Source organism: Glutamicibacter sp. (assembly GCF_050701915.1).
Taxonomy (GTDB): Bacteria; Actinomycetota; Actinomycetes; order Actinomycetales; family Micrococcaceae; genus Glutamicibacter.
Genome location: NZ_JBOGEG010000006.1, coordinates 56940 through 113783, shown reverse-complemented (window position 1 = coordinate 113783; position 56844 = coordinate 56940). Strand labels below are relative to the sequence as shown.

At 59.6% G+C, this 56844-nt stretch carries 52 protein-coding genes, 1 tRNA gene and 1 other RNA gene (2 of these 54 running past the window's edge); 34 read left to right on the top strand and 20 right to left on the bottom strand.

Annotation, left to right across the window (positions count from 1 at the left end):
• The 4 genes from der to ACRDT3_RS06550 all read left to right on the top strand — a co-directional run.
• Window positions 1–890, top strand: partial view of a ribosome biogenesis GTPase Der gene (gene der, locus ACRDT3_RS06565; protein WP_431492210.1) — the 3' portion only. It extends 643 nt beyond the left edge of the window; the window shows 890 of its 1533 coding nt (coding positions 644–1533); its start codon lies beyond the left edge, outside the window; the stop codon is at window positions 888–890.
• Window positions 891–991: 101 nt separating this feature from the next.
• Window positions 992–1065, top strand: a tRNA-Pro gene (locus ACRDT3_RS06560).
• 101 nt (window positions 1066–1166) lie between these two features.
• Window positions 1167–2009, top strand: coding sequence for a PhzF family phenazine biosynthesis protein (locus tag ACRDT3_RS06555; RefSeq protein ID WP_431492209.1), 843 nt, complete (start codon window positions 1167–1169; stop codon window positions 2007–2009).
• A gap of 208 nt (window positions 2010–2217) precedes the next feature.
• A complete protein-coding gene (locus ACRDT3_RS06550) occupies window positions 2218–3924 on the top strand; it encodes an ABC-F family ATP-binding cassette domain-containing protein (RefSeq protein ID WP_431492208.1) in 1707 nt (568 codons plus the stop codon).
• Between the two features lie 11 nt (window positions 3925–3935).
• On the opposite strand, the gene ACRDT3_RS06545 is transcribed toward ACRDT3_RS06550, so the two are convergent.
• Both ACRDT3_RS06545 and ACRDT3_RS06540 read right to left on the bottom strand, forming a co-directional pair.
• Window positions 3936–5324 (bottom strand): FAD-binding oxidoreductase, encoded by a 1389-nt coding sequence (locus tag ACRDT3_RS06545; protein ID WP_431492207.1) that lies wholly within the window; start codon window positions 5322–5324, stop codon window positions 3936–3938.
• On the bottom strand, window positions 5321–6076 hold the full coding sequence (locus ACRDT3_RS06540) for an SDR family NAD(P)-dependent oxidoreductase (RefSeq protein ID WP_431492206.1): 756 nt from the start codon (window positions 6074–6076) through the stop codon (window positions 5321–5323). Before ACRDT3_RS06540 ends, ACRDT3_RS06545 begins: the two co-directional genes overlap by 4 nt.
• Window positions 6077–6158: 82 nt before the next feature.
• Between ACRDT3_RS06540 and ACRDT3_RS06535 the strand changes: the two genes are divergently transcribed.
• From ACRDT3_RS06535 to ACRDT3_RS06520, 4 genes are all read left to right on the top strand, one after another.
• The gene (locus tag ACRDT3_RS06535; protein ID WP_431492205.1) at window positions 6159–6626 is read left to right on the top strand and encodes a MarR family winged helix-turn-helix transcriptional regulator; all 468 of its coding nucleotides are present in this window, start codon (window positions 6159–6161) and stop codon (window positions 6624–6626) included.
• Between the two features lie 119 nt (window positions 6627–6745).
• A complete protein-coding gene (locus tag ACRDT3_RS06530) occupies window positions 6746–7687 on the top strand; it encodes an NADP-dependent oxidoreductase (protein ID WP_431492204.1) in 942 nt (313 codons plus the stop codon).
• A 24-nt stretch (window positions 7688–7711) separates the two neighbouring features.
• Window positions 7712–8395, top strand: coding sequence for an NADPH-dependent F420 reductase (locus ACRDT3_RS06525; protein WP_431492203.1), 684 nt, complete (start codon window positions 7712–7714; stop codon window positions 8393–8395).
• A 216-nt stretch (window positions 8396–8611) separates the two neighbouring features.
• A complete protein-coding gene (locus ACRDT3_RS06520) occupies window positions 8612–10501 on the top strand; it encodes an FAD-binding monooxygenase (RefSeq protein WP_431492202.1) in 1890 nt (629 codons plus the stop codon).
• Window positions 10502–10739: 238 nt separating this feature from the next.
• Here ACRDT3_RS06520 and ACRDT3_RS06515 read toward each other — a convergent pair whose 3' ends face one another.
• Window positions 10740–11102: a DUF488 domain-containing protein gene (locus ACRDT3_RS06515; protein ID WP_431492201.1), complete on the bottom strand. Its 363-nt coding sequence runs from the start codon at window positions 11100–11102 to the stop codon at window positions 10740–10742.
• A gap of 267 nt (window positions 11103–11369) precedes the next feature.
• On the opposite strand from ACRDT3_RS06515, the gene ACRDT3_RS06510 reads away from it, so the two are divergent.
• From ACRDT3_RS06510 to ACRDT3_RS06495, 4 genes are all read left to right on the top strand, one after another.
• Window positions 11370–11822, top strand: coding sequence for an FHA domain-containing protein (locus ACRDT3_RS06510; protein ID WP_431492200.1), 453 nt, complete (start codon window positions 11370–11372; stop codon window positions 11820–11822).
• A 74-nt stretch (window positions 11823–11896) separates the two neighbouring features.
• Window positions 11897–12652 (top strand): transcriptional regulator FtsR, encoded by a 756-nt coding sequence (ftsR, locus tag ACRDT3_RS06505; protein ID WP_431492199.1) that lies wholly within the window; start codon window positions 11897–11899, stop codon window positions 12650–12652.
• A gap of 40 nt (window positions 12653–12692) precedes the next feature.
• Window positions 12693–13175: a bifunctional nuclease family protein gene (locus tag ACRDT3_RS06500; protein WP_431492198.1), complete on the top strand. Its 483-nt coding sequence runs from the start codon at window positions 12693–12695 to the stop codon at window positions 13173–13175.
• A 242-nt stretch (window positions 13176–13417) separates the two neighbouring features.
• Window positions 13418–14011, top strand: coding sequence for a MerR family transcriptional regulator (locus ACRDT3_RS06495; RefSeq protein WP_431492197.1), 594 nt, complete (start codon window positions 13418–13420; stop codon window positions 14009–14011).
• Window positions 14012–14104: 93 nt separating this feature from the next.
• On the opposite strand, the gene ACRDT3_RS06490 is transcribed toward ACRDT3_RS06495, so the two are convergent.
• On the bottom strand, window positions 14105–14920 hold the full coding sequence (locus ACRDT3_RS06490) for a ParA family protein (RefSeq protein ID WP_431492196.1): 816 nt from the start codon (window positions 14918–14920) through the stop codon (window positions 14105–14107).
• Window positions 14921–15271: 351 nt separating this feature from the next.
• Between ACRDT3_RS06490 and ACRDT3_RS06485 the strand changes: the two genes are divergently transcribed.
• On the top strand, window positions 15272–18724 hold the full coding sequence (locus ACRDT3_RS06485) for a pyruvate carboxylase (RefSeq protein WP_431492195.1): 3453 nt from the start codon (window positions 15272–15274) through the stop codon (window positions 18722–18724).
• 100 nt (window positions 18725–18824) lie between these two features.
• On the top strand, window positions 18825–19367 hold the full coding sequence (locus ACRDT3_RS06480; RefSeq protein ID WP_431492194.1) for a hypothetical protein: 543 nt from the start codon (window positions 18825–18827) through the stop codon (window positions 19365–19367).
• On the opposite strand, the gene ACRDT3_RS06475 is transcribed toward ACRDT3_RS06480, so the two are convergent.
• The 3 genes from ACRDT3_RS06475 to ACRDT3_RS06465 all read right to left on the bottom strand — a co-directional run bounded on the left by ACRDT3_RS06475 (window position 19340) and on the right by ACRDT3_RS06465 (window position 22469).
• A complete protein-coding gene (locus ACRDT3_RS06475; protein WP_431492193.1) occupies window positions 19340–21151 on the bottom strand; it encodes an AMP-dependent synthetase/ligase in 1812 nt (603 codons plus the stop codon). The genes ACRDT3_RS06480 and ACRDT3_RS06475 overlap by 28 nt on opposite strands.
• Before the next feature lie 113 nt (window positions 21152–21264).
• Window positions 21265–21699 carry a hypothetical protein gene (locus tag ACRDT3_RS06470; RefSeq protein WP_431492192.1) on the bottom strand — a complete coding sequence of 145 codons (435 nt, stop codon included), beginning with the start codon at window positions 21697–21699 and terminating at the stop codon, window positions 21265–21267.
• Entirely contained in the window at window positions 21696–22469 is a 774-nt protein-coding gene (locus ACRDT3_RS06465) for an alpha/beta hydrolase (protein WP_431492191.1), read from the bottom strand. The genes ACRDT3_RS06470 and ACRDT3_RS06465 overlap by 4 nt, the downstream gene beginning before the upstream one ends.
• 135 nt (window positions 22470–22604) lie before the next feature.
• On the opposite strand from ACRDT3_RS06465, the gene ACRDT3_RS06460 reads away from it, so the two are divergent.
• Together ACRDT3_RS06460 and ACRDT3_RS06455 are read left to right on the top strand one after the other, a co-directional pair.
• Window positions 22605–23276: a lysophospholipid acyltransferase family protein gene (locus tag ACRDT3_RS06460; RefSeq protein WP_431492190.1), complete on the top strand. Its 672-nt coding sequence runs from the start codon at window positions 22605–22607 to the stop codon at window positions 23274–23276.
• Window positions 23277–23356: 80 nt separating this feature from the next.
• The gene (locus ACRDT3_RS06455) at window positions 23357–24751 is read left to right on the top strand and encodes a class II 3-deoxy-7-phosphoheptulonate synthase (RefSeq protein WP_431492189.1); all 1395 of its coding nucleotides are present in this window, start codon (window positions 23357–23359) and stop codon (window positions 24749–24751) included.
• Window positions 24752–24821: 70 nt separating this feature from the next.
• Here the strand turns inward: ACRDT3_RS06455 and ACRDT3_RS06450 are convergent, their stop codons facing one another.
• From ACRDT3_RS06450 to ACRDT3_RS06440, 3 genes are all read right to left on the bottom strand, one after another.
• On the bottom strand, window positions 24822–27038 hold the full coding sequence (locus ACRDT3_RS06450) for a protein kinase domain-containing protein (protein ID WP_431492188.1): 2217 nt from the start codon (window positions 27036–27038) through the stop codon (window positions 24822–24824).
• Window positions 27039–27240: 202 nt separating this feature from the next.
• Window positions 27241–27489 (bottom strand): WhiB family transcriptional regulator, encoded by a 249-nt coding sequence (locus tag ACRDT3_RS06445; protein WP_013348560.1) that lies wholly within the window; start codon window positions 27487–27489, stop codon window positions 27241–27243.
• 613 nt (window positions 27490–28102) lie between these two features.
• A complete protein-coding gene (locus ACRDT3_RS06440; protein ID WP_431492187.1) occupies window positions 28103–31936 on the bottom strand; it encodes an FtsK/SpoIIIE domain-containing protein in 3834 nt (1277 codons plus the stop codon).
• Between the two features lie 249 nt (window positions 31937–32185).
• Between ACRDT3_RS06440 and ACRDT3_RS06435 the strand changes: the two genes are divergently transcribed.
• From ACRDT3_RS06435 to ACRDT3_RS06370, 14 genes are all read left to right on the top strand, one after another.
• Window positions 32186–33406, top strand: a complete 1221-nt coding sequence (locus ACRDT3_RS06435; protein ID WP_431492186.1) for a CpaF family protein — start codon at window positions 32186–32188, stop codon at window positions 33404–33406.
• A gap of 2 nt (window positions 33407–33408) precedes the next feature.
• The gene (locus ACRDT3_RS06430; RefSeq protein ID WP_431492185.1) at window positions 33409–34260 is read left to right on the top strand and encodes a type II secretion system F family protein; all 852 of its coding nucleotides are present in this window, start codon (window positions 33409–33411) and stop codon (window positions 34258–34260) included.
• On the top strand, window positions 34257–35198 hold the full coding sequence (locus tag ACRDT3_RS06425; protein WP_431492184.1) for a type II secretion system F family protein: 942 nt from the start codon (window positions 34257–34259) through the stop codon (window positions 35196–35198). Before ACRDT3_RS06430 ends, ACRDT3_RS06425 begins: the two co-directional genes overlap by 4 nt.
• 63 nt (window positions 35199–35261) lie before the next feature.
• The gene (locus ACRDT3_RS06420) at window positions 35262–35495 is read left to right on the top strand and encodes a hypothetical protein (RefSeq protein ID WP_431492183.1); all 234 of its coding nucleotides are present in this window, start codon (window positions 35262–35264) and stop codon (window positions 35493–35495) included.
• Between the two features lie 6 nt (window positions 35496–35501).
• Window positions 35502–35921: a TadE family protein gene (locus ACRDT3_RS06415; RefSeq protein WP_431492182.1), complete on the top strand. Its 420-nt coding sequence runs from the start codon at window positions 35502–35504 to the stop codon at window positions 35919–35921.
• Entirely contained in the window at window positions 35914–36360 is a 447-nt protein-coding gene (locus ACRDT3_RS06410; protein WP_431492181.1) for a hypothetical protein, read from the top strand. The genes ACRDT3_RS06415 and ACRDT3_RS06410 overlap by 8 nt, the downstream gene beginning before the upstream one ends.
• A 46-nt stretch (window positions 36361–36406) precedes the next feature.
• Complete coding sequence (locus ACRDT3_RS06405; protein ID WP_431492180.1) at window positions 36407–36808, top strand: hypothetical protein; 402 nt, start codon at window positions 36407–36409, stop codon at window positions 36806–36808.
• 390 nt (window positions 36809–37198) lie between these two features.
• Window positions 37199–38314, top strand: coding sequence for a peptide chain release factor 2 (gene prfB, locus ACRDT3_RS06400; protein ID WP_105658366.1), 1116 nt, complete (start codon window positions 37199–37201; stop codon window positions 38312–38314).
• Between the two features lie 280 nt (window positions 38315–38594).
• Window positions 38595–39392 (top strand): cell division ATP-binding protein FtsE, encoded by a 798-nt coding sequence (gene ftsE, locus ACRDT3_RS06395; protein ID WP_105658367.1) that lies wholly within the window; start codon window positions 38595–38597, stop codon window positions 39390–39392.
• Window positions 39389–40303 carry a permease-like cell division protein FtsX gene (gene ftsX / locus ACRDT3_RS06390; protein ID WP_105658368.1) on the top strand — a complete coding sequence of 305 codons (915 nt, stop codon included), beginning with the start codon at window positions 39389–39391 and terminating at the stop codon, window positions 40301–40303. The genes ftsE and ftsX overlap by 4 nt, the downstream gene beginning before the upstream one ends.
• A gap of 53 nt (window positions 40304–40356) precedes the next feature.
• Window positions 40357–41820, top strand: coding sequence for a peptidoglycan DD-metalloendopeptidase family protein (locus ACRDT3_RS06385; RefSeq protein ID WP_431492179.1), 1464 nt, complete (start codon window positions 40357–40359; stop codon window positions 41818–41820).
• Between the two features lie 54 nt (window positions 41821–41874).
• Window positions 41875–42354: an SsrA-binding protein SmpB gene (gene smpB / locus ACRDT3_RS06380; RefSeq protein ID WP_431492178.1), complete on the top strand. Its 480-nt coding sequence runs from the start codon at window positions 41875–41877 to the stop codon at window positions 42352–42354.
• 113 nt (window positions 42355–42467) lie between these two features.
• Window positions 42468–42836: a transfer-messenger RNA gene (gene ssrA / locus ACRDT3_RS06375) on the top strand.
• A 176-nt stretch (window positions 42837–43012) separates the two neighbouring features.
• Window positions 43013–43486, top strand: a complete 474-nt coding sequence (locus tag ACRDT3_RS06370) for a DUF2568 domain-containing protein (protein ID WP_431492177.1) — start codon at window positions 43013–43015, stop codon at window positions 43484–43486.
• A gap of 47 nt (window positions 43487–43533) precedes the next feature.
• On the opposite strand, the gene crcB is transcribed toward ACRDT3_RS06370, so the two are convergent.
• From crcB to aroA, 7 genes are all read right to left on the bottom strand, one after another.
• Window positions 43534–43914: a fluoride efflux transporter CrcB gene (gene crcB, locus ACRDT3_RS06365; RefSeq protein ID WP_431492176.1), complete on the bottom strand. Its 381-nt coding sequence runs from the start codon at window positions 43912–43914 to the stop codon at window positions 43534–43536.
• A complete protein-coding gene (locus tag ACRDT3_RS06360; RefSeq protein WP_431492175.1) occupies window positions 43914–44375 on the bottom strand; it encodes a fluoride efflux transporter FluC in 462 nt (153 codons plus the stop codon). The genes crcB and ACRDT3_RS06360 overlap by 1 nt, the downstream gene beginning before the upstream one ends.
• Complete coding sequence (locus ACRDT3_RS06355; RefSeq protein WP_431492174.1) at window positions 44372–44866, bottom strand: universal stress protein; 495 nt, start codon at window positions 44864–44866, stop codon at window positions 44372–44374. The genes ACRDT3_RS06360 and ACRDT3_RS06355 overlap by 4 nt, the downstream gene beginning before the upstream one ends.
• Before the next feature lie 74 nt (window positions 44867–44940).
• Window positions 44941–45570 (bottom strand): metal-dependent transcriptional regulator, encoded by a 630-nt coding sequence (locus tag ACRDT3_RS06350; RefSeq protein WP_431492173.1) that lies wholly within the window; start codon window positions 45568–45570, stop codon window positions 44941–44943.
• A 14-nt stretch (window positions 45571–45584) separates the two neighbouring features.
• Window positions 45585–46391 carry an inositol monophosphatase family protein gene (locus ACRDT3_RS06345; protein ID WP_431492172.1) on the bottom strand — a complete coding sequence of 269 codons (807 nt, stop codon included), beginning with the start codon at window positions 46389–46391 and terminating at the stop codon, window positions 45585–45587.
• 14 nt (window positions 46392–46405) lie between these two features.
• Window positions 46406–47497: a ribosome small subunit-dependent GTPase A gene (rsgA, locus tag ACRDT3_RS06340; protein WP_431492171.1), complete on the bottom strand. Its 1092-nt coding sequence runs from the start codon at window positions 47495–47497 to the stop codon at window positions 46406–46408.
• Window positions 47497–48813, bottom strand: coding sequence for a 3-phosphoshikimate 1-carboxyvinyltransferase (gene aroA, locus ACRDT3_RS06335; protein WP_431492229.1), 1317 nt, complete (start codon window positions 48811–48813; stop codon window positions 47497–47499). The genes rsgA and aroA overlap by 1 nt, the downstream gene beginning before the upstream one ends.
• Window positions 48814–49105: 292 nt before the next feature.
• Between aroA and ACRDT3_RS06330 the strand changes: the two genes are divergently transcribed.
• Together ACRDT3_RS06330 and rsrA are read left to right on the top strand one after the other, a co-directional pair.
• Window positions 49106–49762, top strand: coding sequence for a sigma-70 family RNA polymerase sigma factor (locus ACRDT3_RS06330; RefSeq protein WP_431492228.1), 657 nt, complete (start codon window positions 49106–49108; stop codon window positions 49760–49762).
• A 1-nt stretch (window position 49763) separates the two neighbouring features.
• A complete protein-coding gene (gene rsrA / locus ACRDT3_RS06325) occupies window positions 49764–50024 on the top strand; it encodes a mycothiol system anti-sigma-R factor (RefSeq protein WP_105658379.1) in 261 nt (86 codons plus the stop codon).
• 73 nt (window positions 50025–50097) lie between these two features.
• Here the strand turns inward: rsrA and ACRDT3_RS06320 are convergent, their stop codons facing one another.
• The 3 genes from ACRDT3_RS06320 to ACRDT3_RS06310 all read right to left on the bottom strand — a co-directional run bounded on the left by ACRDT3_RS06320 (window position 50098) and on the right by ACRDT3_RS06310 (window position 54849).
• Window positions 50098–50172 (bottom strand): 50S ribosomal protein bL37, encoded by a 75-nt coding sequence (locus ACRDT3_RS06320; RefSeq protein WP_369299107.1) that lies wholly within the window; start codon window positions 50170–50172, stop codon window positions 50098–50100.
• Window positions 50173–50270: 98 nt separating this feature from the next.
• On the bottom strand, window positions 50271–50876 hold the full coding sequence (locus tag ACRDT3_RS06315; protein WP_431492170.1) for a GDSL-type esterase/lipase family protein: 606 nt from the start codon (window positions 50874–50876) through the stop codon (window positions 50271–50273).
• 214 nt (window positions 50877–51090) lie between these two features.
• Window positions 51091–54849, bottom strand: a complete 3759-nt coding sequence (locus ACRDT3_RS06310; protein ID WP_431492169.1) for a multifunctional oxoglutarate decarboxylase/oxoglutarate dehydrogenase thiamine pyrophosphate-binding subunit/dihydrolipoyllysine-residue succinyltransferase subunit — start codon at window positions 54847–54849, stop codon at window positions 51091–51093.
• A 429-nt stretch (window positions 54850–55278) separates the two neighbouring features.
• Between ACRDT3_RS06310 and ACRDT3_RS06305 the strand changes: the two genes are divergently transcribed.
• Together ACRDT3_RS06305 and ACRDT3_RS06300 are read left to right on the top strand one after the other, a co-directional pair.
• On the top strand, window positions 55279–56601 hold the full coding sequence (locus ACRDT3_RS06305) for a hemolysin family protein (protein WP_431492168.1): 1323 nt from the start codon (window positions 55279–55281) through the stop codon (window positions 56599–56601).
• A protein-coding gene (locus ACRDT3_RS06300; protein ID WP_431492167.1) for a hemolysin family protein crosses the window boundary here: on the top strand, window positions 56594–56844 show its start. It continues 823 nt past the right edge of the window; only the first 251 of its 1074 coding nucleotides appear in the window; the start codon lies at window positions 56594–56596; its stop codon lies off the right edge, out of view. Before ACRDT3_RS06305 ends, ACRDT3_RS06300 begins: the two co-directional genes overlap by 8 nt.

Below are 56844 nucleotides of genomic sequence, written 5' to 3'. Positions count from 1 at the left end.
CCCTGCACGGCCGCGGCACCGCCGACCTGCTGGACGCCGTGATGGAGAAACTGCCGGCCCATTCGGCTTTCGGCGGCATGATCCCATCGGGCGGTCCACGCCGCATTGCGCTGATCGGCCGCCCGAATGTGGGCAAGTCCTCGCTGCTGAACAAGGTGGCAGGCTCCGAGCGCGTGGTTGTCGACGATCTGGCCGGCACCACCCGCGACCCGGTGGACGAACTCGTTGAGCTGGGCGGTGAAATCTGGCGCTTCGTGGATACCGCGGGTATCCGCCGCCGCCAGCACATGGCCGTCGGCTCGGACTACTACGCGTCGCTGCGTACCCAGACCGCGCTGGAAAAGGCCGAAGTCGCCGTCATCCTCCTGGCTGCCAATGAAACCATCTCCGAGCAGGACGTGCGCATCATCCAGCTGGCCATCGAAGCCGGCCGCGCGATGGTCATCGTCTACAACAAGTGGGATGAGGTGGACGAGGACCGCCGCTACTACCTGGACCAGGAGATCGAGCGCGACCTTGCCCATATCGAGTGGGCACCGCGCGTGAACATCTCGGCGAAGACCGGCTGGCACAAGGACAAGCTCGTTCCAGCACTGGATACCGCGCTGGAATCCTGGGACAAGCGCATTCCAACCGGCAAGCTGAACGCCTTCCTGGGCGAACTTGTCGCAGCCCACCCGCACCCTGTGCGCGGCGGCAAGCAGCCACGCATCCTGTTCGGCACCCAGGCTTCGGCCCGTCCGCCGCGCTTCGTGCTGTTTACCACCGGCTTCCTGGATCCAGGCTACCGCCGCTTCATCACCCGCCGGCTGCGCGAAACTTTCGGTTTCGAAGGCAGCCCAATCGAGGTTTCGATGCGAATCCGCGAGCGCCGCGGACGCAATCGCTAAATTTCGAATCTAGCCCTTCACTTGGTGTAGGCTAATAAAGGAGCTTTTCGCAGACGGCACCCTTGGTTCTCACGACTCGGGGATAACGGCTGCGAGGGCATCGGGCTATGGCGCAGCTTGGTAGCGCGCCTCACTGGGGGTGAGGAGGCCGTGGGTTCAAATCCCGCTAGCCCGACTATCCAATCGGTAAACCCCGTCGAGATTTCCTCTCGGCGGGGTTTTGCCGTGCCTCCCCAGAATTCCACACCCCACGGCGCACTTTCGGAAGATGGTCCAATGCAACGCAGATTCCAGCAGGTCGATGTCTTCAGCACTACCCCGTACAAGGGCAACCCCTTAGGCGTGGTGCTCGATGGGGAAGGACTGGATGCCGAGTCGATGCGCGACTACTCGCTGTGGTCCAACCTCTCGGAGGTCACCTGCATCCTGCCGGCGCGCAACGAGCAGGCCGATTACCGTTTCCGGATCTTCGCCCGCGACCGCGAATACCCGTTTGCCGGTCATCCCGCGCTGGGCACTGCACGTGCCTGGCTGCAAGCTGGGGGAGTGCCGCGGGATCCGAGGCAGCTGGTCGCGGAATGCGAAGCAGGCCTGGTACCGATCAGAATTGACGGCGAAGTACTGTCCTTCGCCTCGCCTGCAGCCACGCGAACCGGTGTCATCCAGCAGCGTGAGCTCGATGAAATGATCCAGATCCTGGGCATTGGCCGGGACCAGGTGGTGGACTCGCAATGGGTGGATAACGGACCTGGCTGGGCCGCCATATTGCTGGAAAGCTCCCAGCAAGTTCTGGATATCGTGCCGCGGATTTCGCACCAGCCGGGCCGCTGGAAGATCGGGGTCATTGGCGCTTTGCCGCCCGGCTCGGCGCCTGGGAAATTCGAGGTTCGTGCCCTCAGCGTTGAAAACGGCGCCTTGCGCGAGGATCCGGTTACCGGAAGCCTGAATGGAGCGGCCGCGCAATGGCTGATCGCCGCCGGGCACGCTACCGCGCCGCTGGTAAACCGGCAGGGCGCGAAAGTCGGACGCGACGGGCAGGTGCATTTGAACATTGCCGACGGGCAACTGTGGGTTGGCGGTGCCACGAACGTACTGATCGCTGGCAGCATCGATCTATAGCCCGCCATCCCTTGCCAGCGATGAACCGATGGCATTAGCCTTGGAAGATGGGCACGATAATTCATGGGATCCATTTCCTCTAGGCGGTAACCAGTGTTGAGCCTTGCTCCGCTAACGCCATTTCCCCAGCACCTTCGTGGTGCCCGCCAACCACCAGCGCCGCCGCATGCCCCAACGGTATGGAATCGGTGCTAGGCAGGAAAGTCCCATGACCCAGTCCCAAGATATGCGCCAGCCCGATCGGCGCGAGCAGGAAACCGAACCGGATTACGTCTGCTCATTGCAAGGCATCGCCGTCAGCTTCGGCGAACGAGATGTCCTGACCGGCATCGATCTGGCAATTTCTGGTACCGACCGCATCGCCGTGCTTGGCGATAACGGTTCGGGAAAATCCACGCTGATGCGGGTGATTGCAGGCAATCTCGTGCCCGACCACGGGCAGCGGAAGATGAACGCGCCCGGTGCGATTGCCTATGCTGCGCAGAACCCGCGCTTCGCCCAAGGGATGAGCGTGCAACAGGTGATCGATTCCTACCATCAACGCTTCCGCGAACTGGAAACCTTGATGCGCGTCATTTCGAATAGGCTCAACGACGCCCCGGAGGCGGAAGCCGAACGCCTCATGCAGCAGCTGCAGAAAGTCACCGATCTTTATGAGGCCGCCGACGGCTATTCGCTGGCCCCGCGCCTGGATAGTGCTTTGCAACAGCTGGGCCTGGGGGAGCTGGACCGCCAGCGGCCGGTTGCGCAGCTATCTGGCGGGCAGTCTTCACGCCTCGCAATGGCCTGCGTGCTGTGCTCGGGTGCGCAATTGATCCTGCTCGATGAACCGACGAACGACCTGGACGAGGCGGCCATGAACTGGCTGGAGCGCACCCTGGAGAAGCATCGCGGTGCGCTGGTGTTGATCAGCCATGACCGGATGTTCCTCAAGTGCTTTGCCCGTTCCATCGTTGAGGTCAGTGACGGGCAGCTCTCGCACTACGGCAATGGCTATGACGGATACCTGCACGCCAAGGAGCAAGAACGAACCGCGATCCGCGTCGCCTACGATAACTGGGTCCAGGAGCTTGAGCGTTCACAGAACTTGGTCGACAGATATGCCTCCCGCGTCGCTGCCATTCCGCGCAAGCAAGAAAAATCCAGTTTCGGGCATGGCAATTTCCGGGCCCGCGATTCCAGCCATGGATCGACGTCGAAGATCCGCCAAGCCAAATCCCGGATCGATGAACTCGAAACCCACCGGGCACCCCAGCCGGCAGCCGAGCTGGCCTTCGCCATGCCCGGCAGCACCCCAGGCCAAGCCGGCGGCGGAACACTGCTGCAGGTGATGAACGCCCAGCGCAGCTCCGAGCCGAAACTGTCCACCGCAAGCTTCGACATCAAGCTCGGCGAGCGTTGGCTGGTCACCGGCCCCAATGGTGCTGGCAAATCCTCATTGCTCAAGATGCTTGCCGGCGAACTGGAATGCACCGAGGGGCGGATAGAGCGCGCTGCCAACTTGCACTGCGGTTGGCTACGCCAGGAAGTCGGTATTCTTCCTGGCGACAGCCTGATCGAAGCCTTCGCCTTGGCCACCGGACAGTATGTCCAGGACGCCGGTGCGTCCCTGGCCAAACTGGGCCTGTTTGCGCCGCAGGATTTCTTGCGGCATCCCATGGCGCTTTCGGTGGGCCAGCGCCGCCGCCTCGAACTGGCTATTGCGGTCAGCACCAAGGCGCAGATGCTGTTCCTGGACGAGCCGACGAACCATCTCTCGCCGGCCCTGGTGGAACAGCTGGAGGCCGCGTTGGTGGACTATCCGGGAACCGTGGTCACGGTGAGCCACGACCGGCGCTGGCAACAGAAAATGCGCGAGCATTCGGTGGTGCACCGGCTCGGGGTCAAAGCAGGACGCGTCGAGCTGATCAGGTAGCGCTCGGGGATCTAGCTTCGCAGATTCAGCCCGCCATCAAACAGATGCTGCGGGTCAGCGCTCTCGGACAGGGCCTTCAGCCGGGTTCCGGTCTGCCCAGGCCAGGCGAGCTCGGCAGCCGAACGGCGAACATCCGAAGAGTATGCGCCGTACGCTCCGGTGCCCAGAACCTGCAGGGCAGCGAACGACTGATCCTGTTCGGCGATGCCCAATGGGTGGATCCAGGTAGCTGCCAGCACTTCTTGATGGCGCGACCCCCAGGCGGTGGCGTGCGCTGGAACCCGTGCCACGGCACCGCCCAAGGCACGCAACTCGCCGACCAGGGTGGCCCGGTGGCCCAATGACTGCGCCATGGCATCGCCCAACTGATCATCCGCATGATCAACCAGGACATCACGCATTTTGATGCGCTGCTGACCGGCATGCGGTGAATTCGGGGCTGGCACGATCCGCGGATAGGGCACAAGCTCGGTGCGGGAGTCGTGAAGCTGGGCAAGGCCCAGGGCCTCGCGCAATACCGGCGCTGCCGAGTCCTGGCCATCGCCAGCCCAAACATTGCGCGCCTGGACTGCGTGCTGTCCATCGCCCAATGCCTGCACCATCAGGAAGCTTTCCAGCTCATCGGGTGACTGGCGCACCCACTGGCCCCAATCACCGGTAAATTGAGGCAGCGAATCGGTCAGGTAGGTCAGTTGCTGGTGGATGATGCTGGCGTCGCCTGCGGTAGTGCGCAGATCGGTGGCCGCAAACTCAAAGGCGGTGACCACTCCGGCATGGGTCGCGCCTCCGCGCACGGCCCAGAATAATTCAGGCTCATGATCCCTGTCGACCCAGCGGATCGTTCCGTCGGCGGTGACCAATCTGGCCCGCACCATGGAATCCAGCGTCAGTCCCTGGGAACGGGCGAAGTAGCCGATGCCGCCGGCCGTCGCCAGGCCGCCGACGCCGGTATCGCCAAAGTTCCCGCTGCTGATGACCAGGTCTTCGGCTGCTAGCTGTCCGGCAATTTGTCCCCAAGTGGCTCCGGCACCCACTCGGACCAGGCCAAGTTGCGGATCGAGCATTTCAAAGTGCCGCAGGGCGGAAAGATCCAAGATGATGCCACCGGTATTCGTCGAGGTGCCGGCGATGCCGTGGCCTCCGGATCGGATGCTGAATTCAACGCGGGTTCCCGATTGCTCCCGGAGCAGCGCCGCATAAAGTACTGCTTCCTGTACATCCGATTCGGTTCGGGCCTTGATAATCAGGGCCGGTGCGCCAACAGACATGTAGCTGGAACGTTCCATGGCATAGCCTGCAAGCTGCTCGGTGATCGCGCGCCCGGCCAGCGTGCCCGGAAGTCCGGGCCAGCCGGCGGGCAGCACCAGATCGTGCGATCGTGCCAGGTGGTTGGTATTCATGCTGCTAGTTCCTTCATCAGCTGCGCCGCGGCCTGCGAGGTGCGAAGCTTGTAGTGGGCCGAGGGGTGCTCGGGGCGGGCGGCCAGGGCCGCGGTGATCGAGCCGAGTTCTTCATTGGTGATCCACTGCGGATCTACCCATGGGCGTTCGCGGGTTGCCACTGGTCCGAGCTCGTGGGCGAAGACGCGGCGCTGGGTTCCGGCTTCGGCGCTGAGCACCTGATGCATCATCAAAAGTCCTGCTTGCTCCATGTTGATGATCGATGCGCCGGGAACCGGGGTCGTAGCGCTCCCGCCAAGGACGAGATGGTAGGTGCCTGCTGACACCAGCCGGGGGAGCCAAGCACGCACATTTGCGACGTGGGCGGTGGACAGATCGAGGTTGAAGCGCTGCCATTCCGATTCGGTGACTTCCCACAGCGGCTTTCCCTGCCACCAGCCGCCGATAGCAGCGATCACATCGGTAACTTCGCCGAATTCGTCGGTGATGCGCTGGGCCATGCCGGTCGCGGCGGTGAAAGTGGTGTATTCGCCCACGACCAGTTCCAGATTTGCGGTGTCGATGTCTTCGAGGTGGGCCAGCAGTTCCTTGCCGCGGCTTTCAGTGCGGGTAGGAATGATGACTTCGGCGCCGGATGCCAGCCAGGAACGGACGATTCCCTCGCCGACCCGACCGGTTCCTCCGAGGATCACCACGCGGTGCGCGTTCAATGCTGGCTGCTGGGTGCCCAGTTTGCTGGCGATGCTGGTCATTTTGCTTCCATGCCTTTCATCCGTGTACTAGAATCAATTACTGTAACTACAGATACTTTGATCCTATTCCCGGGAGGCATTCATGGGCACCGAATTGAATGATCGGCAGGAGATCTGGCGTGGCCTGCTCTATGGGCAGCGCTCGATGATGCTGCGCCTATCGGTTGAGCTCAAGCGGGACTTCGGGTTGAACAGTGCGCAATTTGAAGCACTGCTATACCTCTGGGAGGCGAAAGCGAACCGCTTGCCAGCCACCCAGCTGTCCAATCAGCTGCTCTACAGCTCCGGCTCGGGGTCGCACCTCATCAGCAGGCTTGAGCAACTGAATCTGGTGCGTCGCGACCGTGATTCCCAGGATGCGCGCATGGTCGTGGTCTCGCTGACCGATGCGGGTCTTGATCTCATAGGCAGAGCCCGAGCCGCGCATATCGAATCCCTGGCCGAGGAATTCGATCAGCTGATCGGGGATGCTGAAGTTCCGGTACTGCTGGACTTTGCGCGCCGACTCGCCCGGCATGAAGGCGTCAGCTCGCAGCCTTTCTCCGGCTAGCCGCGTTGCATCCCGCTGGCCCAACGGATTTGGGCCAGCGGGAATATCCTTGGAAATTTATCTGTTATTACAGATATATCAACGGGAAGCACTTGAGAAGTAACGAAGGAAGGAAAGCCATGAAGCAGAATTTTCGCGTCGCTGTGGCCAGGCAGTTCGGAGCCCCGGAAGTCATCAATATCGAAAACCATCCACTGCAGCCACTGGCTGCGGGCGCGGTTCGCGTGGCGGTGCGTGCCGCGGGCCAAAATCCGGTGGATGCCCGTCGCCGGGCTGGCAACTTCGGTGGCCAGGTGCCCATGCTCTTCGGTACCGAATTCGCCGGTGTTGTCCATGAATCAAATGACCCGAAATGGGCTCCTGGCGATGAGGTGGTGGGCTGGGGCGCCATGGGGGCCGATGCGGATCTGGTCGTCACCCCGGGGGACAAGCTGGCGGCTAAACCCAGGCAGCTGCCGTGGGCCGTGGCTGGCGGGCTAAGTGGTGCCGGGCAGACGTCGCTGACAGCTCTTGCCGCACTGGAACTGGAACCTGGAAATGTGATCCTGGTGCACGGAGCGGCGGGTGGCGTAGGAAGCATGCTGGTGCAGCTCGCAATGCATCAAGGCCTGGTCGTCATTGGTACCGCCGGAGCAGGCAATCAAGAATACCTGCGTCAGCTAGGGGTTCTTCCTGTCGTCTACGGACCGGGCCTCACCGAGCGCGTGGCCCAGGCCGCGGAAGGCCGGGCAATTGCCGCGTCCATCGATTTAGCCGGAAGCATGGAAGCCGGTGACCTGGCCCGTGAACTTGCAAGTGGTGGAGCGCAGTGCATCACGCTGGTTCCTGAGACCTGGCAATCGCATGGCCTGCCACTGGTGAGCGTGAAAGCCAGCGCGCAACGGTTCGCAGAGCTTGTGCGCTCCTATCGGGATGGCGGCCTGCGGCTGCAGGTGAACACCCTCGATTTCAAGGATGTCGTGCAGGCTCATCGCCAAATGGATGCCAAGCATTCGCGCGGAAAGCTCGTCTTGGAAATGAGCGACAACCCCTACCTCGCCAACAGCGGCGACGCGGCCTAGCTGCCGCTAACGAAAGGCATGAACATGGCTTCAATAGCACTGATCGGACCGGGCCGACACGGAACCGCCATCGCGGAACTCTTCGCCTCGCATGGGGTAGACGTCGTGATCTACCACCACCACGCGGCCAAGGCCGAAGCGGCCGCGCAAAAGATTCGAAAGGCCGCGGTGGACGCGCAGGTGCAGGTGGCCGCCGACCTCGCCTCGGCTGTGGAAGGCCAAGAAGTCGTTGTCTTGACCACGCTCTGGGATCAGCCGCAACGCGAGGTCCTGGCCGAGCTGGGCTCCAAGCTGGCAGGTAAGGTGCTGCTCGATGTTTCAAACCCCCTGGACGTGACACTCGCGGGAATCGTTCCGCGCTCGCCGGCTGAGGGGTCGGCAGGCCAATTCGTGGCTACGCTGCTGCCGCACGGTGCAGGGCATGCCAAGGCGTTTTCGAATTTGGCCACTGCGTTCATTCGTGAGGGAGCGGATCGGGAACCGCCGGCGATCCTGCCATTTGCTGCGGACTCCGCTGCCACGGCCAGCGTCATCCGCCCCTACCTGTCGGCCACCAAGTGGAAGCCGTGGCTGGTCGGGGATATCTCGGCATCGCGCGACTTGGAGATTGGCGGGAAGTTCAACGCGGTGCAGGGAGCTTACGGGCGTTCGCAACTTAATGAAGAGCAGATGCTGGAGTATGCCGGACCCGAGTGGGAGCATCGGTAGTAGCTGGCATCAGTGATGGGCCCCGGCGCGACATTGTTGCACCGGGGCTTTGCCCGCATCTGCGGTCCCTGGGGCCGTGGGGTGCAGCTTACGTGAACTTGTGTGTGAGCTCACAGATTGTATATGATTAGTGTGCGATAAAAGAGCGTGGCGTTCTAATATCGAACATACAATTTATTGACTGAGGTCATCACAGGGAATTGGGGGGATGAAACGGTGCAGTTTCACCACAACGGATACATTTCAGCAGATCCACGGGTGCAGCCAGCGGCTGGCGCAGGCATGAACCGTCCCATCGAGATGCCGGATGAAATGGATGTGCTGATCGTCGGTGCCGGTCCCGCCGGGATCATCACCGCTGCCCAGCTTTCCCAGTTCCCTGATGTGCACACCCGCATCATCGACCGGCGCCCCGGCCGCCTTGAAATCGGCCAGGCCGACGGGATCCAGTCACGCACGGTGGAGACCTTCCAAGCTTTCGGTTTTGCCGAGCGCATCACCGCCGAGGCCTACATCATCAAGGAAACCACCTTCTGGAATCCTGATCCGCAGAACCCAGAGCAGATCATCCGCAACGACCGCACCCCCGATGATCCAACCGGCGTCAGCGAATTCCCGCACCTCGTGGTCAACCAGGCGCGCGTCATTGACTACTTTGCTGAATTCGCGGCGAACTCCCCAGCTCGCACCGTGCCGGACTACGGGTGGGACTTCAAGGAACTGGTCGTTGAAAACGGCGAAGAATACCCGGTAAAGGTCACCCTGAGCGGCTGCGGCAAGAGCAATGGCGGCATTGAGCGTGTAGTGCGCGCCAAGTACGTGGTCGGTTCCGATGGTGCTAGAAGCAACGTCCGCCGCTCGATCGGCGCGAAGCTCTCCGGGGACAAGGCCAACCACGCTTGGGGCGTCATGGACACCCTGGGCCTGACCAACTTCCCGGATGTGCGCACCAAGTGCGCCATCCACTCGAAGGCCGGCTCGATCCTGCTGATCCCACGCGAAGGCGGGCAGCTCTTCCGCCTCTACGTCGACCTGGGCGAAGTCCCGGAAGGGGATAACGGCAAGGTCCGCGAGACCCCACTGGAAGAAATCATCGAGCGCGCCAAGGCGATCCTGAATCCCTACACCCTCGAGGTCAAGGACGTCGCGTGGCACAGCGTCTACGAAGTAGGCCACCGCCTGGCAGACCGCTTCGATGATGTGCCGGTGGAAGAAATAGGTACCCGCGAGCCACGCGTGTTCATTACCGGCGACGCCTGCCACACCCACTCGGCCAAGGCCGGCCAGGGCATGAACGTATCCATGCAGGACGGGTTCAACCTGGCCTGGAAGATCGGCTACGTGCTCTCGGGCCAAGCTCCGGAAAGCCTGCTGCGCACCTACTCGGACGAGCGCAAGGTGATTGCCAAGGACCTGATCGACTTCGACAAGAAGTGGTCTTCCATCATGGCAGCTACTGCAAAGGAGCTTGAAGGCCAAGAAGGCGTTGCCGAGTTCTACGTACGCACTGCCGAATTCCCTGCGGGCTTCATGACCGAGTACGCTGCATCTGCGCTGATCGCCGGCAAGGATCACCAGGAACTGGCTGCCGGATTCCCCGTGGGCAAGCGCTTCCGCTCTTCGGAGGTCATGCGCCTGGCCGATGCCAATCCAAAGCACCTGGGCCATCACCACCGTGCCGACGGCCGCTACCGCATCTACGTCTTCGCTGATCAGCATCCGGTGGGGCAGTCCCAGAAGGTTGCCGACTTGTCGAGCTGGCTGCTGGAGGATGCGCAGTCTCCACTGGTCCGCTTCACCCCGAAGGGTGCCGACGCCGATGCGCTGTTCGACATCAAGGTGATCTACCAGCAGGACTACACCACGATGAACGTAAATGACGCGCCGAAGGTGTTCCGTCCGGACACCGGTGAATTCGGCCTGATGGATTACGAGAAGGTCTACACCACTTTGGAAGGTTCGGACATCTTCGAGGAGCGCCAGATCTCCCGCGATGGCGCGATCGTGATCGTGCGTCCAGATATGTATGTCGCCAGCATCCTGCCATTGGATGCCGCCAACGAGCTGGCCAGGTTCTTCGAACCGATCCTGCTAGAGCAGCGCTAGGCGGCGCGCTCAGTCCACAAGACACCGATGGCACCGCGAGTATCTCGCGGTGCCATTCGATTTCCAGCGGCAAGGCGTCGCTTCGAGATGCGGAATATCTTCTGGCATGACGCGGTTGAACCCTCAAGGGAAAGAATTTCGATGAAAGGTGCCACGGTGAGCCAGAAATTCAGCTTTGACCTTCAGCAGATTGTTGAATCGGATATGGTGTGCGCCGACGGCGTGTGCTTCGTGCCGCCTACGGGCCCGAGAGCTGATCCAGCAGATAGTCACGCAACACCACAGCATGATTAACCTGCTCATTTTTTGCTCCGTAGACAAAGGTGACCACGCGATGACGATCCAGCAATTCCAGGAAGTCATCGACAGCAGGGTTCTGATTTAACTCGGCGCGATAGTGCTGCGCAAATTCATCAAAGCGGGCGGTATCGTGATCCCAGCTTTTGCGAAGCTCGGTGCTCGGTGCGATGCCCTTGGCCCAGTGGTCCAGCAGGAGCTCAGCCTTGCTCTGCCCGCGCGGCCAGAGCCTGTCAACCAGGATCCTGTAGCCGTCCTCGGCGCTGGGCGCAGTGTATACACGCTTGAGAAGTATCTTCGTCATGATTCACCTGAAAGTTTCTGATTTAGCCTTGCATCGCATTCTTCTGTGGGAAAGGATCGAAGTGTTGGCGATGCCAGTGCATCATCGTCTCTATTGGCATCTTGCCACACTGGCAATACCTTGCATCGGAAAATATGTACTTTTCTGTTATCAGTTGGGCAGTGAGTAGGCTAATCTGTAAATAGTTTGGTATTACTGACTGTGCCAACGTAGAACACAAGGTCGTCATGCACGAACTGTTAACAGAATTTTCTGGAGGACCCCATAATGTCGGAACATCGGCCGGTTGACCCGCACAACGAGTCTGCCTCTGAGACGACCAATATCGCTCTTCCTGCGGTGCACAAGGGTGCTGAACCTTCGGTCATCTACACCCTGAGTGAAGATGAGAAAAACGCAGTTAACGCCCTACCAACTGGTTCTGCGCTGCTGATTGCCCATTCCGGACCAAACAAGGGCGCACGCTTCTTGCTGGACACCGATGAGAGCATCGCAGGTCGCCATCCGAACGCAGATATCTTCCTGGATGACGTGACCGTTTCGCGTCGTCACGCCAAATTCTCCCGAGCGGGCGAGCGTTTCACGCTCAGCGACATCGGATCGCTGAATGGTACGTACATCAATGGAGACCGTATCGACGAAATCCCATTGAGCACTGGTGTGCAGGTTCAGATCGGCAAATTCCGCCTGAATTTCTACCAAAGCGTTCCGAACCTTTAAGCTAGTAGAGTTCTAGGTTTTGTCCGCCGGCGTCTGGCACGCCGACATATCCATACATCCGAGGTGTAGACCCTTTGCCGATCTTTGACGCAGCCCGCAGCCCACGTCTCGAGGCTCAACGCCACGAGACCGTCCGGCAGGCCGCGTTGAACATCGGCGAAGTGCTCTCGGAACTCAAGGATGAGTTCCCACGCGTCACTGCGTCCAAGATCCGCTTCCTGGAAGACAAGGGACTGATCATCCCGCAACGTACCTCCGCTGGATATCGAAAGTACTCCGCATCGGACGTGAGCCGCTTGCGTTTCATCCTTTCGGTTCAGCGCGACCAGTACCTGCCGTTGAAGGTCATCAAGGACCACCTTGACTCGGTGGATCGCGGTGAAGCGCCAGCAGCATTGCCTGGGGGAGCCCCGGTGGCACCGCAGGCGGTCAATGATGACATGACTGAGGCTGTGGAGCGGAAGACCCGTTCGGTGTCCTTGGCTGAACTGCAGGGGCTGACCGGTGCCAGCGAGGAGCTCATTGGCGAATTGATCAAATTCGGCTTGGTTGAACCGCTTGCTGGCCTGTTCGATGCCAACAGCATCAAGGTCACCAAATCGGCGGTTCAGCTGGCGGGCCATGGCGTTGAACCTCGCCACCTGCGACAGTTCCGTACCGCAGCCGATCGCGAGTTCTCGCTGATTGAATCGATTGTCGGCAACGAACTGAAGAAGCCTGAAGTGTCCGCCCGTGCCCGCGCCGCGGAAGAGGCCCAGGAAATCTCGCGCCAGTGCCTGGAAATTCACGAGGCCCTAGTGCAACGTGCTATTTCCCAACTAGATCGCTAGGCTGAATTCCAACAGGCAACCACAACTCTAAGGGGCTAGCATGCTGGAACTGGAGTTTGCCGGAATCCGTATTCAACTGCCGGCGAATCAGCCGCTGTTGCTGCTCAAATATCCAGAGAGAAATCTCTACCTTCCGCTCTGGATAGGTGCGCCCGAAGCCTCGGCCATTGCAATGTCTGAACAAGGGCTCACTCCACCTCGGCCGATGACCCATGATCTACTGATCAGCGTCATTGAAAGCATGGGCGTGAAGCTTGAACGGATCGAGATAATTTCGGTGCACAATGCGGTGTTCGTTGCCGAGCTAGTCCTTTCCAACGGCAAACGCGTAGATTCTCGTTCCTCGGATGCCGTCGCCCTCGCCGTGCGCGCGCAGTGCCCGATCATGTGTGCCGAGCACGTCCTGGAAGAAGCTGGCGTGGCAATCGAGAACGAGACTGCCGGCGAAGAAGCACCCGAAGAGCAGTTGCGGGAATTCCGTGAATTTTTGGACAACATTGATCCAGAAGATTTCTCTTCGTAGAAATCGCGCGTTTGGTTTCAGTGAAATATCGGCCTTGAATTGGGTAATTCCGCAAGCCCACGCGACACGCCTTAAAGTTAAGCTTGAAGGTCTTTGACCATTAGTGGTTATCGCCGTACCGTCTTTGCATAGGGACATTTAAAAAGAGCTGTATTTTGATGGTCATCACTCGCATCTGCGCGGTTCTAATTCGGTCCCTGGATACTCGTTTAGGAACGTGCTGACACGCAAGGAGCAATTGGATGGAGTCTCGCCAGACTGGGCCTCAATATGGGGTCGACGGTGGCAACAAGCAATCCAGCACCCAGGGATTGCTCTTCACCGATGACCTGCCTGAGCTGGATGAACATGCAGGCTACCGCGGTCCAATTGTGTGCAAGGCGGCAGGCATTACCTATCGCCAGCTCGACTACTGGGCACGTACCGGCCTGGTAGAACCTGCAGTGCGCGGAGCCAAGGGCTCTGGCAGCCACCGACTCTACTCTTTCCGGGATATCCTCGTGCTCAAGGTCGTCAAGCGGCTGCTGGACACCGGAGTGTCACTTCAGCAGATCCGTTCGGCAGTTTTGCACCTGCGTGAGCGCGGTGTCGAGGACCTTGCCCAGATCACCTTGATGAGCGATGGAGCTTCAGTCTACGAATGCACCAGCGCCGATGAGGTCATCGACCTCGTCCAGAAGGGCCAGGGCGTGTTTGGCATCGCCGTGGGCCGTGTCTGGCGCGAGGTGGAAGGTTCCCTTGCCCAGCTGCCTTCTGAGAGCTCGGTGCAGCAGACCCTGCCAGAAGACGAATTGGCTGCCCGCCGCGCTGCCAAGGCAGCGCGCAACGTCGGCTAGGGCTGGCGGAGAATTTAGTACTTAAATAATTGACCGGATCTTCCTTCAAGGAAGATCCGGTCAATTGCTTATGTCGCTATTCGTATCCGGGGCCTAGGTGTTGTTCGGGCCTGCTGCAGACATGACTTCCTTGAGCAACGCGTCGAACTGTGCCAGCATCGGTGCAGTAGCTTTCGAAGGCCACTGGTGTACCGAGTACGCGGCACCTTGGATCTGCTGCCATTCAGGGTGCTCGGGAATCTCGGGCTTGACCATGGACTCCCCGAACATCTGGCGCATTTCGCCCAAGCGGAAGGTGTGCTCTGCCGAGTCCTTGCGGACGCGGTTGGCGACAACGCGTACCGGTCCCAGAGACGGAGCGAATTCACGGCGGAAGAGTTCCAATGCGCGCTGGGTGCGCTCAGTGCCGGCGACAGAGAACAAGCTGGGTTCTGCGACCAGCACGAGCTGATCCGAAGCGCTCCATGCCATGCGGGTCAAGCCGTTCAGCGATGGCGGGCAATCGATGAGAACCAACTGGTAACCGCTGGTGCGGCTCAAAAGCTGTGAGAGGCGGCGCAGGTCGCGGGTCCGCAGATCTGGCCGATCGTAGATGCCGGTGAAAGCGTCGCCTACGGCAACATCGAGCACTGGAATGCGGGTACGGGATTTCTTCTCTGCTGCCTTTGACTGCCAAGCGCTGGCGACAACCTGATCTTGCAGGCGGGCGCGGCGAGCGTTCTTGAGCATCTGCCCAATTGGCTGCTTCCCATTAGCTCGGACTCCAAGGCCAGTGCTGGCATCCGCATGGGGATCCAGGTCAATGACGAGAGTCGGAATGCCGGCGGCAAGTGCTGCTGAAGCCAATCCGAGTGTCACGGAGGTTTTTCCTACGCCACCCTTGAGGCTGCTGATGCTCACTACGTGCACGGACCAGACCACGCCTTTCACTGTTCGTTAGTTTAAACGTCCCACCGAATTTTTAGTCTCTCATCATCATAGTGTGCCGACCCGCGTTTCTCCGACTTTGCAACGTCAGTTTTTGCCATTAGGCACAAGTTAGTGATTAAAACTTCAAAGATCCAATTATTTCATGTGGTCTGACCACAAGACGAAATGTTTGGACGTTCTGGAGAATCCCCGTGTAGGGTGTTTCACAGAAGTGGCAAATGCTTGCTGCTTTTCGAGACCCGACACGCTGGGGTGGCGGGCCTGCACCTGAGGGAAACAGTCCTGAATGTGCCGTTGAACCAGCGTGTAATGATTCGATGTAGGGACACTATGTTTGAAAAGATCTTGGTCGCCAACCGCGGTGAGATTGCAATTCGTGCCTTCCGTGCCGGCTACGAGCTGGGCGCAAAGACCGTTGCTGTCTACCCACATGAAGATCGCAATTCGATCCACCGCCAGAAGGCCGCAGAGGCCTACCAGATCGGCGAAGAGGGCCACCCGGTCCGCGCCTACCTGGATATCGACGAGATTATCCGCGTTGCCAAAGAAGCCGGCGCGGACGCAATCTACCCGGGCTACGGTTTCCTCTCCGAAAACCCTGACCTCGCACGCGCTGCCGAAGCAGCAGGCATCAAGTTCATCGGTCCAAAGGCGGACGTGCTTGAACTGGCCGGCAATAAGGTAGCGGCGCTGAAGGCCGCCCGCGAGGCAGGCATTCCGGTACTGGAATCCTCCGAGCCAAGCGATGACGTTGATTACCTGATCGCCGAGGCCGATCGCATTGGCTTCCCGATCTTCGTCAAGGCTGTCGCCGGCGGCGGCGGCCGCGGCATGCGGCGCGTCGACAAGCGCGAAGACCTGCCAGAGCTGATGGGCGCAGCAATGCGCGAAGCAGGCACCGCATTCGGAGACCCAACCGTCTTCCTGGAACAGGCAGTGCTGCGTCCGCGCCACATCGAGGTGCAGATCCTCGCCGACGAGCAGGGCAACATTGTCCACCTGCATGAGCGTGACTGCTCGCTGCAGCGCCGTCACCAGAAGGTTGTCGAAATCGCTCCAGCGCCAAACCTGGACGAGTCGATTCGCCAGGCGCTGTTCCGGGACGCCGTGAAGTTCGCGCAAACCCTGGGCTACCAGAACGCGGGTACCGTCGAATTCCTCGTGGATACCGTCGGCGACCGCGCTGGGCAGCACGTATTCATTGAAATGAACCCGCGCATCCAGGTTGAGCACACGGTGACCGAAGAGGTTACCGACATCGACCTGGTGCAGGCGCAGATGCGCATCGCCTCTGGCGAGTCGCTGAAGGACCTGGGCATCAGCCAGGACACCATCCAGGTGCGTGGCTGGGCCTTGCAGTCCCGCATCACCACCGAAGATCCAGCCAATGGCTTCCGCCCGGATGTTGGAACCATTACGGTGTACCGTTCGGCCGGCGGTTCGGGCGTCCGCCTGGATGGCGGCACGATCTACACCGGCGCCGAGGTGTCCCCGCACTTCGACTCGATGCTGGTCAAGCTCACCTGCCGTGGCCGCGACTACCAGACGGCGGTGGCTCGCGCCCGCCGTGCGCTGGCCGAGTTCCGCGTGCGTGGTGTGGCCACCAACATCCCGTTCATCCAGAATGTGCTCAGCGACCCGCAGTTCCTGGCCGGTGATGTCGCTACCGACTTCATCGACTCGCGCCCGGATCTGCTCACCGGCAATGAGTCCCAGGACCGCGGTACCAAGGCATTGAACTTCCTGGCCCATGTAACGGTGAACCAGCCAAATGGCAGCCGTGTCGAGGGAATCGACCCGCGCAAGAAGCTTCCTGCATTCCCGGGCGACAAGTCCGACGAGCCAGAGCGTTCGCCATTCGATGGCCCATCCAAGTCCGCAGTGCCGGCCGATGGCTGGCGCCAGAAGCTGCTGGATCTCGGTCCGGAAGGATTCGCGAAGGCACTGCGCGAGTCCAAGGCTGTGGGCATCACCGACACCACCTTCCGCGACGCGCACCAGTCGCTGCTGGCCACCCGCGTACGTACCCGAGACCTGCTCGCGGCAGCACCGGCCTACGCGCACAACGTCCCGCAGCTGTTCTCCATGGAAGTCTGGGGCGGCGCCACCTACGACGTTTCCCTGCGATTCCTGGGCGAAGATCCATGGAAGCGCCTGGAGCTGCTGCGCGCCGAGCTGCCGAACATCCCGTTGCAGATGCTGCTGCGCGGGCGCAACACCGTGGGCTACACCCCGTACCCAACCGAGGTCACCGATGCTTTCGTGAAGGAAGCTGCGGCCGCCGGCATCGACATCTTCCGCATCTTCGATGCGCTCAACGATGTTTCGCAGATGGCCCCGGCCATCAAGGCGGTACGCGAAACCGGCACCGCGGTAGCCGAAGTGGCCCTGTGCTACACCGGCAACCTGCTGGATGCCAACGAGAAGCTGTACACCCTGGACTACTACCTGGAGCTGGCACAGCAGATCGTCGACGCCGGCGCGCACATCATCGCGATCAAGGACATGGCCGGCCTGCTGCGCCCAGCTGCAGCAACCAAGCTCGTCACGGCCCTGCGCGAACGCTTCGATCTGCCGGTGCACCTGCACACCCACGACACCTCCGGCGGTCAGCTGGCCACGTTGATGGCTGCCATCGACGCCGGTGTGGACGCCGTAGACGTTGCCAGCGCGGCCATGGCGGGCACCACTTCGCAGCCTTCGGCCTCTGCACTGGTCGCGGCGCTGGAATTCACCGAACGTGATCCCGGTCTGTCACTGGATGCCGTGGCATCGCTGGAACCGTACTGGGAAGCAGTGCGCGCCATGTACAAGCCATTCGAATCCGGACTGCCAGCGCCAACCGGCCGTGTCTACCAGCACGAGATTCCAGGCGGCCAGCTTTCGAACCTGCGCCAGCAGGCCATTGCACTGGGCCTGGGCGAGCGTTTCGAAGCCATCGAGTCGATGTACGCCTCGGTCAACAACATGCTCGGCAATGTGGTCAAGGTGACTCCATCGTCCAAGGTCGTCGGCGACCTGGCGCTGCAGCTGGTGGGCTCCGGAGTTCCAGCTGCGGACTTCGAATCGAACCCGCAGAACTACGACATCCCCGACTCGGTCATCCAGTTCCTCTCGGGCGAGCTGGGCAACCCTCCAGGCGGCTGGCCAGAACCATTCCGCACCAAGGCGTTGCAGGGTCGCAATGTCAAGGCACGTGTCGAGGACCTCTCGGCAGAGGACTTGGCAGCGCTGCAGGCGGATTCGGACACGATCCGCGGCACCCTGAACCGCTTGCTCTTCGCTGGCCCAACCCGTGACTTCGAGAAGTCGGTGGAGAACTACGGAGATTTGTCCGTCCTGCACACCCGCGACTACCTCTACGGCCTGATTCCAGGCTTCGAGCACGTCATTTCGCTGGGCACCGGTGTTCGCCTGCTGGTCAGGCTGGTATCGGTATCGGAAGCCGACGAGAAGGGCCTGCGGACCGTAATGGTCAACCTCAACGGCCAGTCCCGTCAACTCAAGGTCCGCGACGAATCGGTAGAATCCACCGTGAAGTCCGCGCCGAAGGCCGATCCGAACAACAACGGCCACGTCGCTGCACCATTCGCGGGAGCGGTGACCGTGAACGTCAAGGTCGGCGACCTGGTCGAGGCCGGCCAGTCCGTGGCCACCATCGAAGCAATGAAGATGGAAGCTGGCATCACTGCCAACGCGGGCGGCGTGGTCAGCCAGGTAACCCTGAATGGCACCAGCCAGGTGCAGGGCGGCGATCTGCTGCTGGTGATCGAACCGAAGTAGCAACCGCTGTACCCAGAGCACAGGGGCTCGTGACCAAGGTTGCGGGCCCCTGCGCTCTGCCGCAAATAATCGTGCGAACCACAAAGCAAAAGGAGCTGTGATGCGCGCAAACAAGATGAAGCCCGGGGCTGTGCCCGCCCAGCTGAGGCAGCAGGTTGCCGAGCTGGGATCCAAGGCCCAGCCGATCTCGGTACTGGTCTTTACCCTCGACACGCATCTTCCATTCTGCGAAATCGCAGAGCACCTGGCCGAACAATTCGGCGAACTGGATTGCAAGGCCAGGGTGGCCACGGCCGGACCGCAGCGCGTGCAATCGGTGATGGAAGGCAAATTCACCGGCATGAACGTGTTGGTGGTTGTGGGGGATACCAGCGCCGAATCGGAAGACCAGCTCATGGAATTGGTCGAATGGTTGCTGGCCAACGGCCGCAAGGACCTGGCCGAGAATCTGATCTACGCCGTGCTTGGCCACGAGCACCAGAACCATACCACCCCGGCATTCAGCCGGGTGGTACTGCCGCGCAGCTACTATGCCCGTACACAGCAAAGCGGCCTCAAGTTGCCTTGGGCCGCTTCAGCTCGCGAATCGTGGGAACTGGCTAATGCTGTGCTGGACTACGCAGTCGGCTTGGGCGCCGAGTAGATCTCTTCGATCACGGCCTCGTAGTCCTTGAGCACTACTGCACGCTTGATCTTCATCGAGGGAGTCAAATGACCGGTTTCCTCGGTGAAGTCAGCAGGCACAACGCGGAAGGACTTGATTGCCTCGGCCTTGGATACCGAGGTATTGGCCTTGTCGATCACCGCCTGCACGGTTTCGAGCACCTTTGGATGGGTCGATAGCTCGTCCAGCGACAGTTTCTGGTCCATCTGGTGACGGGCCAGCCAACCCGGCAAGGCTTCTGGGTCCAGGGTCACCAGGGCCGCAATGAACGAGCGGCCCTCGCCGATGACCACGCACTGGGAAACCAGCGCGTCGGCGCGGATCTGATCCTCAAGCAGTGCAGGAACCACGTTCTTGCCGCTAGCGGTCACGATGATTTCCTTCTTGCGCCCGGTGATCTTCAGGAAGCCATCAGCGTCGAGTTCGCCGATATCCCCGGTGTGGAACCAACCATCGGTGAAGGTTTCATCCTGCAGCTCTGGGCGGTTGCGGTAGCCTCGCATCACGCAGATGCCCTTGGTGAGGATCTCGCCGTCAGCGCCGATGCGCACAGCGTTGCCCGGCAGCGGCTTGCCCACGGTGCCGATCTTGATGCGGTCCAGGGTGTTCACCGTAATCGGCGCGGTGGTTTCAGTCAGGCCGTAGCCTTCCAGAATGGTCACCCCGATGCCGTTGAAGAAGTGGCCAAGACGCTCGCCCAGCGGACCGCCACCGGAGACAGCGTGGCGGATGTTGCCACCCATTGCGGTGCGCAGTTTCTGGTAGAGCAGGGCATCGAAGAGCTTGTGCTTCAGGTTCAGCGCCAGCGGAACCTTGCCCTCCTGCTTGGCGCGGGAGTATGCCACAGCGACGTCAACGCCGGCGTGGAAGATCTTGCCCTTGCCGCCATCTTCAGCCTTCAGCATGGCCGAGTTGTAGACCTTCTCGAAGACGCGCGGCACAGCGAGGATGAAGTTCGGCTTGAAGGACTGCAGGTCTTCGAGCAGATGCTTGACATCTGGGGTATGCCCGGTGCGGCAACCAGCGGCAATGTTGACTACCGAGATGAAGCGGGCGAAAACGTGAGCCAGCGGCAGGAACATGATGGTCGATGCGCCCGGGTAAACGGCACCAGGCAAGGTAGCCACAGCATTCTCCGCCAGTTCCACGAAGTTGCCGTGGGTCAGCTCGCAGCCCTTGGGGCGGCCGGTGGTGCCCGAGGTGTAGATGATCGTGGCGACGTCATCCAGTGCTGCGCCCGAACGGCGGGCTTCGAGCATCTGGTCATCGACGTTCCGGCCATCTTCGGAGAGCTGTTCCAGGCCGCCATCGAACTGCCAGACGTGATCCAGTCCGTCGAGCTGTTCCTGATGAGCGGCGCGGCGCACCACGGCTTCCTGGGCGGCGGCCTCAACGACTACGGCCTTGGCACCGGAATCGGAAACGATCCAGGCAACCTGGCTAGGGGAGGAAGTTTCATAGACGGGGACGGTGACGCAACCGGCGAACCAGATGGCGAAGTCAACCAGCGTCCACTCGTAGCGGGTCTTGGCCATCAGCGCGATGCGGTCGCCAGCCTCGATGCCATTGGCGATGAATCCCTTCGCAATGGCCCGGGCATCGGCAGCGAACTGCGATGCCGTGACATCATTCCACGTTCCGTCGGTCCCCGGCTTTGAGAACAATGCCGGGTTGGCCGCTGAATTCGCGTGGCGTAATAGCAGATCTGTAATATTCGACTGCTGTGGCGAATGAATGCGAATTGGCGAGCTGTATTCGCGCATCTGGTCTTCAACTCCTGAATCTTTGTGTGACCCCATTAGCAATGGCGGGTAATCCGCATCACATATTTATTACTATAGAGTAACCTACCGTGTTTTGTGCTCAAAGTCGTTTTCTAGACTTGAGCCCCATCATCTCCCGGATCGCGTTCAGTGGGAAGGCGTTTAAGCAAGTACGCGATTCCGAGCAGGGCAACGATTGCCAAACCGAAATAGATGAACACCGGAGCTGAACGGAAAAACAACACGCACAGCAGCAAACCAAGCGGACCGCCAGCGGCGCCGACCCAGGCGAGATTCAGCATCGGATCACCCGAACCCAGCGCGGCGGGTTCTTCTGGAACGAATTCTTCGGGGGTCTCCTCAGCAACATAGTCGCGTGGCCCGCGAACCGCAGCGGGCCCGGTGTTGAAGAGCTTCTCCAGTTTCGCCGCGCGCTCGTCGGCGCTGGGTTCGCGTGGTGCTGAGGCGTCGAGCTGGCGGAAATTTTCGACTAGCGCATCCCATTGCGGGTCATTCTGGTTTGAAGGATGGGCATCTTCTGGATTCATGCGCGCTCCTCCTTATGCTTCTGTTCCGTGGCGGCCAGCTGCGCGAAAAAGCGAGCCGATTCGTGGAAAATCTGCTCGGCATCGTAATCCAAGGTGGCTACGTGCTTGGAGTGCAACAGCATGTGGTGCTCGGCCAAGGTGCCCGAGTTCAAGCCCTCGACCAGTTCGCGCACCGACTGCTCTGAGACCACATTGTCAACGGTGGAACGGAAGAGCTGCACCGGGGCGTTCACCAGCTCCAGGCGCCGGCGGGTCTGGGCAAAGAATGCGCGCAGTTCGGCCACCGCTGCTACCGGCGTACGCGGGTAGGCCCCCTCATCGACGCCACGCTTGGCAATGTCATTGCTAATAGGGGCAACGCTGCGCACTACATGCTTGAGCCAAGGGGTGTAGGGCGCCATGGGGGAATCCACGACCAGGCCCGGATTGACCAGCGAAACACCGGCGACGTTGCGACGGGTCGCCAGATGCAGGGCCAGGGCGCCGCCCATGGAAAGACCAGCCACGAATACCTGCTCGTGCGTACGCGCGAGCCTGTCATAAGCATCTTCGGTGGCATGGATCCACTGGCGATAACCTCGACCGACCATATCCTGCCATTGCGTTCCGTGCCCTGGCAAAAGGGGGACATCAGTGTCGAACCCGGCCTGCTCCAAGGAAGCCGCCCATGGCCGCATGGAAGTAGGGGAACCGGTAAAACCATGGATCAAAAGTACTGCACGGGAGCGCTTGGGCTCGTCCAGCGGAGAATTGCCTGCATCAAGTTTCATCGTGATCCCTCCGGATTTCTGCCTTCACCTTCGAGCGTAGTGCACAATTGAATGGTGCGGAGTGCGCTTCGACCAGTAAGGTCGTGGTTTCTCTTCCCGCGTAGCTGGTCAACTAGAAGAAGGAATTTTCCCGCCGTGCTGTACGACTTCCTCAAGCGTTTCGCTGTCCGGCCATTGATACGAATTTTCTTCCGGGTCAAGATCCAAGGCATTGGCAATGTGCCTGAAACCGGTGCCGCGATCTTGGCTTCGAACCACTTGTCGGTGTGCGACTCGGTGTTCCTTCCAGCGGCGTTGGATCGCACCGTGATCTTCCTGGCCAAGGACGAGTACTTCAACGGCAAGGGCATCAAAGGCCGGATCACCGCGTGGTTCTTCCGCAACATCAACCAGTTGCCCATGGACCGTTCGGGCGGGCAAAAATCGGCCGCTTCACTGGCCAGTGCCAAGAACGCACTGGCGCAGGGGCAGGTGCTGGGCATCTATCCAGAGGGAACCCGTTCACCGGATGGCCGGTTGTACCGGGCCAAGCTCGGTGTCGCAAAGCTCGCCTTGGAGACCGGGGCGCCGGTGATACCAATTGCAATGATTGGCACCGACAAGGTCCAGCCAATCGGCCAAAGCCTGCCGCATCCCGGAAAGATCGGGATCAAGATCGGCAAGCCGCTGACCTTCGAGCACCTGAACGGAAAGTCCGCGAATCCTGAAACGCTTCGCGCTTGCGCCGACGAAATCCGCAAGGCGATCAATGTCCTGTCAGGTCAGAGCTACGTAGACATCTACGCTCCGCGCAAACCAAAGAAGTAGTAGCTCACTATTCGCAGTGTTACGGCGAGTTGTTACATTCGTCGCGGTCCTTTGCGCTCAAGCCACGTAGAATGGGCAAGGTGAGCGAAGAAAACCGAACCCCATTGCCAGGCTCCTCTGTAGCCGGCCCCGCCACCGATCCGCAACTAGATTTGTGGCGTGAACTGCCAATTGCCCAACAGCCGACTTGGCGTGAGCACAAGGACTATCAGTCCTCCATCAACGAATTGGGTTCGCGTCCGCCACTGGTATTTGCCGGCGAAGTCGATGTACTGCGCGAACGCTTGGCCGCAGCAGCCCAAGGCAAGGCCTTCTTGCTGCAGGGCGGCGATTGCGCCGAGACCTTTGCCGATGCGACCGCCGACAAGATTTCCTCGCGTGTTCGCACCATCTTGCAGATGGCTGTGGTGCTGACCTATGGCGCATCGATGCCGGTAATCAAGATGGGCCGCATGGCTGGCCAGTTCGCCAAGCCGCGCTCCTCGAATGACGAAACCCGGGATGGTGTAACTTTGCCGGCATTCCGCGGCGACATCGTCAACGGCTTCGACTTCACACCGGAGTCCCGTGCCCACGATCCAAAGCGCATGGTGCAGGCCTACAACACCTCATCTGCCACGCTGAACCTGATCCGCGCCTTCACCCAAGGCGGCTTTGCAGACCTGCGCAGCGTGCACTCCTGGAACAGCGGCTTCATGGCCAATCCAGCACACTCCGCCTACGAGCAGCTGGCCGGCGAAATCGACTCGGCCATCCGCTTCATGGATGCCTGCGGAGCTGACTTCGAGGCGCTCAAGCGCACCGAGTTCTTCGCTTCCCACGAAGCATTGCTGCTGGACTACGAGCGTGCCTTGACCCGTACCGACTCGCGCACGGGCTTGCCATACGACACCTCCGGCCACTTCCTGTGGATCGGTGAACGAACCCGTCAGCTGGACCACGCTCACGTTGACTTCCTTTCGCGCGTGCGCAACCCAATCGGCGTGAAGCTGGGCCCAACCTCGGATCCAGAAGACGTCCTGGCTCTGATCGACAAGCTCGATCCAAACCGCGAGCCGGGCCGCCTGACCTTCATCACCCGCATGGGCGCGAAGAATATCCGCGAGAAGCTGCCAAACCTGGTCGAGAAGGTCACCGCCTCCGGCGCCCAGGTGCTGTGGGTTACGGACCCAATGCACGGGAACACGGTCACCAGCCAAAATGGCTACAAGACCCGCAACTTCGAAGATGTCATGGACGAAGTCCGCGGCTTCTTCGAGGTGCATGACGCGCTGGGTACCTTCCCAGGTGGTCTGCATGTGGAGATGACCGGCGACGATGTGGCTGAGTGCCTCGGCGGAGCGGATCCGATCCGTGAGGAAGACTTCGACTCGCTGTATGAGTCGCTGTGCGACCCACGCCTGAACCACCGCCAGTCCCTGGAGATGGCCTTCTTGGTCTCCTCGGCACTGCAGAGCCGCAGCCGTAACCGCTAGCAGCTAGAAAATAATCCGGTTCCCGAAGCGGGAACCGGATTATTTTTATGCCTGAGAACTGTCGGAGGCCTTAGAAGGCGTAAATGCTGATCTCTCTGCCGCGCACAGCTTGCTGATTCAATGGAGACTGCATGCGAACGGTCTGGCCGAAACCGCCGAAGACATTGTGGGTCTTAACGGAAAAGCCAGCGGATTCCAGCGTCGTGATCGCTTGTTCGACGCTCAGGCCGAGCACGGATGGGATCTGGACGTATTCTGGTCCTTGCGAGATATTCACGCTCACGGTGCTGCCGTACGCAACGGAGCCCTGCGCCGGGTCCTGGGCGGCGACTAGGTCTTTTTCGATCGTTGTGGAATGGACGGATTCACCGTCCCCCAGCTTCAGGCCCATGGCCTCAAGTTTTTCCTTTGCCGCGTCCTTGCCGAGACCAATGACCGTAGGAACACGAACCGGAGCATGTCCCTTGGAAACAGTGAGGGTGATGATGTTCTTTCGCGGCAATTTCTTGCCGGCGGCAGGAGAGGAACTGATAACCTCGCCCTTCTTCACAGATTCCGAGTAGGCCTCGGCGGTCTTCACATCGTCGAAACCGATCTCAGCCAGCGCCTTGGTGGCCTGATCCAGGGTTTTCCCGGTGACATCCGGAACTGCAAAAAGCTGCGGGCCTTGCGAAACTATCAGATCGATTCCCTGGAACTTCATGATGTTCTCGCCGGTCCCAGGTCGTGAATCGACCACCCTGCCGATGGCAATCTCATCGTTGTAGGTAGTGCCTATGCGAACTGGAACACCTTGGCCATCCATTTGCTCGACTGCCTGCGACTCAAGCATGCCCGTCAAGGACGGGATGCGGATAATGGTTCCGGGGCCACGACCGAAGAACCAGCCGGCGCCTGCAACCAGAGCAACGATGAGGATCCACATCAGGGTGATGACGAACTTCTGGGTACCAGTGCGAGGCTGACGCAAACGGTGCGTAGGTACCTGTGCTTCCTTGCGCCACTTCCGAGCAGCCTGCTTCTGCGCACGTTTCTGGCCACGTACCGACAGCTGCGTTTCAGGGGCCCTGTCATTCTCGTTGGCCGGTTCCAGCTCGCTGCCGCGGGTGTACAGCGATGTTGCGGCTATGCCAGAAGCATTGCCAAAATCGGCGACACGAGGTTGAGCCAGGGTGGCTTGCGCTTCGCGAAGATCCAAGACCTCGGTGGCGTCGGCCGCCGCAATGACGGTCGTCTGATCAGGATCGGCAGGGGCATCATCGACTTCATAGCCAGCCTCGTGCTGAGCAGTGTTTCGCTTCAGCCATAGCTGTTCGCGCTCATCTTCGCGCTCGCGTTGCATCGCATCAAGGCGCTGCTGCAGGGTAGTAGGCATCTGCGTGAAAGTTTGCGGGGTGAGATCTTCAATCCCGCCGAGGTCTTCGGCTCCCAGGTCCAGTTGCCCGTCGTCGAGCGTCGAACGGATCTGGATGATCTCCTCCAACAACAACGAGGCATCCTGCGGACGCTTCTCGGGATCCTTCTCGGTGCACCATCGAACGAGCTCATCGAGATCTTCGGCTAATCCCGGGACCAAGTCCGAGGGCATGGGCATGGGGGAGTCCAGATGATGTTTCATCAATGCGGCGGCATTGGTCTCGGCATACGGCGCTTGTCCAGTAAGCATCTGATAGATCATGATGCCCAGGGCATAAATGTCGCTGCGCGAATCGGCTGGTGCCCCTGAAACTAGTTCGGGGGAGACATGGGACAGCGTTGCCACGAGCGTCGCTGACTGGGTATGAGCGCTGGCAGCACGGGCCAATCCGAAGTCGGTCACTTTCACTTCACCGGTATCGGAGAGCAGCACATTTGCCGGTTTCATATCCCGGTGGATGATTCCCTCGCTGTGTGCGGCGCTGAGGCCGTGGCAAATTTGTTCAAGTACGCTAAGCGCCTGACGCGGAGTAAAGCGGCCGCGTTCTTCAATGACCTGTTCGAGGTTGCGTCCGCGAACATATTCCATCACGAGGTACACCAGATTGTCGCTCACGTTGTGATCACGGATGGAGACCACATTCGGATGAGAGATATTTGCAGCGATGACAGCTTCAGATTCGAATCGTTCACGTACTGTATGCTCGCTGGCGAAGTTGTCGTTCAAGATCTTCACAACGACGGCTCGGTGCAGGCGCTTGTCCATACTCCGATAGATGCGTGACATGCCACCCAAGGCAAGCAGGTGGTCCAGGCGGTATCGACCATCCAGCGTCTTGCCCAGGTTCGGGTCGGTCAGGGCCGGGCTCATTTTGCGGTCGCACCTGCCTGAACGGTGCACGCGAAGCGGGCCAGAGTCACTAACGGTTCCTTTCGAACATGAATACTACTTTTAATGTACCTAGCTGAGCTGACAATTTGTCGCTTAAACTCGAAATCCGCCAGTGGTGTTTACCTCTGGCGGATTTCGTATAGCGTCTCGGGTTGCGAGAATTACCTCGAGCGCAGCTTAATTAGGAAGCGCGGCGTGCTCGTGCTGCACGACGCTTCAGGGCACGACGCTCATCTTCGCTCATGCCACCCCATACGCCTGCATCCTGGCCGGACTCAATAGCCCACTGCAGGCAGGTCTCGGTTACTTCACATCGACGGCAGACGCTCTTGGCCTCTTCGATCTGCAACAGGGCCGGACCGGTGTTTCCCACTGGGAAAAACAGTTCCGGGTCCTTTTCCAGACACGCCGCGCGGCTACGCCAATCCATGCTTATTGATGCTCCTTGAAATCTGAGAGGGTCTGAAACACCAACGACAATCAACACACAGGCAAAAAACACCTAGGAGTGAAATGAAATCCTGGTTGCCTAGCGGTTAACATCTGGCGCTTCGAAAGGTCGGAGAAGTCCATTCGGGCACTTCGTTTAACCGACCACATAAGGTTTTCATGTAACGCGGAAGTAAACAAGAGTCACGGTAGCGAAATGTTGCTGAATGCCTGAGTGCTTTCTCACATGGCATTTGGCACTAGGATCAGCTAGTTATCAGAGGTGTGGCGCGAACAACAGCGAAAGTCAATTGTTGCGGTTGAGTTCCTGCAGAAGGTCAACGAAAATTGTTGATGTGAGCAACGAAAATACAATCTCGTCCCGCCCAACCAGTGTTTTCGTGGTTGCCGCGCTTGTCCTAATTGAGTCCCTGGCTACCCTGGCGTACGCCATCAGCTACATGCTGAACCTCGACACCAACGGAACAGTCAATATGGGCGGGCAGTTGTTCATGCTGGCCCTTTGCTTACTGCTTGCCGTTTGGCACGGCTCCGTTGCTATCAACTTCCTCAAGGGGAAAGCATTCACTCGTGCTCCGATTGTCGTTTGGCAACTATTCCAGCTCATCCTCTCTGTTTCTTTCCTGAGCTCCAATATCCCGATGGTGACGGCCGCGGCGGTACTTTCCATCGTGGTCGCCGGAATCACTGTGGTGATGCTCTTCGCTCCGAAGACCACCGCATTCCTCGGAGACCGGCCGAACCGCTGAATGGTCATCAGATAATTCGTGCGGAATATGGATCACCCGCGGTTTGCCACGTTTGGAGATAATCGCGCACCAATAGTCATTGGACCCCTGATGAAGCACCTGATGGATCGGCGGCCAGTTCATTGGTTGCAGATCCTGCGGATGATGGGCTTCGATAACGATCACCTGGCGATCATCGAGCCCGTTGGCACTCATTCCTAAGTCGTAGGCCATCCTGCTAGACGGCGGAACGAATAGTACGACACTGATCCCCCTGGATTTCAGCGCGTCCAGGAACAGCGGCAACCGGGAATCGTTGGTGGTTTCGAGGAAAAGGCAGAGTAATTCCTGCCGAGCAGTGTACGAGCCGTCCCCGAGAGAACGGACGAACCGCTCAAAGTCCGATATGCCGGAAATAAGCGCAGAGTTCCAGCGCGCAGCTAGTACGGCAGACAACTGCTGGCGCTGTTGCATATCTGGGCAGAGTGCAACGACCAATGGACCTGCAGGTCGAGGTGCAGTTGCACCATCGAAGGGTGAATAGCCCAGAAAATTTGTCGGTTGAAGGACAGAACCAGAAGAATCCTGAGAAGCTGACGGCAGTTCCGGCCAGGCACTGCCGGCGACTCCAGCTGATTGCACTTTGGTGAGTTGAAAGACCTGCGGCGGACGCCCTGAACTCAGCTTGACCCCTCGACCAGGCAGGAGTGAACAAGCCGGGATCTTGGGCCAGATCATCTTTAATGACTCGGTGGCGTTGAATGGGAAGAACCATTGCTCTGTACAAAGGCCGGTGGACTTCAAAGTGTTCTGGTCTCGGTCAACTGAATAAATCACCATAGGTGATTCCGGGCCGCCGGAACGCAATAGCGTACCGAGGGCTTCGTCCAGGCGTTGGAAATGCTGCGGGTGGATATTGGACTGTAATTGGGCTAGTGAATGAACAAGAATGATCAATGCCGGATCCTTGGGCATGGATTCTACGAAGTCGACAGCATCCAAAAAGCCATAGGGATCTTCACCCGTGACAACTTTGACGTTTTTAGCGGCACCTGGGATCGGCGACGGACCGAAGCACAGTATTTTTCTCGGCGAAGCGGCTAGAGAAGCAAAAATGTTGCGGGCTCCGGCCTCTGGCAAGCCGCAGATCAACGTTGATCTTGAACGGGCAGGGTCAAGAATCAAAGGTTCAAGCCGGGCCAAATGCAGATTATCTGCAACACCACAGTAGATTGTTCCTCGCTCCTTCCCATTCCACATATCTGGAGAGTGCCATGGTTCTGCTGGCAGCGGCAGCGCGGGAGCAAAACCAGAGACCGGAAGCTCCGTAGCGGACCACCGAGAGGAAAGCTCTTCTGCATGCTTTCGCAAGGGGTCTGCCGCTACTGATGCGATGCTGCTTTCGAATCGGCACAACGGAAGCAGGCTAAGATCTTGACGATTCCGCTCGAATAGTTCGCCATGCAGTGGCGGCTCGATGGCCAGATGGAATTGCATGCTCCTGGTTGGCTTGGAAGCACTCTTGATGATCGCTTGACCAGGGCAGAGGAGTTTGGACGCTTCGGTGGAGCCAACAAGTTCCACGGACTCACTCGAGTCGTTTACTCTTAATGCGATTGTTGTGTTTAAGTTCGCCTTGGTTTGACCCGTCAATGCGCCGGCCGGACGCTGCGTGCTGAGAAATAGATGGATTCCTAGAGCCCGTCCCACCGCGGCTAAACGATCGATTCTGACGCTGGCTAGAGGAAGCGTTTCGACGAAGACACGGAATTCGTCAATCACTACCAGCAAGCGAGGAAGAACCCGACCCGATTCATCGAGATCTTGATATTCGGCAATGTCGCTACAGCCTTGATCTGCCAGAAGTTCCTCGCGCCGACGCACTTCATGTTCTAGTTGTTCCAGCGTGCGCTGAGCGGCAGCCTCATCGAGGTCGCTTGCGAAGAGCTGGACATGGGGCAAGCTTGCATAAACGCTGAGTCCAGCTCCGCCCTTGAAATCAATGAGTGCGAAGGCGAGCTGAGCCGGCGAGTAATTGCGTGCAAAATCAGAAATGATGCGTCTGAGCGCTTCTGATTTGCCTGACCCGGTAGTGCCGCAAACTAAGACATGAGGACCGTCCTCATGAAGATCGAGGAACACTTCTTCTTGCTGTTCGCCTAGGCCAAGATGTGCCCGTATGGCTAGGGATGGAGATGGACTGGATTCTGAGTACTTGGTTATTGCCTGCTTCTGCAGCTGGACGTACTGCTGCACCATCTTGTCGAACCGCGTAAGGCTCAGCGTGCTTAGGCTCTGCAGAATTAGGCGTTCATCGGGCAAATGCGCAGACACAAGGCTAGGATCAATCCAATTCTCTACGGACTCGGCCAGCACCGGTGAAATACCCAGCACTAGGGTGCCAGCGAGTGGTTGAGGTGCCTGGGCAGTGACGTACAGCGTGGTCAAGCTGTTTTCCTGTCTCCTGATGGCGCTCGATTCTTCGGAAACGGACAAATGTGCCAGGGAAACGTTGCCCATTAACAGCAACGACGCCGGAAGGCATCGAATACTGGGATCGATCACGAGCCGTACCTGGCCGGAATGTATGGCCGGGAGGTAGCGCGCAAGTACCGCGGCGAGAATCGCTCCAGTGCTTTGCCCTTGCCTCGATTTCAGCTGCCATACGCTAGGGCTACTTGTGAAAAATACTGGGCCGAACCAGGGCGCATCCGACTTAATCTTCTTGAGGCTACGAAATATTTTGCGTACCCCCGTGGGATCAGAACGAGAGATTTCTTGGGGAGACCACAGACCCTCGCCCCAAACCAATGGTGGTATCTGAGCACAGGACAGTCCCAATGAAGCAGAATCCAGTCCGGCTACGAAGGATTCTCCAAGGGCGGGAGAATATTTCGTTCTCGCGATGATTGCGGAAGCACGTTGCGCTTCCATTTCTTTTTTCCATTGGCGCCGCTCCACGAACAGCTGGCCTGCAGGTACTAAACCCATGAGGGCCGAAACGCCACTCAAGATCAGAAAGAGCATCGAACCGGTGACCAAGGCAAGCAAGATACCGGAGATGATCGGAACGAATGCTGCTAAGACCAAAGCAATTAAGCGGGAGAGCTCGGGCTTGGATGGTGCCTGGATCTCCAATTGTTCGGACGTTACCAAATGGCCGGATTCGGCCGTTATAGGATCACCGACGGCGAATTCGGTATTGCCTAGCAGGAAACGCGATCCTTGCTCCAAATCGATGGACTCGCAGCGGCTGCCATCTGGCATGGCAATCTGTTGTCCAGAGCAAGCCACTAAGCGTAGGCCCCGTGTCGTCACTACTAACTTCGCGTGAACCCTGGACATCAGCGGATCTTCTAACCACAACGGGGCGGTTCTGCCGATGAAATGTTCTCCTTTAGTGAGCGGAATCCAGGCACCAGCGTCGGGGCCACGAAGTACATAAAGCTTGAGACACGAAGCTGTGGTGCTTGTGGCGCGAACGGGCTGAGGCAATTCACTGAGCAGCAGACGTTCATTCGTATGCAGGATCTCCAACTCTTCTATCCGCGTCATTCCCGAATACCATCGCTGTTCCGGGAATTGCTGCTGTAGCAATGCGGCGAGCTGCTTGCCCGAGATTCGTCCTGACATGACAAGCTCGAATTGCCGCGGATGCTGGAATTTTCGGGAAATCAGAAGTAATTCATAGCGGACCATGAGGTCTCCTGAAAGTAATGGAAAGTTGTCGTTCCCATCTAAACCAGCCATTTGGGCTGGGCCGGAAAATAAGTATCTTGTTGTGGACAAAGAACCAGGAACTATCCACAACTACGAGAACCTCTTGAAAGCGGTCTCTGCTGCAGATAGCATCCCTTGTCATACGAATAGGTATGCTGCACCGACGACTCGCTCGCCGATAGTCCCCGAGATCGGGATCCTCCAGTAGGAAAGTCAAAGGAGTCAGTCGTGGAAGCGCTGTCCATTGTCGAAGACGAAGTACGTGAGCTGGTACGCCGTCGTGGGTTGGACCCAGCTAAACAGCCAGCGATGATCCGTTCCCTGATTGAAGAGGTCATTCGTGACTACGACGAACGCGCATTGCTTGGAGCGGTACCTTCACTTGGATCGCTCGAGGCTGCCCAACGCTCGGTATTCGACAATGTGGCCGGGTTTGGAGCGTTGCAACCCTTATTGGACGATCCTTCTGTTGAAGAGATCTGGGTAAATTCTCCGCAACAAGTATTTTGTGCCAGAGGTGGCCAAAGCGAACTGACCCACATACGTATGGAGCCGGCAGAAATCGCAGCTCTAGTCGAACGCATGCTTAAGACTTCGGGCAGGCGACTGGACCTTTCCCAGCCATTCGTCGATTGCCAATTGCCCGATGGGTCTCGTCTCCACGTCGTGATTCCAGACATCACCCATGAGCATTGGGCCCTCAACATTCGTAAATTCATCGCTCGCGCAGGAAAACTTGACGATTTAGTCGACCTTGGAGCGTTGAGCGAACAAGCGGCGAGGTTCCTTTCCACCGCAATCAGCGCCGGTCTGAATGTCATTGTGACTGGCCCTACGCAGGCCGGCAAGACGACAATGCTTAATTGTCTGGCGTCGGCAATCGGACCCAGGGAACGAATTATCACCATCGAGGAAATCTTTGAGTTGAATCTTTCACTCAGAGATGTCGTTGCGATGCAAACTCGCCTCGCAAATCTTGAAGGCACCGGAGAAATCACCATGCGCCGACTGGTCAAGGAAGCTCTGCGCATGCGCCCTGAACGGATCATTGTCGGTGAGGTCCGCGAAGCGGAGTCCTTGGATATGCTGATTGCGCTGAACTCGGGAATCGCGGGGCTTTGTACCTTGCATGCAAATTCTGCCCGTGACGCGATCACGAAAATTTGCACTTTGCCGTTACTTGCCGGACCAAACATCACCAGTGACTTCACCATCAAGACAGTGGCCGCATGCATTGACCTTGTAGTTCACTGCGTGCGTAGTCCTCAGGGCCATCGCTATGTCAACGAAATTCTCAGCGTGCGCAACCGCGTGGAGGAAGGACAAATTGAGTCCTCGACACTATTCGAACGGCAAGCCGATCGCCTGCTACCTGCTCGGGGAGCCGATTGGTCTCATGAAAAATTTGATGTCGCTGGAATAAATATTGCCGAATTGATGGCGGTGTAGCGGTGGTTGCTTTCTGTGCCCTTCTCGGCGGGTTAGGCATTGCCTTAATGGTTGATTGGCTGCTCTTTTCCCCGTGGGTGAGAGCGCCTAGACGTAGCTCAGCCATTAAGAATGCGCTTCTCCATGCAGGCATGAGCAACCTGGCTCCGGCAAAATTCATCGTGATTTGCGTGGTCTGCGGGCTCACGTTCGCGTTGGTGACCTTGGGACTAACTGCTTCGCCGCTATTCGCCGTGATTTTTTGTATCTTCGGCTCATTCGCACCATGGGTCTACCTGCGCCATCAAGCCGCCAAACGACAAGCAGCATTGCAAGAACAATGGCCAGAAGTGGTTGATCACTTGCGAAGTGCCATCCGGGCAGGCCTTTCTCTTCCCGAAGCATTGAGCCAATTGGCAGTCGTGGGCCCGCAGGTATTGCGTCCTCTATTCCGAGATTTCGCGTTGGACTATCGAGCCACGGCGAACTTCTCCGTGGCGCTGGACCAATTGGGCGAACGCCTAGCAGATCCGGTAGCCGACAAAATCCTTACGACATTGCGGATCACTCGTGAAGTCGGGGGCACCGACTTGGGACACACTCTCACAACTTTGTCGGCATTCTTGCGCGATGACGTGAGAACACGAGGTGAACTCGCGGCCCGCCAATCATGGATTGTTTCGGCAGCCCGTTTGGCAGTTGCCGCACCATGGATCCTGTTGTTGGTCTTGGGCACCCAGGAAGCTGCCAAAGATGCCTATATGACGGTCGGGGGAGTGATCGTGCTAAGCCTTGGCATGGTGGTTTCTCTCATTTGCTATCGAATCATGCTCCGGCTCGGTGCCTTGCCGGTAGAAGAACGAGTACTGGCATGAGCAGCTATACGTCGTGGGCGGCGCTTTGCGGTTTGGGGCTTGGCCTAGGCCTTTGGCTGGTCATCGTTAACCTGCCGGGCTGGCGAAAAATGGCGTTCGCTGATCGTATTGCGCCACATGTTCGCGTGGGCGTTCGAAGCTCACGCATGCTGGAGGACTCATGGAACTCTGAGTCTGGGCGCTCAGCTATAGGCCAACTAGCTGCCCCCATGTTGCTGCAAATCAAGAAGCTGGCGAGCCTGCACAGTCCTTCGGCAGATACTCTTCGGAAGCGTCTGAACGCTGCGGGATTGGACATGAGCGTAATTGACTATCGGTCTCAAGAAATTGTTTGTGCATTGGCAGGCTTGGTAGCAGGTTCAGCGTTCATGGCCTTTGCCGCCGTTCAGTATCACGTCTCTTTGATCTTATCGGTCCTAGTCGTTATCGGTTTCGGAATTGTTGGCTATGCATGGCGTGGATGGTGGCTTGGTGAACAGATCCATCGGCGGGCCCGGAAAATATTAACTCAGTTTCCAACAGTGGCTGAAGTGCTAGCGCTGACTGTCGGCGCAGGCGAATCAACAACTGGAGCTATCGAAAGAATTTCACGAATCTGCCACGGGGTGATCGGCGAGGAATTCACCAAGACCTTGAACGACATTCACGCAGGCACACCGATGGTCCAAGCAATGCAGAATATGTCGGACCGGATACAAATTGGGGCGATGACACGCTTTGTCGATGCAATCGTTGTCGCAACAGAGCGGGGCACGCCTTTGGCACAAGTGCTCAGGGACCAAGCACAAGACGTTCGTGACGCTTCTAAACGAGAACTTATGGAAGTAGCGGGAAAACGCGAGATTTCCATGCTAGTCCCGGTCGTGTTCGGAATTCTTCCCCTCACCATCGTTTTTGCCGTATTCCCCGGCCTGGCGTTATTGGAGATGAGTTATTGAACGGTGCACAGAAAAGCTTGAATTTCTCACTTTGAAATCCTTTAGCAAGTTGGAAGGGCCGTCATGAACCACGTACAAGAACTGATGATCAAGCTGGTATTGCAGATCGCTACGACCGGTGAACTACTCATTCGTAAGGTTTCTCCGAAACTCAGGGAAAGCAGAGGCGACGTGCCCGGCTGGGTCATGATTACCCTCATGTCCGCGTTACTGGTTGCTGCCTTGCTGGCCATTGCAGGACCTAGGCTGCAGGACCTGTTTAACCAAGCAATCGATCGAGTCTCCGGATTGGGATAACCGCGCATGAGGGCGAATGCGGGTTCACCTGGAAGTTCGGATTCCGCGGAACTTATTGGTAGCGAGAATGGGTCTGCCGTAGCCGAATTTGTCATGATCACAACGTTGCTTGTGGTCATCGCAATGACGCTTATACAACTCGCGTTGGTCCTGCATGTGCGCAACACGCTGATTGATGCAGCCTCGAACGGCGCCCACTACGGTGCTTTGGCCAATCGTTCAGTAGGCGACGCTCAAGGCAGAACTCGGACAATGATCACCGAAAGCTTGCATAGTGGATTTGCCCGTGACATTGCCGTGAACACGACCCGCGTTGGCGACAGCCAGCTGGTGACCGTATCGGTTAACACGCGGGTTCCCTTGGTCGGGCTCTTGCCGAACGGGTGGGATTTGCACGTTGAAGGAGAAGCGGTGCGATATGGGTAGAGCCAAGAATCTCCCTACCGCCATGCACAACAGAATCTGCGCTGAAGATCGTGGCAGTGCGATAGTGGAGTTTATTTTTGCTTCAACGGTCTTGCTGATTCCCATGGTGTACCTGATTTTGGCCGTCGGCCAGCTTCAGGGAGGCAGCTATGCCGTGGTCGGCGCTGCTGATCATGCAGCCAAGGTCTTTGCCACCGCCGATAATCCCGCCCAGGCAAGGTCAGATGCGCACGCAGTTGTACGAAGAACCATGAACAACTTTGGATATGCCAACGCTCGCACGTCGATTCGATGCGAAAAGGAATGCTTGAGTCCGGGCAGTGTCGTCACCGTGACGGTAGCGTTGGATGTTCCCCTTCCTTTCGTTTCCGACTGGGTAGAGGTGTCTGCTTTCACCGTGGATTCTTCAGCCTCGCAAAGGACTGATCGATTTGGCTAGGCCAAGACGCGCTGTCCTGAATCCACGGGATGAGGACGGACAATCCTTGGTGCTGGCAATCGGCTTGTGCGCCATCACTTTGCTGACTATTTCCGTGGTGCTAGCAGTCAGCGCAGTCAACCTTAAAGCGCGTCAGCTTTTGTCAATTGCCGACGGAGCGGTCGTCGCTGCCGTGGACGAATTCGAATTCGTTGCGGACAGTGGCAACCCGAGGATTCAGTTGGACCAGCAACGCGTGCAACAAGCCGCGCAACAGTACCTTTCAGATGTAGGAGCGGCCAGTCGCGTCGACAATTTACGCATTGGTCGGGTTCAGATCACGCCTGATGGGCAAGGCGCGAATCTCCAGCTGAAGGGTTCGGTGCAACCGCCGATAGTGGGGTGGATCGTTCCACGCGGAGTTCCAATATCTGTAGAATCATCGGCTCGAACTGTGCTGAGCAGGTGAACACAACCCCGGATAGCAGCCTGGATGATTTCAGCGAGGAGGGGAACGTACGAGTACGGGGAAACAAGGGCAAGAATATGTAAGCGAGCAACGCAGCTGCATGTACCAGGAGCAAATTCCAAGAATGATGGATCCAGCGCAAGCGGATCCTCTTAGCTACGGTGGTTGGTACTTCTGCGAAGCCTGCGGACCCCACCTCGAAATCTTCGTTCAAAATTACTGTTCGAGAACTGACTGGCTGGATCCCCGACCGATCCGTGGACGTAAGCCCTGCAAGTTGATTAGGGATTCCACTGCGGGATTTTCAATGAAAAGTTCGTGTAGAACTTATTTTCGGCGTTAACGCCGGACTCATTGATCAATGGCTAAATGACGTAGTCTTAGAGGACCATGGCAAAAACTGACTTCTCCGCTGAAATCCGCTCACTGCGTTCTACATTCTCCGCAATTGAAGACGTGAGCGATGTCGAGCAGATCAAAGCTGACATCGCAGTCCTCTCGGAAGAAGCTGGCGTTCCCAACCTCTGGGATGATCCGGCCGCTGCGCAGATCGTCACCAGCAAGCTATCGCATCGCCAGTCCGAGCTGGAACGGCTGACTCGGCTGAAGACCCGGATCGATGATTTGGAAGTCTTGGTTGAGCTGGCTGAGCTTGAAGACGACGATGATACGTTGCATGAAGCCGACAGAGAGCTCGTCAGCGTCCAGAAGTCCCTTGCCGAACTCGAAATTGTTACCCTCCTCAACGGTGAATTCGATGCTCGCGGCGCGGTTGTCACGATTCGCTCCGGTGCCGGCGGTGTTGATGCCGCCGATTTCGCGGAGATGCTCTTGCGTATGTACCTGCGCTGGGCTGAACGCCGTGGATACAAGGCCACCGTTATGGATACCTCGTATGCCGAAGAAGCAGGCCTCAAGTCGGCAACCTTCGAAATTGATGCACCGTATGCGTTCGGCACGCTCTCCGTAGAAGCCGGTACGCACCGTCTGGTTCGCATTTCACCATTCGATAACCAGGGCCGTCGCCAGACTTCGTTTGCCGCGGTGGAAGTTGTGCCGCTGATTGAGCAGACCGACACCATCGAAATCCCTGAATCTGAAATTCGCGTGGACGTATTCCGTTCCTCTGGCCCGGGCGGCCAGAGCGTTAACACCACCGACTCGGCGGTACGCATGACGCACATTCCTACCGGAGTTGTCGTCTCGATGCAGAATGAAAAGTCGCAGATCCAGAACCGTGCTGCCGCTCTTCGAGTTCTGCAGTCGCGGTTGCTGCTTCTGAAGAAGGAACAAGAAGACGCCCAGAAGAAGGAATTCGCCGGAGACGTGAAGGCATCCTGGGGCGATCAGATGCGTTCCTACGTGCTTAACCCGTATCAGATGGTCAAGGACCTGCGTACCGAACACGAAGTGGGCAATACCCAGGCAGTACTTGATGGTGAAATTGACGATTTCATCGATGCCGGCATCCGCTGGCGTGCAGGACAGCGTCGTCCAAGTAAGTAGGCGATGCCGCGAATCCCAGCTGGGCTAAACGTTTTTGCTACAAAGGGTGTAAGTATCAACACCGATACGAACCCCTCATCGCTAATTACAGCTAGTCATGCCCAAGCTGCGCATTTTGCGTTAGCTGTACGTACGGCATGAATCTTGCAACACACCTTATATTTCGGCTGGTTCGCTGCCTTGCACCGATAGTGTTTGGAAGACTGGCGCATCAAATGACGTTTGATCTCGAGATTGGTATTCGTGGGTCGCGCCCCGACGAAGACTAGCGATTGAAGACATGATTAAATTCGAAAACGTCTCGATGGTTTACGAGCCGAAGCAGCAGAATGCAGCTTTGGACGATATAAACATCGAGATAGACCGTGGCGAGTTCGCCTTCTTGGTTGGTGAATCCGGTTCGGGTAAGTCGACCTTCCTTAGCTTGGTGCTGCGCGAAAAGCGCTCCACCGACGGATCCGTCTACGTGGCGGGACAGAACCTGAACCGCATCCCAAGCCGCCGGGTGCCTAAACTGCGCCGTGACATTGGGTTCGTTTTCCAGGACTTCCGCCTATTGCGCGAACGTACGGTCTTCGACAACGTTGCGTTCGCCATGGAAGTCATCGGTGCTTCGCGTGCCCAGATCCGCGAACGTGTGCCGGATGCACTTAAAATGGTGGGTCTGGAGGATAAGGCGCGTCGTAAGCCAACTGAACTTTCCGGTGGCGAGCAGCAACGCGTCGGCATTGCCCGCGCCATTGTGAACAGGCCCTCGATCCTGCTTGCCGATGAGCCTACGGGTAACCTCGACCGCAAGAACAGCATCGAAGTCATGAACGTACTAAACCGCATTAACCAGAACGGTACGACCGTCCTGATGGCTACGCACGCACACGAACTGGTGAGCGAATACCGACACCGCGTTATTGAACTGAGCCGCGGGCAGGTCATCCGCGATGAAATTGATGGCCAGTACGCCCCGATGACCACCGTGGTGAACCAAGACGGTTCGCGCGAACTGCTCGTCGGCGATTCCGCCGTGGAGTACGACGAAGAGTCGCAGGTTGCTGAGGACAAGAAAGACGAGGACCAGTGAGACTAGGATTTATTCTCCGCGAAGCGGCGAAGGGCCTGCGGCAGAATGTCGTCATGGTCGTCTCTGTGGTGCTGGTGACCTTCGTATCGTTGACCTTCGTTGGTGCCTCGGTATTATTGCAGCTCCAGATCAACCAGATGAAGGGCTACTGGTACGACCGCATGGAAGTTGCGGTGTACCTCTGTGATGACACGAGCACTTCGCCAAACTGCGCTGGTAGCGCGGTTTCCGAAGAGCAGCGCCAGAGCATTGAAGAGATGCTCAAATCTGAGCAGCTCGCCCCGTACATCAAGGAATTTGCCTACGAGTCGAAAGACCAGGCTTACGAGAACTTCCTCGACCAATACGAGAACTCCGCGTTGGTTGATCAGGTCACTGCGGAGCAGCTGCCCGAATCATTCCGCGTCGCACTGGTAGACCCGGAAAAGTACCCGGTGATCAACGAGGCCTTCTCCACGGTTCAAGGTGTTGACTCGGTAATTGACCAACGGGAACTGCTCGAAAAGGTCTTCCAATTGGTGCGCGTGGCTTCCGCGGCGGCGGCTGTCGTTGCAATCGTGATGATTGTTTGCGCGGTATTGCTGACCGGTACAACCATTCAGCTTTCAGCTATGCACCGGCGACTCGAAACAACAATCATGCGACTGGTCGGCGCATCAAAAGCAACGATTCAGTTGCCGTTCATTATCGAAGGCGTGATCGCGTCGCTGATTGGCGGCTTACTGGCTTCTGGCACTTTGTGGTTGCTGCTGAAGTTCCTCGTCGAGGATAAGTTGGCCAACGAAAACGTCGGTGTAGCGTTCATCTCTACCAGCGAAATATGGCTAGTTGCTCCGATACTCTTGATTATTGGTATCGTTTTGGCCACAATTTCATCAGTGGTAACGTTGAAGCGTTACCTGAAGGTTTAGCCGAAACGTTATCTGGGCTTGAACTGAAGTACGCAATTTCTAAAAGGAGCTTTATGCTGTCGAACGCAGTGCGACGTAAATTCTTACGCGCCTCCATCGGTGGAGCAATGGCTCTCGCGCTCACGCTGCCCGCAGGCCTGGTAGCCGCCGATGAGCTGGACGACAAGAAAGCTCAAGTCGAAAAGAACATCGATAACCTCGAGAACGACATGGAATTCCTGGATGCCGACATTCAAGAAACCGACAGGAAATTGCGCGACCAGCAGGCGCAGGTGCCTGTTGCCCAGCAAGCATTGGCTGACGCGCAAAGCCGGGTAGCCAATGCACAGGCCACCCTTGCCGATCTCAACAACCGCTTAATCAGCGCGCAAGCGACTCGTGATGAGGTGGCTAAGCAGATCGAAGAAAACGCGGCTAAGCTTTCCGACGCTCAAGATGCAATGGCACAGATCGCTTCGGAAGCTTACAAGCGCGGAGGTGTTTCTGGAGGGCTGGACATGATTCTCAACATGGATTCGGCAACCAAGATGGCCGACGGCCTGGACATGGCCAACCGCGCCATGGAATCCCAGAATGCCGCATACAACGACCTGGCCCAGGAGCAGGCCAATAACGAAAGCAATAAGCTTCGTCTGGTTGCTGTAGAGAAAGAAATTTCCTCCCTGAAAGCTCAGGCCGAGGAAGCGTTGGCACAGGAACAGGCAGCACGAGATGCTGCGCAGAACGCCAAGAACGAGCTGGATGCGCTGGTAGCCAGCACCGAAGAGCTCAGCGCCGAACTCGAAGCGCAAAAGCCGCGTATTCAGGCGAAGTTGCAATCGCAGCAGAAGGAATACGCAGCGGTTAACCACCAGATCAAGGAACGCCAGGAGCGCTTGATCCGGGAAGCTGCCGAACGCAAGCGCAAGGCAGAAGAAAAAGCGCGCCGCGAAGCAGAAGCAGAGCGAAAGCGCATCGCTGAGGAAAAGGCTGCCTACGAGGCTGAGCAAGAACGCAAGGCCGCAGCAGCTCGTGCAGAGAAAAAGGCCTACAAGAAGAAGGCCTATGTGGCGCCGAAATCCCAGCCAAAGACTCCGACATACGCTGAGCCAAGCAGTTGGGGATTGGTTAAGCCAACTACCAGTAACCGTTTGACCTCGACCTTCGGTTGGCGCCCAACTCCTGCCGGAACAATCGACTATGGCGGCCGTGGCGGCTATGTCCACGCAGGCATTGACTGGGGCTTCGGCGGCCAGTGCGGTTCGCCAATCACGGCCGCTGCTTCCGGCGAAGTCTGGATGGCCGGTTGGGGTGGATCCTCTGGTAACAAGGTCACCATTTCGCACGGCGTTATCAAGGGCAAGGCCCTGGCCACCAACTACCACCACATGTCCCGCATCGCGGTTAGCGTCGGCCAGCATGTGAAGCAGGGCCAGGTTGTAGGCTATGTTGGCACCACCGGCAACTCGACCGGCTGCCATCTGCACTTCGAAACGATCATCAATGGTTCACATGTGAACCCATTGGGACTTCTCTAGCGCTAGACTTGTATTCTGTGCGCGGGAATCCGCCCGCGACATGCAAGGAGTAACGTGGCTAAGAAGAATCAAGAAGATCGAGTAATCGCGAGTAACCGCAAGGCGCGCCACGATTTTGAAATCCTCGACACCTTCGAAGCTGGCATGGTGCTCTCGGGTACTGAGGTGAAGTCGCTACGCGAGGGCAAGGCCTCGCTCGTTGAAGGTTTCGGCCAGTTCTACCGTGGTGAGCTGTACATAGAGAACGTCTACATCCCTGAATACCTCAATGGATCGTGGACCAATCACGCGGCCCGTCGCCGCCGTAAGCTCTTGCTGCACCGCCAGGAACTGCTCAAGATTGAACGCAAAATCAGTGAAGCCGGCCTGACCGTCGTCCCGCTGAGCTTGTACTTCAAATCTGGCCGGGCGAAGCTGGAAATCGGCGTTGCCCGCGGTAAGCGCGAATACGACAAGCGGCAGACCCTGCGTGAAAAGCAGGATAACCGTGAGGCGTTGCGTGCCATGCGCGAACGCAACCGCGGAAACGCTTAAGACTAGGTTGTGGTGCATTTCGCATTGGGGTAAACCCGCGCAATGCGCTATGATTGATAGACACGCCCTAGGGTGTGGTTGTACCCGGGAAACCGGGACTGACAACAAAATACGGGGATGATCGGTTTCGACGGTGTGAGTCGCGACAGATGAAGCGGGCCGAGGACGCAAAGTTATCTCGTAAACGCTCTTTGCAAACCAATAAGTGCCGAATCAAAGCGCACTGACTTCGCTCTCGCTGCCTAAGCAGCCAGACGGTCCGTTAGCCAGGGGACGCTATCGCCCCTGTTCCTAACGTCATTTAGATAGCCAATGTATCCAGCGGATGTTGCCGCTGCTGGATACACATTTAGGCAACTGTGCCCGGATCAACCACATGTTTGCGTGATGGTTGGGGCAGAGAAAATCCGCAGCAAACTGCGCCCGGAGAAGACCTGGCAACACCACATCGGACGGGAGTTCAATTCTCCCCATCTCCACAATATTCAGCTCTGGAACCAGGCCCAAAAGCCTGGTTCCGGAGCTTTTTGTTTGCCTCGAAGTCCGCCGTCACATCGCGAGCCTGTTCGCGGGATGGAGAATTTACACATAGACTTGAGATGAAAGTCTAAGGCTTTGAAACGACAGCGTGTGCAGAAACGGAGTGAGATTGAAGTCGATGGGTAAAAACAGTTCCCAGCGGGTATCGCCTTTCCTTTCAGCAAGCTATGCGGCAGTTGCCTTCCTCTTGGAAGTGGGATTGCTTTTCGCCGCGGCACTAGCCGCTATCGCTTTCATCCCATGGCCGACGATTCCAGCAATCCTTGTGGTAGTCGTTCCGCTGTTGATCCTGTGGTCGATCTTCTTCTCGCCGAAGGCCGTCATCAAGCTGCGGCTGCGAACCCGTCTGCTCCTGATCCATATCATTTACCTCGTCGGCGCCTACGTGCTGTGGCTGAGTGTCGATCATTCCTTCTACGATCAATCGCAGATTTGGGCGATCGGGATGCTCTCGTTGACCGGCCTTAGCGCCATTCTGGTTATCGCCACCGGCGGCTACGTGGTCCCGCACGACCGTACCAAGCAGCCACCGAAACAAGGCCAGAGCCGAGCACGAGCAGGCGCTCCCAAGGGACGCCGGGCAGCACGCTAGGACTGCTGGAATGCCAAGCCGAAAGGCTTGGCATTTGTTGTTTAAGGCTAGAAGAACCCAACGAGCTGGAAGCCGAGCAATGCCGCGAGCACCGCTCCAGCCAAGGTCCCCAAAGCATTGACCAGGCTGGCTGCGAGGCGGCCCGCCTGGAGCAGCCGGACAGTTTCGAAACTGGCCGTGGAAAACGTCGTGTAGCCGCCGAGCAGGCCTGACCCTATGGCCGCAAGCCATTGCGCCGACAACAACTGCTGCGCCATCAGCCCGGTCAGCGCACCCAGGGCGAAGGAACCGGAGAGGTTGATAAGGATCGTGCCCCAGGGCAGAGGGGCTGGAAGCCACTGCTTGACCAGGGCATCAAGCACGAAACGCAGGCAGGCGCCGAGGCCACCGCAGAGCGCAACGACTAGAAATAAGCCGGGGGAGAGCACTAGTCCAGCCCTCCCGATTTTCGGGCCACGCGCTTAGCAGCGGCGGCGATTCCACACCAGGTTGCCAATGCGCCGAAGAACACCGTGAGCAGCGCATAGCCCAGAGCCGGGAGCGCCGCTCCGGATGCGAACATCTGCATGCTGTCAGTGGCCAGCGCGCTGTAGGTGGTGAAGCCGCCCATGAAACCGGTACCGAGCAGCAGCCGCAGCCGACGGCGCTTGCATTCGTCTGGACCGCGACGAGACAGCGCTTCGAGCAGCATGCCGAGCAGGAAAGCTCCCAGCATGTTGGCTGTGAAAATCGCGACCGGGAAACTGCCGACGGCAGGCAGCAGCATTCCCAAGGCTTGCCGGCAGGCAGTGCCTGCAGCGCCGCCAATGAACACCAATAGCAGGAGACGCGGGTTGAGGTAGGAACGCTGCGCGGTGCTCTGGGCAACGGGTGTTGGCGGGTGGGTCATGAACTCTGAATCTGTTCTGCGCGGCGGGGTGGGCGTGGCGGGATTAAGAGCACCGGATGGCGCTGTCGACGGGTCAGATGCACCGCTACGGAGCCGTTGAGCAGCTCGCGGATGCTGTTGGCCATGGAACGCTCTCGAACTCCGAGCACAATCAGCGCCGCGTCATGCTGCAGGGCAAGATGCGCCAGCTGCTGCCCCGGCCCACCGGCCGTGGCGTGCGCCTGCCACTGAAGTCCGGACCCGTCGAGCTGGGCTTCGAGCTGCAGCAGAAGTTGTGCCGGGAAGCGCTCTATGGCTTCGTCCCCGGATTCAGGGTCCAGCGGTGCGCTGCGGACTGTGCCATCAGGCAGTTCTTCCAGCGGATAGCGGGTGGGATCGACATGAACGCAAAGCAACGGCGCTCCGAGCGCACCGGCCAGTTCTGCGGCTGCGGCCAGAACGTGGGGATCGAGGTGATCCGGGATGCCCAGAATGACCGGTCGTGTTTCCATCGGTCCTCCCCTTTGCAGTCAGGCGCGCCTTGCTGCGCGCCGCTGTTTTTCATTCTTGCACAGCCGGCATGCAGCTAGGCCTTGCGCACCCAGATCAGCGAGGCCTCAATGAAATCCAGCTGATGCGGCAGATCGACGACCGCCCCGGGCACCAGCCCTTGGGCGGCGGCACGACGCAGGAACTGCGGGTCTTCATCGCTGATCCGGTCGATGACGGCTCGGGCTCCGGAAAAGCGGTCCAGGCGGATCGCCCCGGAGACCGGCAGTTCCCCTTCGGCGCTGGGAATCGCGTCGCCATGCGGATCGTGGCGCGGGTGGCCCAGCCGGGCATCCAGGGCGTCGATGAAGCGGTCGGTGACGGTGTGCTCCAGGGCCTCGGCCTCGTCATGCACCTCATCCCAGCCGTAGCCCAGCTCATCGCGCAGGAAGGTTTCCAGCAGGCGGTGGCGGCGCACCATGCGCAACGCCTCGCGCCGGCCGGTGCCGCTGAGCGTAATGGCCCCGCGCGGCACGTGATGGACCAGGTGCTTGGCTGCGAGCTTTTGCACCATGGCGGTGGCCGAAGCCGGGGACAAGCCCAGCTGGTCGGCCAGCGCGCCGGTGCTCACTTCGGTGTCTTCCCATTCGGTGAGCAGGTACACCGCCTTGAGGTAGTCCTCTTCGCTGGTGGTCAGCCCGGCGGGCCCGCGTCGTGCAGTTGCCATCGTCGTTGCGGTGCCTAGCGGCGATTCAGGTAGGGCAGGATCGCTGCGTGCAGCTTGCCGTTGGTGGCCAGGGCGTTGCCGCCATGGCAGCCCTCTTCTCCGGCCACCGAGGTGAAGCGGCCCCCGGCTTCGCGCACAACCGGCACCAAAGCGGCCATGTCGTAGAGTTCCAGCTCCGGTTCGAATGCCGCGTCGACCGCGCCTTCGGCCAGCAGCGCGTAGGACAGGAAATCCCCGTAGCCGCGGGTGCGCCAAGCGGTATCCAGCAGTTCCAGGAAACCATCGAGCTTGCCGGCGTCCTTCCAGCCGTTCAGCGAGGCGTAGGCCAGCGAGGAGTCCTGCAGCTCGCTCACCGAGGAGACGTTGACCTGGCGGGTGGCGGTGGAACCGACGGTGGCGCCCGGTTCGGTGACGAACGCGCCCAGGCCGGTAGCTGCATGCCAGCGGCGGGTCATTGCCGGGGCGGAGATGACGCCAAGCACCGGTTCGTCGTCGATCAGCAGCGCGATCAACGTGGCCCAGACCGGTACGCGGCGCACGAAGTTCTTGGTGCCGTCGATCGGGTCGATGACCCAGCGCCGGGAGCCGGTGCCGTGCACGCCGAATTCTTCGCCGAGCACCGAATCATCCGGGCGGTGGGCGGCCAGTTCGGCCAGGATCAGCTGCTCGGCGCCGCGGTCCGCATCGGAAACCGGGGTCATGTCCGGCTTGGACTCGACCACAAGGTCATTGGCGCCGTAGCGGGCCAGGGTGAAGGCATCGACCTTGCCGGCCAGGGCCAAGGCGAAGTCGAGATCTTGCTGCAGGGTGTATTCAGCCATGGTGTTGCGGGCGCCTAGAGCGCGCCGAGCTCCTTTTCGTGCGTGGTTTCCTCGGTGGTGACCAGCCGGCGGTAGGAGGCCAACCGGTCTGCGGCTTGGGTGCCCTGGGCATTTTCGGCCCAGGCTTCCAGCGCGCAGCCGGCCTCGCCGGCGGCATGGGTGCAGCCGCGCGGGCAGCCGGTGGCGATTTCGGCCAGGTCCTCGAAGGCAGCCAGGATATTGTCCCGGTCCACCAGCCCCAGCCCGAAGGAACGGATGCCAGGGGTATCGATCAGCCAGGATCCCGGGGTTTCGCCCAGGCGCAGGGCCAGGGCGTTGGAGGAGGTATGGCGTCCGCGGCCGGTGACCGCGTTGACGTGCCCGGTGGCGCGGGTCGAACCGGTCAGGGCGTTGACCAAGGTGGACTTGCCCACTCCGGAGTGGCCCAGCACTACCGAGACGCAGCCGGAGAGCAGCTCTTCGAGCTCGGCCAGCGCGCCGGCATCCAGCCGGGCACTGGAACCGTCGGCGCCGCGCGCGTCCACACCGGAGGCATCGGCCGTGGTGGTGCGGGAGATGACCACGGGGAAGTCCAGCCCCTCGTAGTGCTTGAGAAACCCGGCCGGATCCTTCACATCGGCCTTGGTCACGCACAGCACCGGCTGGATGCCGGCGTCGAAGGCGGCTACCAGCGCGCGGTCCACGAAGCCGGTGCGCGGCTCGGGGTTCGCGGCGGCCACGACGATGACCAGCTTGTCCACATTGGCCACGACCACGCGCTCGGTGGCGTCGGTGTCATCGGCGCTGCGGCGCAGCAAGGTGGAACGCTCCTGGATGCGCACCAGGCGCGCCAGGGTATCGGGCTTTCCGGAGGTGTCGCCCACCAGCCCCACCAGGTCCCCGGGCACGATCGCCTGGCGGCGCAGCTCGCGGGCCCGGGCGGCGATGACGATGCGCTCATTGGCGGTGTCCTCATCCAGGATTGCGGTGTAGCGGCCGCGGTCCACGGTGATGATGCGGCCGATGACCGCCTGCTCGTAGGCCGGGCGGTCCTTGGTGCGCGGCCGGCTGCCCTTCTTGTTGGGGCGGACGCGGACCGAGGATTCGTCGTAGTCGGAGTAGCGCATTAGCCCTGGCCCTTTGCGGTAGCTGCCATGGCGCTCCAGAGCTGCGGGAAATCCGGCATGGTCTTGGCGGTGGTGGCGATATTTTCTACGCGCACCCCGTTGATGGCCAGGCCCAGCAGGGCGCCGGCGGTAGCCATGCGGTGGTCCTCGTAGGACTCGATATCCGCTGCCTGCAGGGCTCCGGGAACGATTTCCAGGGCATCAGCGGTGGCGGTGGCTCGCGCGCCCACCTTGGACAATTCGGTTTCCAGGGCGGCCAGCCGATCGGTTTCATGGCCGCGCAGGTGCCCGATGCCGGTCAGCTTGCTCGGCGAATCGGCCAGCACGCACAGTGCTGCCAGGGTAGGGGCCAGCTCGGAGGCATCGGCGTAGTCGATGCCGCGGATCACTCCGGTTCCGCGCACCGTGAGCACGCCGTTATCGCCGTGGCTGACCTCCGCTCCCATCGCGGTCAGTATTTCCACCCACTTGCCGCCGACCTGGGTGGTCTTGGATGGCCAGAAGGGAACGCGCACGGTGCCATTGCTGGCCAGCGCGGCTGCCAGGAACGGTCCGGCATTGGACAGGTCGGGTTCGACGGTGACGGTGAAGCCCCCAAGCCGGCCCGGGGCGATGCTCCAGCCGCGCGCATCGGCATCGACATGCACGACTACGCCCAGTTCGCGCAGGGTCTGAACGGTCATCGCGATGTGGTCCGGGGAGGCGATCGGCCCTGGCGCGGCGCGCAGCTTCAGCCCGCCGGGCAGGGCCTGGCCGACCAGCAGCAGCGCGGAGATGAACTGGGAGCTGCCTGAGGCGTCAATGACCACCTCGGCATCCTGCTTCAATTCGCTGGCGTCAATGGTGAAGGGCAGCATGCCGGGGGTGCCGGCATAATCGATACGGGCGCCGATGGCTGCTAGCGCGTCCAATACCGGGGCCATGGGCCGCACGCGGGCCGCAGCGTCGCCATCGAAGGCCACCTTGGCGCCGGCGACGGCAGCCAATGGGGGAACGAAGCGCATGACCGTGCCGGCCAGTCCGCAGTCGATCGCCAGCGGGCCGGTGGCCAGCTGGCCCGGGGTGATGGCCACGGTGGTGGAGCCATCGGCCTGCTCGGTGCGCTCGATCCCGACGCCGAAGCCGGCCAAGGCGCGCAGCATCAGCTCGGTGTCGCGGCTGATCAGCGTGTTGTGGATCGTGGAAGGAGAGGAGGCCAGGGCCGCAAGGATCAGATACCGGTTGGTCAACGACTTCGAAGCTGGCACCGGGACGGTTGCGTCCAGGCCGGCGGCGGCAAAGGGCGCTGCCCACCAGTTCTTTTCTGCGTCGTGCAGCTTATCGGTGGGGCTCCCGGGGGCGCTTGCAGTGCTGATTGGTAGATCCTTCGGCTCGAGGCTTCAATTCGGGGCCGCCAGCAGTACCGCAAGTACTGTGCGCCCACTGCCTAATTCTAGCCGAGATCGGCGCGGGAATAAGGCTTTAGCCCGGCTGGTTGTACCTAGTGTGACGATACGACAGGACACTTCAAACGCTGGCGGTACCGCTTGCGCGATTGCCGAGGAACCGCGGCCGGCCCGGGCCCGCGCTGGCACGCGCATAAAGCCGGTCGAACGCGTAGACTCGGCAATGATGAACAACAAGAGTGTGGACGAGAATTTGCCCGACGTGGCCTCTGAGTCCGAGCAGCAGCGCCGCGAACGCTTCGAGCGTGACGCGATGCAGTACGTGGACCAGCTCTATTCGGCTGCCCTGCGCATGGCGCGCAACCCGTCGGATGCCGAGGATTTGGTGCAGGAAGCCTATACCAAGGCCTATTCCGCCTTCCACCAGTACAAGCCAGGCACCAACCTGAAGGCGTGGCTGTACCGCATCCTGACCAACACGTACATCAATTTGTACCGCAAGCGCCAGCGCGAACCACTGCGCACTTCCACCGATACGGTCGAGGATTGGCAGATGGCCCAGGCCATGGAGCATTCGCCGACCGGCTTGCGTTCGGCCGAGGCCGAAGCGCTGGACCACCTTCCGGATTCGGATGTGAAAGCTGCGCTGCAGTCGATCGGCGAGGATTTCCGCATGGCCGTCTACTTCGTGGATGTCGAGGGCTTCAGCTACAAGGAAGCCAGCGAGATCCTGGGCGTGCCGATCGGCACCGTGATGTCCCGGTTGCATCGCGGACGCAAGAACTTGAGGGAACTGCTGGCGGATTACGCCGCAGATCGTGGGATCGCCACCGGCACCCAGAGCAAGAGTGCCGCCAAGGCTGACCGAGGAGCGAAATAAGATGGATTGCAATTCAATGGGTGATTGCGCCGATGACCGCATCGTCCGCATCTACGAGTACCTCGACGGAGCGCTGACGCTGGATGACCTCAAAGAGGTCAAGTCCCACCTCGACGGCTGCCCTGAATGCACCGAGCAATACGATCTGGAGTGCATCATCCGCTCGGTGGTGCGCCGCAGCTGCCAGGAGCATGCCCCGCAGACCTTGAAGGCCAGCATTATCGCGCGGATCTCGCAGATCCGGGTGGAATCAGGCCACTAGCAGGGCAAAGAGAAACCCCGCATCTTTCGAGAAGATCTCGAAGGGTACGGGGTTCTTTTTATGTTCGCATCGCTTAGCTGTTTGGGCGCTTGCCGTGGTTGGCACCGCCACGCTTGCGATCGCGACGCTTACGAGCGCGCTTCGACATGGTGACTCCTTAGAGGGATCAATATTGCTTCCCGAAAATTCGGGCCGGCTCATAGTCTTTCACACTTTTAGCCCTTTTTCCTAACGGACCGGCGGTCTCTAGCCCTCGCCTGGCTCGGGCAAGTCCAGCCAGGAATACCAGCCGCGGTGCAGCACCAGCCAAGCCATCAGGCCGTAGCCTGCCTGGCCGGGCACTCCGCCGGAAGCGTTCAGATCGGCACGCCACTGGGCATGGGAACGCAGGGGAGTGAAGGTATCGACGTAGTGGTGGTTGCGGCGCAGCGCCACATCCGAGTACACGCGGTTCAGTTCCGCCACGCGCTGGTTGCGCGCATCATCCAGGCCCGGGGCCGGGCCGACCAGCAAGGCCTTGATGTTCATCTGCGAGGCCGAATCCAGGATGTTGGCCAGGTTCAGCCGGCTGCGCGCGGTGGTGACATCCAGATCGACGTCTCGGTCGGACAGCGCGATGACCAGGCGGTTCTCGTACTGGTCGCTGAAGCGGCGGGAGGCTTCCCCCAGCCAGCGTTCGGCCAGCGCTTCGGATCCCTCTGCCGGGGAAGCCAGCACGAAGGACTGCAGGCGCAATGCCGGGTCCTGGGTGCGGGCCATGACACGGCCGAACCAGCCCAGGCCTCGCGGGTCGCCATGTCCGGCCAGTAGCTCATCTCCGATTGCGGTAATTCGGATTGTGCGTAACTCCAACTGGGCGACCTTTCGTTGGCTCAAAAATGTTGAATCGATCCCCACCTTAGCAGTCGGAACCCTGGCATCGCGGGAGGCGGTCATTGGTTAAACCCCACAATTCCCTGCGAAAAACCAGCGTCGGGGTTAAAACGCTGTTGCCGGCGAACCTCCGAGGTGTTACCCCGGATAGTTCGCCGGCAACAGTTGGCCAGCAGCGTTCAGGCGATGCGATTTAGCGGGCGAATGCCTGCTGGATCAGCACTGCGTTTTCTGCGTCGTGGCGCTTTGCGGTACCAGCGGAGGTCGCAGCCGATGCCGGGCGGGAGATCAAGGTGATCTTCTGCTCCAGTGCCGGTGCAACGTACAGGCCGAAGAACGGCCATGGACCCTGGTTCGCAGGTTCGTCCTGGACCCAGGCAACCTCGGCGTTCGGGTACTTGGCCAGTTCGGCAGCGATCTGCTCGGCCGGAGCCGGGTAGAGCTGCTCGACGCGTACCAGTGCCGTCTTGGTGTCGTTCGCCTTGGTGCGAGCTGCCAGCAGGTCGTAGTAGACACGACCCGAGCACAGCAGCACCTTGTCCACGGCGTTCGCATCGGTGATCGACGCATCGCCGATGACCTCGCGGAAGCCGCCGGTGGTGAAGTCCTCCACCGAGCTTGCCGCGGCCTTCAGGCGAAGCAGCTGCTTCGGGGTGAAGACGATCAGCGGCTTGCGTGGACGGGCGTAGGCCTGGCGACGCAGCAGGTGGAAGTGGTTTGCACCGGTGGAAGGCTGGGCAACAACCATGTTGTTCTCGGCGCACAGCTGCAAGAAGCGCTCGATGCGGGCCGAGGAGTGGTCCGGGCCCTGGCCTTCGTAGCCGTGCGGCAGCAGCATGACCAGCGAGGAGGACTGCGACCACTTCTGCTCTGCCGAGGAGATGAACTCATCGATCACGGTCTGCGCGCCGTTGACGAAGTCGCCGAACTGCGCTTCCCACATGACCAGTGCATCCGGGCGTTCTACCGAGTAGCCGTACTCGAAGCCGAGCGCAGCGTATTCGGAGAGCAGGGAGTCGTAGATCCACAGCGGAGCCTGGCCTTCGGCCAGGTGATGCAGCGGGTACCACTCGGTGTCGTTCTCGCGGTCGTGGAAGACTGCGTGGCGCTGCACGAAGGTGCCGCGGCGCGAGTCCTGGCCTGCCAGACGGACCGGCACGCCTTCCATGGTCAAGGTGCCCAGGGCTGCCAGTTCTGCGAAGCCCCAGTCGATTCCGCCTTCGCGGGACATCTTCTCGCGGCGCTCAAGCAGCGACTTCAGCTTGGTGTGCATGGTGAAGCCGGCTGGGATATCCAGGTGGGCGGCACCAATCTTCGCCAGCGTCTGGGCCGTGATGGCCGAGCCGCGTGCGCCGTCGACGGTGTTCTCGTCGGCAGCCTGAGCGAATGGCTTCTCCAGGTCGTTGATGGTCGAGCCCGGGGTGATGATCGGGATCGGCGAAGTCTGGGCTGCATGCGTCTCGGCGAAGATGCGCTCCAGGTTCTCCTTGTACTCGGCCAGTACGTTCTCGGCTTCTTCCTGCGTGATGTCGCCGCGGCCCACCAGGGCCTCGGTGTACAGCTTGCGGGTCGAGCGCTTGGCTTCGATCAAGTTGTACATGATCGGCTGGGTCATCGAAGGGTCATCGCCTTCGTTGTGGCCGCGGCGGCGGTAGCACACCAGGTCGATGACGACGTCCTTGCCGAACTTCTGGCGGTATTCGAAGGCCAGCTGGCCCACGTGCACCACGGCCTCCGGGTCATCCCCGTTGACGTGGAAGATCGGAGCCTGCACGGTGCGTGCCACATCGGTTGCGTACACCGAAGAGCGCGAGGAGCTCGGAGCGGTGGTGAAGCCGATCTGGTTGTTCACGATCACGTGAACGGTGCCGCCGGTCTTGTAGCCGGGCAGCTGGCTCATGGCCAGGACCTCGGAGACCACGCCCTGGCCGGCGAATGCGGCGTCGCCGTGGACCAAGATCGGCAGCACGGTGTTCTTCTGGTTCATGCGGTCCAGCTTGGCGCGGGTGATGCCCTCCAGCACTGGATCGACTGCTTCCAGGTGCGATGGGTTGGCGGCCAGGTAGATCTTGGTCTGGTTGCCCGCATCCGAGGTGTACGAACCCTCGGTGCCCAGGTGGTACTTCACGTCGCCCGAACCCTGGACCGAGCCCGGGGTTGCGGTGCCTTCGAATTCGCGGAAGACCTGTGCGTAGGTCTTGCCGGCGATGTTGGTCAGCACGTTCAGGCGGCCGCGGTGGGCCATGCCGATCGCGACCTCGTCCAGCTGCTCGTCGGCTGCGTCGGAGATGATCGCATCCAGCAGTGGAATCAGCGATTCGCCGCCTTCCAGCGAGAAGCGCTTCTGGCCAACGAACTTGGTCTGCAGGAAGGTCTCGAAAGCCTCAGCGGAGTTCAGCTTGCTCAGGATGCGCAGCTGCTCTTCGCGGCTTGGCTTGGCATAGCCGGATTCAAGCTTTGCCTGGAACCATTCGCGCTCTTCGGGGTTCTGCAGGTGCATGTACTCGGTGCCGATGGTGCGGCAGTAGGCATCGCGCAGCACGCCGAGGATGTCGCGCAGCAGAGCGCGGTCCTTGCCGCCCAGGCCGCCGGCCAGCCATTCGCGGTCCAGGTCCCACAGGGTCAGGCCGTAGGAATTGATGTCCAGGTCCGGGTGCTTGCGCTGGACGTATTCCAGCGGGTTGGTATCGGCCATCAGGTGGCCGCGCACGCGGTAGGAGTTGATCAGGTGCTGGATGCGGGCAACCTTGTTGACCTGCAGGTCGATGTCGACCTGGTTGTCAACTGCCCAGCGAACCGGCTCGTAAGGGATGCGCAGCTGCTCGAAGATCTCGTCGTAGAAACCCTGGTCGCCCAGCAGCAGCGACTCGACCAGCTTCAGGAATTCGCCCGAACCTGCACCCTGGATGACGCGGTGGTCGTAGGTGGAGGTCAGGGTGATGTGCTTGCCGATGCCCAAGGCAGCCACGGTCTTCTCCGAGGAGCCGCGGTACTCTGCCGGGTATTCCAATGCGCCAACGCCGATGATCGCGGCCTGGCCCTTGGACAGGCGTGGAACCGAGTGAACGGTTCCGATGCCGCCTGGGTTGGTCAGCGAAACGGTGGTGCCTGCGTAGTCGTCAGCGGTCAGCTTGTTGCCGCGGGCGCGCTTGATCAGGTCTTCGTAGGTGGCCCAGAACTCGTTGAAGCTCAGGGTCTCGGCAGCCTTGATGTTCGGCACGGCCAGCATGCGGGTGCCATCTGGCTTCGGCATGTCGATTGCGATGCCGAAGTTCACGTGGGCTGGCTGGATCGCAGTTGGCTTCTTGTCGACCACGTCGTAGGTGACGTTCATCGATGGGATCTGCTTCAGCGCACGGATCACGGCGAAGCCGATCAGGTGGGTGAAGGAGATCTTGCCGCCGCGAGCGCGCTTGAGGTGGTTGTTGATGACAATGCGGTTGTCGATCATCACCTTGGCCGGAACGGCACGCACGGTGGTAGCGGTTGGCACGGTGAGGGAGGCATCCATGTTGGTTGCGATGGCCTTCATTGGGCCACGCAGCGGGGTGCGCTTTTCCTCACCGAAAAGTTCGGTGGAAGGCGTAGCCTTCGGAGCCTGTGCCGGGATCGGCGCAGTCTTCGGTGCCGGCTCGGCCTTCTTGACTTCAGCGGCCGGAGCTGGTGCTGCCTTGGCAGCCGGTGCTGGTTCGGCGGCACGGGCCTGGGCTGCGGCGCGTGGAGCGCCCTGGCCATTAGCAGCAGGAGCTGCGGCAGGTGCTGCCGCGGCTGGCGCCGGCTGCGCTGCCGGTGCTGCTGGTGCCTTCTTTTCGGCGGCGAGAGATTCGAAAATATCCCACCATTTCTTATCTACCGAGTTCTTGTCGACGAGATACTGTTCGAACAGCTCGTCTACTAGCCACTCGTTTCCACCAAACTCTTCAGTAAGTCGGTGGTGTGCTTGCTCTGGCACGTGCAACGCCTCTTCCCTGATTTCTACGTTGTTCTAGCTTGAGCCGGTGGTCTTTCGAGGACGTGATACGACCACTGCGGCCCACAAGATTTCTAGACCTGCGCACCAGTCTAGTGACTTTTTCTCCCAGTTGGCCACGGCACGTATGTAATGTCACGAAAGTGTTGCGCTTAACATGCCGTTCAGCGTATCCAAAGCACCGCTGAGCGAGCATGTGTCGAAGTGGTGCGCATTGGCCCTTCGTTCGATAGACTAATTCGCACTATGGAATCTCACTCTCCAAGCCGGTGTGCCGCCCGAGGGCGCAGTGCCGGCCACAACAGTCCATGTTCAGGAAGTTCTGCCTCCCGTTTGGAGCCTTCTAGTTGCCGCCCTATCGGCACTGAAACTGAACTTCGCACGCCAGTAAATAGGTGGCGGTAAACACCTATGGAATGGCTCTCAATACTTTTTGGCCTGCTGCTGATTCTCGGCACCGGCTTCTTCGTGGCCGTGGAATTCTCCTTGGTCGCCCTGGATAAAAGCACCGTGCAGCGTGCCGTAAATGACGGCGAACGTGGCGCCAAGCCACTGCTGCAGTGCCTAACCTCCCTCTCCACCCAGCTTTCCAGCTGCCAGCTGGGCATTACGCTGACCACGCTGCTGACCGGCTACGTGCTTGAACCGGCCATGAGCGCACTGCTCGAGCCGTTGATGGAAAAATTCGGCATTCCGGCCGCAAGTTCGCTGGCCATTGCCGTGGTGATCTCGATGGTCGTAGCGACCTTGCTTTCGATGCTGATCGGCGAGTTGGTCCCGAAGAACATGGCGATCGCCCAGGCAATGAAGGTTGGCAAGTTGCTGGCCCGCCCGCAGCTGGTCTTCACCGCCATCTTCAAGCCGGCCATCATCGTGCTCAACGGCTTCTCCAATGCGGTTCTGCGCAAGTTCTTCGGCCTGGAAGCCAAAGAGGAAATCTCCGCGGCCCGTTCCTCGCAGGAATTGGCATCGCTGGTTCGCCGTTCGGCGCAGCTGGGCACCTTGGATGTGCAGACGGCACGCTTTGTGGAATCCACCATTGAATTCTCCGAGCGCACCGCGGCCGACGTGATGACCCCGCGAACCTCGATGTCCACCATCGATTCCGAGGCGGCCCTTTCCGAGCTGATCGAGGTCAGCGCGGACACCGGCTTCTCGCGTTTCCCGGTCACCACCGGATCCACCGATGAAATCCAGGGCATCTGCCACGTCAAGGCAATTGTCTCGGTGCCCCGTGAACGCCGCGCAGCGCTGCAGGTGGGCGAGTTCGCCCGCGACGCGCTGTACGTGCCGGAAACTATCCACTTGGACGTGCTGCTCGAGCAGCTGCGTGCCGCCGAATTCCAGGTCGCGATCGTGATGGACGAATACGGTGGAACCGCAGGACTGGTGACCCTCGAAGACCTGGTTGAAGAAATCGTCGGCGAAGTATCCGATGAGCACGACGAGGATGAGGAAGAAGCCGTCACCCAGCCCGATGGCAATTGGCTGTTCCCGGGCATGTACCGTCCGGACCAGGTCAACGAGAACTTCGATACTGACATCATCCCGGAAGAATCGACCTACGAAACCATCGGCGGCTTCATGCTCGCCGAACTGGGCCGCTTGGCAGAACTCAATGACCGGGTCACCACCGAGCATGGCACCTTCACGGTGACCGAGCTTGATGGCCGCCGTATCTCGCAGGTTCGTTTCGAACCAGCAGCACCAGTGCCGGAGGTTGGCAATGAGTAACGTCATGGGCCTGATCTGGCTAGTTGTACTGCTGGCCGGCAACGCTTTCTTCGTTGCCGGCGAATTCGCGGTAATGAGTGCACGTCGTTCGCAGATTGAACCGCTGGCCGACGAGGGCAATAAGCGGGCAAAGATTGCGCTGTACGCCATGGAGCATGTTTCGATCATGCTCGCGGTGTGCCAGCTGGGCATTACCGTCTGCTCGCTGCTGATCCTGAACATTTCGGAGCCAGCGATCCACCA

Excerpts from the sequence above, each read along its gene's own strand:
- ACRDT3_RS06410 (WP_431492181.1), top strand. The coding sequence starts at position 35,914 with ATGGGTAGAGCCAAGAATCTCCCTACCGCCATGCACAACAGAATCTGC.
- ACRDT3_RS06515 (WP_431492201.1), bottom strand. The coding sequence starts at position 11,102 with ATGACGAAGATACTTCTCAAGCGTGTATACACTGCGCCCAGCGCCGAG.
- ACRDT3_RS06525 (WP_431492203.1), top strand. The coding sequence starts at position 7,712 with ATGGCTTCAATAGCACTGATCGGACCGGGCCGACACGGAACCGCCATC.
- ACRDT3_RS06415 (WP_431492182.1), top strand. The coding sequence starts at position 35,502 with ATGAGGGCGAATGCGGGTTCACCTGGAAGTTCGGATTCCGCGGAACTT.
- ACRDT3_RS06350 (WP_431492173.1), bottom strand. The coding sequence starts at position 45,570 with ATGGCAACTGCACGACGCGGGCCCGCCGGGCTGACCACCAGCGAAGAG.
- ACRDT3_RS06425 (WP_431492184.1), top strand. The coding sequence starts at position 34,257 with ATGAGCAGCTATACGTCGTGGGCGGCGCTTTGCGGTTTGGGGCTTGGC.
- ACRDT3_RS06370 (WP_431492177.1), top strand. The coding sequence starts at position 43,013 with ATGGGTAAAAACAGTTCCCAGCGGGTATCGCCTTTCCTTTCAGCAAGC.
- ACRDT3_RS06305 (WP_431492168.1), top strand. The coding sequence starts at position 55,279 with ATGGAATGGCTCTCAATACTTTTTGGCCTGCTGCTGATTCTCGGCACC.
- ACRDT3_RS06330 (WP_431492228.1), top strand. The coding sequence starts at position 49,106 with ATGATGAACAACAAGAGTGTGGACGAGAATTTGCCCGACGTGGCCTCT.
- rsrA (WP_105658379.1), top strand. The coding sequence starts at position 49,764 with ATGGATTGCAATTCAATGGGTGATTGCGCCGATGACCGCATCGTCCGC.
- ACRDT3_RS06360 (WP_431492175.1), bottom strand. The coding sequence starts at position 44,375 with ATGACCCACCCGCCAACACCCGTTGCCCAGAGCACCGCGCAGCGTTCC.
- ACRDT3_RS06530 (WP_431492204.1), top strand. The coding sequence starts at position 6,746 with ATGAAGCAGAATTTTCGCGTCGCTGTGGCCAGGCAGTTCGGAGCCCCG.
- ACRDT3_RS06445 (WP_013348560.1), bottom strand. The coding sequence starts at position 27,489 with ATGGATTGGCGTAGCCGCGCGGCGTGTCTGGAAAAGGACCCGGAACTG.
- ACRDT3_RS06440 (WP_431492187.1), bottom strand. The coding sequence starts at position 31,936 with ATGGTCCGCTATGAATTACTTCTGATTTCCCGAAAATTCCAGCATCCG.
- ACRDT3_RS06535 (WP_431492205.1), top strand. The coding sequence starts at position 6,159 with ATGGGCACCGAATTGAATGATCGGCAGGAGATCTGGCGTGGCCTGCTC.
- ACRDT3_RS06555 (WP_431492209.1), top strand. The coding sequence starts at position 1,167 with ATGCAACGCAGATTCCAGCAGGTCGATGTCTTCAGCACTACCCCGTAC.
- ftsE (WP_105658367.1), top strand. The coding sequence starts at position 38,595 with ATGATTAAATTCGAAAACGTCTCGATGGTTTACGAGCCGAAGCAGCAG.
- ACRDT3_RS06500 (WP_431492198.1), top strand. The coding sequence starts at position 12,693 with ATGCTGGAACTGGAGTTTGCCGGAATCCGTATTCAACTGCCGGCGAAT.
- ACRDT3_RS06345 (WP_431492172.1), bottom strand. The coding sequence starts at position 46,391 with ATGGCTGAATACACCCTGCAGCAAGATCTCGACTTCGCCTTGGCCCTG.
- ACRDT3_RS06480 (WP_431492194.1), top strand. The coding sequence starts at position 18,825 with ATGCGCGCAAACAAGATGAAGCCCGGGGCTGTGCCCGCCCAGCTGAGG.
- ACRDT3_RS06385 (WP_431492179.1), top strand. The coding sequence starts at position 40,357 with ATGCTGTCGAACGCAGTGCGACGTAAATTCTTACGCGCCTCCATCGGT.
- ACRDT3_RS06475 (WP_431492193.1), bottom strand. The coding sequence starts at position 21,151 with ATGCGCGAATACAGCTCGCCAATTCGCATTCATTCGCCACAGCAGTCG.
- ACRDT3_RS06465 (WP_431492191.1), bottom strand. The coding sequence starts at position 22,469 with ATGAAACTTGATGCAGGCAATTCTCCGCTGGACGAGCCCAAGCGCTCC.
- ACRDT3_RS06485 (WP_431492195.1), top strand. The coding sequence starts at position 15,272 with ATGTTTGAAAAGATCTTGGTCGCCAACCGCGGTGAGATTGCAATTCGT.
- ACRDT3_RS06540 (WP_431492206.1), bottom strand. The coding sequence starts at position 6,076 with ATGACCAGCATCGCCAGCAAACTGGGCACCCAGCAGCCAGCATTGAAC.
- ACRDT3_RS06420 (WP_431492183.1), top strand. The coding sequence starts at position 35,262 with ATGAACCACGTACAAGAACTGATGATCAAGCTGGTATTGCAGATCGCT.
- ACRDT3_RS06470 (WP_431492192.1), bottom strand. The coding sequence starts at position 21,699 with ATGAATCCAGAAGATGCCCATCCTTCAAACCAGAATGACCCGCAATGG.
- rsgA (WP_431492171.1), bottom strand. The coding sequence starts at position 47,497 with ATGCGCTACTCCGACTACGACGAATCCTCGGTCCGCGTCCGCCCCAAC.
- ACRDT3_RS06545 (WP_431492207.1), bottom strand. The coding sequence starts at position 5,324 with ATGAATACCAACCACCTGGCACGATCGCACGATCTGGTGCTGCCCGCC.
- ACRDT3_RS06550 (WP_431492208.1), top strand. The coding sequence starts at position 2,218 with ATGACCCAGTCCCAAGATATGCGCCAGCCCGATCGGCGCGAGCAGGAA.
- prfB (WP_105658366.1), top strand. The coding sequence starts at position 37,199 with ATGGCAAAAACTGACTTCTCCGCTGAAATCCGCTCACTGCGTTCTACA.
- ACRDT3_RS06450 (WP_431492188.1), bottom strand. The coding sequence starts at position 27,038 with ATGAGCCCGGCCCTGACCGACCCGAACCTGGGCAAGACGCTGGATGGT.
- ACRDT3_RS06355 (WP_431492174.1), bottom strand. The coding sequence starts at position 44,866 with ATGGAAACACGACCGGTCATTCTGGGCATCCCGGATCACCTCGATCCC.
- ACRDT3_RS06495 (WP_431492197.1), top strand. The coding sequence starts at position 13,418 with ATGGAGTCTCGCCAGACTGGGCCTCAATATGGGGTCGACGGTGGCAAC.
- ACRDT3_RS06510 (WP_431492200.1), top strand. The coding sequence starts at position 11,370 with ATGTCGGAACATCGGCCGGTTGACCCGCACAACGAGTCTGCCTCTGAG.